Origin of the sequence: Cedecea selenatireducens (assembly GCF_042138895.1) — a bacterium.
In the GTDB taxonomy this organism is placed as follows: domain Bacteria; phylum Pseudomonadota; class Gammaproteobacteria; order Enterobacterales; family Enterobacteriaceae; genus Cedecea; species Cedecea selenatireducens.
Genome location: NZ_JBHIKW010000018.1, coordinates 1 through 56,450 on the forward strand (window position 1 = coordinate 1; position 56,450 = coordinate 56,450).

A 56,450-nucleotide genomic window follows, 5' to 3' on the forward strand; every position below is an offset into this window, starting at 1 on the left:
AATGGGGGCGTTTTAATATTTCCAGCGGTAACGCAGCATATCGATATGCCCATCCCCTGACACCATCACGCCTTCTGAAAGCAGCGCCTGACGCTGACGCTGGAGATCCGGGCCGGTTAACGAGATAACACCTTGTCGATTCACTACTCGATGCCACGGCAAACGGCTGCCTTCCGGCAGGCGCTTAAGCACGCCTCCAACCTGGCGAGCGGCCCTCGGTGACCCGGCAAGCGCTGCAATTTCGCCATAGGTCGTGACGTAACCTTCGGGAATGGCGGCAACAATTTGGTAAACCCGCTGCGGGAAGGAATCGTGATTATCCATAGTGAACTCCTGACAAAATCGCTTCTAAGGATAATCGGCGGTGGGGAAAGCACCAAGTTAAACCGTTGATGCGCAATAAACCAACACCTGACCGCCGCTGGCTTGCAATTGCCGGAGTCTATGTGGATAATGCGCCAGCGCGTTGGATAACAACGCTCTCAATGGGGGCCCTGTTGGTTCTCCCGCAACACTAACTTGTGAACTCGGTCAGGTCCGGAAGGAAGCAGCCGCAGCAGGCGTCGTGTGTGCCGGGATGTAGCTGGCAGGGCCCCCACCCAATTCTGGCTTACCCCTTCGCCAGCACCGTTTTAGTCCTGCGTTTTTCTCCCCAACCCAGATTGATCCCCGCTGCCGCCAGCAGAATCATTGCGCCGCCGATAAACTGAATCGGGCTCAGGCTGTGATTGAAGACAAAGCGATCCACTATCACCGCCACAATCGGGTAGATAAACGAGAGTGAGGCGGTAATCGACGTTGGCAGCTTCTGAATCGCGCCGTACAGCAGCTGGTACATAATGCCGGTATGAACGATGCCCAGCATGGCCACGATTCCCCAATGCGTGAACGTCATGTGCTGCTGGAAATCCACCAGCGGCAGCAGCAGAAGCGTGCCAATGGCTACCTGAACGAGGGCAATTTGCTGCGGAGGCACGCCTTTCAGCTGGCGGGTGATAAGCGCCGTCAGGGCATAAAAGAATGCGGCACCCAGCGCCATCACAATGCCCAGCAGCCAGCCGCTATTACCGTCATGGCTCAGCCCGCTAGACAGCACCAGCAGCATGCCTGCAAACGATGCAGCCAGCCAGAGCCACCTGCTGCGGCTGACTTTCTCTTTCAGAATAAAAACGCCCATCCCGACCAGCATCAGCGGCTGCGTATTGTAGAGCACCGTGGCCAGCCCGATGGACGTTCGTGAATAGGCGGCGAACAGCAGCAGCCAGTTCACGACCAGCGCCACGCCGCCGAGGGCGGCGATCAAAACAACTTTGCGATTCAGATGGCTGCGCCAGTTGCCGCTAAGCATGCCCAAAATAAACAGCGTGATAGTTGCGAAAACGCAGCGCCAGAAAACGACGTTGGCAATAGGCTGCCGAGAAAACACCACCAGTGCGCCGATGGTGCCGGAGATGAGCATCGCCGCAATCATTTGCAGGCTGCCGGTTCTTATCTCACGAGTCATTTTGTCTCTCCAGAATAAAGAGCTTTATTCTGCGCACTGTGGCAGGCTCGTTGAAGTGCTAAAATTAGGTCATGAAATCCTTTTGCCTTTATAAATGAGATAAAAATGAGTGATTACCTTCCTGATGATATCGACAGGCATATTCTGGCTATTCTTGCGGCAGATGCCCGTATCTCTCTGAAAGTATTAAGCGGAAAAATTGGTCTTTCTTCGCCGAGTACCGCAGAACGAGTGAAGCGGCTGGAAGAGCGCGGCGTGATTAACGGCTACACCATGAACGCTAATCTGCCGGCTCTGGGTTACACCCTGCAGGGACTGGTACGTATGAAACCTTTACCGGGCATGTTGCACAAAGTGGAGAAGATGATTCAGGCGATTCCTGAATGCATAGAATGCGACAAAATTACCGGTGAGGATTGCTTCATCATCAGGCTGGTGATTCGCTCTATTGAGCAACTGGATGAAATCCTTGATGAGCTGGCCGAGTTCGCCCAGTGCAATACTTCTATCGTCAAAAGCACGCCGGTAAAGCGAAGGCTGCCGCCTTTGTAATGGCTTAACCCGGATATATTTTCCGGGTATTTGAATTATGACAGAAATATTAAATTTACCGTGCTGGCTGGATCTTATTTATTCTCTATAGTATTAAACATCAACCTCTGTTTAAGCATTAAGGATTTGCAATGACGACGGCTACGTTGAACGTAAAAATAAGTATCGAGTTAAAAGAGAAGATTCGTCACTATGCGGAAGAAAATAGTGAAACCCTGGCAAGCGTAACGGAGAGACTTCTGTCAAAAGCTTTTGATGATCTTGACGGTGATGTGGGCGTCGACGAAGATGACGTAGACAGCCAGCACACCTCTGAGACTCGCGTAACGCCTTTAAACGATCGTGAGATCAAGGCATTGCGTAAACTACTGAAGAAGAAAAAATGAACGCCGGTACGGACAGTACCGCCTACGACTACCAGCAAGCCTGTGAATTATTACGATCGGGCTACCTGAAAAAAGTGAAACTGGGCTGGAATATTGGCAGCGATGAGTTTTTCCGTATCGCTTCTGACTGGTGCGATACCGGGGCCAGTATTAAAAAAGAGGGTGAACATTTCACCATTACCCTAAAAGGGTTTGCCATTCCGCGAATTTCACAGCATTAATTTTTATCGTCGCTTATTGCTAATCTTACAGAATATTATTTCCCTCTTATATTTTAGAGGGAAATAATCCGCTTTCTAAAATACCATTCCCCTCAGACTTTCATTTCTCGTTGCCGCCAGGTGCTGCCACAACGGTTGCAGCCGCTGGAGAGCAAGCTGCATCTCTTTGGGCTCAAGGCTAAAGGGCAGGCGTAAAAATCGTTCAAAGGCTCCCTCAACGCCAAACCGGGGCCCGGCGCCGATGCGAATCCCCTGACTTTCTGCCGAGGCGGCAAAAATCGTGGCCAGCGGCTTCGGCAGTTCCACCCACCACGACAATCCGCCTTCCGGGGGCGATGTTTGCCAGTCAGGGAACAGCGTTTGCATCGTGGCGAAGCTCGTCTCACAGCGCTGGCGGAGCATTTCTCTGCGTTGAGGCAGAAAAAGCGCCGCATCGTTGAAGAGTTGAATGGCGGCCAACTGCTCCAGCAGCGGCGTACCCAAATCAAAGGTATTGCGGATTTGTATCAGCGAACTGATGGTTTTAGCCGAGGCTCTAATCCAGCCCAGGCGCAGCCCGCCCCAGAAGCTTTTTCCGGCTGACCCGAGTGAGATGGTGCTATCTTCGGAGCCAAAGGCGGCCAGCGGAGCAGGCGGTGGTGCATCAAACCAGAGGTCAGCCATAGTCTCATCCACAACCAGCGTTGTATGGCTGCGGGCGGCAATCTCGCTCACCCTTTGGCGCGTGGCGGCGTCCATACAGCGGCCGGTGGGGTTATGAAAATCTGGAATTAAGTAAGCCAGCCGCGGCGAGGTTTGCGCGATGGTTGCCGCCAGGCCTTCAACATCCCAGCCGCTTGCGGGCAGGCTGACGGGAACAGGACGGCAGGATGCTCCGCGAATAGCCGCCAGCGCCATCGGGTAAGTGGGGTGATCGACCACCACGCGATCGCCTGGGCCAGTAAATAGCCGCAGAACCAGTCCCAACCCGCTGACGGCGCCGTTTACCACCATGATTTGGTCGGGCGTGGTGGGTAAGCCACGGGACGCATAGTGCCGCGCTATGGCTTCTCTAAGCTCCGGCAAACCCTGACTGTCATAGCCGGTAGAGGATAAATGTTCCGGCAGGAAAGTGAGCGCGGTGGAATAGGCCCGATGAATTTCAGGCCCGGCGCTGAGGGCCGCAGTGGAAAGATCCAGTACCGGGGCGTTGCCGGGCAGCGGAGATACAGCCGGGCTGCTTTCGGGCAGCATGGTGACCGAGCCAGAACCCTGCCGGCTGAGCAGATAGCCCTCCTCACGCAGCTGTGCCAGCGCAGAAGCCACCGTGGTGCGGCTTACGCCCAGCGCGCCCGAAAGCTCTCTTTCACCCGGCAGCCTGCTATCGAGCGGCAGCCTGCCATCCAGAATCAACAGCCGCAGCCCGTCGGCTAACTGGCGATACACCGGCGAGCGGGATGACGCCTGGTGCCAGTGGCCCAGCAGGCGTGTTAAAGACGAAGTACCGATTCTGCGCAGCGTCATAGCAGTCCACTTTCTGATAACTGGACCTTAATACTAAGTCCATTTTGCGAGAGGGTATAGCCATAAAAACACAACGAGGATATTTATCATGATGGCTCGCCGCCTGCTGCAGCTCTATACCGGCCTGGTCTTTTACGGTGTTTCAACCGCGATGTTTGTTCGCGCAGATTTGGGGGCCGATCCGTGGAACGTCTTCCATCTCGGCGTGGCGAGGCTGCTTTCGTTAAATCTGGGCCTGGTGATGATAATCGTTGGCGCGCTGGTGCTGCTGCTGTGGATCCCGCTGCGCCAGCGTCCTGGGCTGGGCACCATCAGCAACGTGATTGTTTTAGGGCTGGCGGCGGATGCCACGCTGGCGTTAATGCCGCCGCTGGAATCAATTGTGGCTCGTTCGTTTTTGCTGGCAGGCGCGTTGATCGTGAATGCGCTGGCGACCGGAATGTACATTGGCGCAGGTTTTGGCGCCGGGCCACGAGACGGCCTGATGACCGGGATCAATGCCAGAACAGGCTGGTCCGTGCGCAGCGTGCGCACCGCCATCGAGGTGACCGTGCTGCTCTCCGGCTGGCTGATGGGCGGCAGTTTTGGCGTGGGCACCGTGCTTTATGCTCTGGCTATCGGGCCGCTGATCCAGCTTTGCCTGCCGTGGTTTCGCGTTAAGCCGTTGAATAAATCGGGGTCTGCAGCACCCGAGCCGATATCGTGATCCTTCGACATGTGCTAAACACTCTGTTCCGAAGAATAAAATTCGCTTCGAGCGGGGGATAGCATGCAGCACGAGATCGTCAGCAAACCGGCGCTTAACTGGAACAGTTTCCAGCTGGCAGAGATATTGACCCACTGCTTTGAACAGTACGTGGTGCCGTTCCGACTTGACGGGGAAACCTTCGGCTGGCGATTCGTCTCTGAAGATCTTTTCCCCGGAGATAGCCTCGTCTGGCTTGACCGCGGGGAGCCTAAAGCCATGGCGCTGGTGACCCGGCGCGGGCAAACCTGTCGCCTTGCCGCGTTTGCCATTCGTCCGGAGCTGCGCGGGCAGGGGTTAGGCAAAATCTTCATTCAGCAACTGATCGACGAAGCGCGGGCTCGTGGCGATAAGCAGTTTTTCCTTGAAGTGATCTTAGGCAACGAGGGCGGACTGGCGCTGTATGAGCGAATGGGCTTTGTGCGCCAGAAAACGCTGGTGGGCTTCCATTCCTCTGGCGTGCCGGAAGGCGAAGCCGACGGGGAGCTGGCAGAAGTCGACCCGCTGCAAATGACTCGTAGAATGATGGCCAGTAACGACGCTCCGCTGCCGTGGCTTTGTGCGGCTGAAACGCTGTATAAGCTGCCCGGTAAGGCCTTTGTGCTGGATGATGTGGCCTATGCGATGGTTATCCCGGGTGAGATACCGAAGTTAAGAGGGCTGTTTGTTGAGCCGCATGCGCGACGGAAAGGGAAGGCCAAAAAACTGCTGGCTTTACTTCAGCATCGGTTCCCTGGAGTAGTGACTATTCCCAGCCTGCCCGAAGCCGTTGCGCCGTTATTTTTAAGCAGCGGTTTTACTCAGGATACGCTCCAGCAGTACGAAATGAAGCTGACCTTGTAGATGAAAATGGGTGAGGGTGAAGGCCCTCACCGCGTAAGTTACAGCACGCCCTGAGCCAGCATCGCGTCCGCAACTTTGACGAACCCGGCGATGTTTGCGCCGCGCACGTACTGCGTTTGTTTCCCTTCTCCGCCGTACTCCACGCAGGCCTGGTGAATATCAAGCATGATGTGGTGCAGGCGAATATCCACTTTTTCAGCCTTCCAGCTCAGGCGAGCAGCGTTCTGCGCCATCTCCAGCCCTGAGGTTGCCACGCCGCCCGCGTTTGCCGCTTTGCCCGGCGCAAACAGCACGCCGGCTTCCACAAACAAATCCGTAGCGGCGATCGTTGTCGGCATATTTGCCCCTTCGGCTACGGCCTTCACGCCGTTGGCGATGAGCGTTTGTGCCGCGTCGACGTCCAGCTCGTTTTGAGTTGCGCATGGCAGAGCAATATCAACCGGCACGCTCCACGGCTGCTGGCCTTCCAGGTAAGTGAGGCCAAATTCGCGGGCATAATCTGCTACGCGGCCGTCGCGGCTGGCTTTGATTTCGCACAGGCGTGCCAGTTTTTCTGCGCTAAAGCCTGCTTCGTCGACCACGGTGCCGTTGGAGTCGGAGGCGGTGACCACGCGTGCGCCGAGCGACATGGCTTTTTCAATCGCATACTGGGCTACGTTGCCGGAGCCGGAAACCGCCACGCGCATGCCTTCGAAGCCCAGGCCGTGGCGCTGTAGCATGGCGTCGGTGAAGTAAATCAGCCCGTAGCCGGTCGCTTCCGGGCGAATCAGGCTACCGCCGAACGACAGCCCTTTGCCCGTGAACACGCAGGCGGTGTTGTTGGAGAGTTTTTTCATCATCCCCGCCATGTAGCCGACTTCGCGGCCGCCAACGCCGATATCGCCCGCCGGAACGTCGGTGTCCGGGCCCAGATGGCGGTACAGCTCAAGCATCAGCGCCTGGCAAAAACGCATGATTTCGCCTTCGCTTTTGCCTTTAGGATTAAAGTCGCTGCCGCCTTTGCCACCGCCCATCGGCAGCGTGGTGAGGGCATTTTTAAAGGTCTGTTCAAAGCCGAGAAACTTCAGGATCGACAGGTTAACGGAAGGGTGGAAGCGCATCCCGCCCTTGAAGGGGCCAATCGCCGAGCTGAACTGCACGCGCCACGCCCGGTTAACCTGCACCTGATTGTTGTCATCCACCCAGGCTACGCGAAACTGGATCACGCGTTCGGGTTCAACCAGGCGTTCCAGCAGCGCCTGCTGGCGGTACTGCGGATTGTTCTCAAGAAACGGCCACAGCGTGCTCATAACTTCGCGAACCGCCTGAGCGAATTCAACCTGATGCGGGTCGCGTGACTGTACTGAGGTTAAAAAGTCTTCGAGAGATAATGCTTGAGCCATCAGAGGTAACTCCTTGTTGAAGGTCGTGTTGTGTGCGTTTTTTGTATGGTTTTTTCGACTATAACATTTTCTTATGAACGGGCATCAAGCGATTTTTTCACCAGCAAGGTGAAGAAAGAGGGGGAGGCTAATTAGCCTCCCGGAGAGGGTTTAGAAGTGCGTATTGACGCTCATGTAATACGTGCGGCCAGACTCGTTGTAGGTCTCGGCACCCGCGCCATACATATAAGCGTTGGTGGTGGCATTCCCGGTGGTCTGGGCGTTACCCGCGCGCCAGTGGCGCTTATCCAGCAGGTTATCAATGCCGGCGGTTAAGCTGACGTTTTTGGTCGCGTCCCAGGTCGCGCTCATGCCAATGATGCTATAAGGGCTGACCTCGTTGGTGTCGCTGCCGGTAACCGGTTCGCCCTTGTAGTTGTACTTCTTCGGAGCCTGCTTGCCGTACCAGGTCAGGGTGCTTTGCAGCGAAATATCCTGATGAACCTGCCAGCTCAGCGTCGAGTTAAGGGTGTATTCCGGGATGATCGACAGGCGATCGCCGGTTTCCTTATTTTTGCTTTGCAGCATATAAGTCAGGTTGTTGTTCCAGCTTACGGTGTCCGTCAGCGGCAGATTAATGGTGCCTTCCAGCCCTTCCACAACCGCTTTTGGCACGTTGCCCCACTGATAGATATCGGTTTTCTTGCTGTTAGAGGCAACAGGCGAATAACCGGATTCGATCTTGTTGCGGTAGTCGTTTCTAAACCAGGTGATCCCGGCCTGATAGCCGTCGCGCTTGAACTCCAGCCCAATCTCTTTGTTGACGCTGGTTTCGGCTTTCAAATCCTCGTTGCCCATCAGGTAACAGGCCCCTGCGCTCGCGGCACAGCCCTGGCCACGGCTATAGAGAATGTAGTTCGGGTTAGTCTGATACAGGCTTGGCGCCTTGTAGGCGCGGGCAATACCGAGCTTCAGCGTCAGGTCTTCCACCAGCTCCTGGCTAAGGTTCAGCGACGGGCTCCAGTTATTCCCCACGATGGAGTGATGATCGAAGCGCAGACCCGGCGTCAGCATAGTGCTGCTGGTTATCTCCATGTTGTTCTCGGCGAACAGGGAGAAGATTTCTGCTTTCGAATAAGGGCTGCGGATGGTGGACGACATACCCGGAATCGCACCGCCTTCGCTCAATGACTGGCTGTTCGACGAACCATCCTTCATGCGTTGCTGATTCCATTCGCTGCCGAGGGTGAGGTTTTGGTTCACCAGCAGGTCAAACGGAATGCTCGCTTCGCTGTGCAGAAGCACATCGCTAAGGTCGATATCTGAGAACTGATTATTGGCGAAGATCCCTTCCGTGCCGCCCGCCAGGCCTTCGTTCATGCGCGAGTTGCGGGTGTGTTCGTACTGCACCCAGGAGTTGGTGGTGACGCCGTTATCCCAGCCGCCGGTCCAGGTGACGGCATAGTTCTGGCGGTAGAGGCGGTTAGTCTCTTTGCCGTAGTTATCCTTCACCAGCTGGTTGCTGTTGGTGTTTTGTGTATCACCCGAGTAGAGGTTGCCCTGGCGGCTGTAGCCTGTTTCAAACTCCAGCGCCTGCATCGGTGCAAACTCCCAGCGGATCAGCCCGTTCAGGTCTTTATGGATAACCCCTTCGCGGCCGGCAGGAAGCGTGCTGGCGTAGGATCCGGTGCGCAGCGACTGATGTCCCTGGTTGATGTCCCAGGCATCCGCCTGCGTTTTGTCCAGGTTGCCGTAAAGCCGGAAGCTGACGTCATCCCCCAGTGGCCCCGTCAGGCTGAAGTTGGTGCGTTTTGTCGAGCCTTCGTCTTTGTGTTCCGGCGCGTTGAAATAGGTATTCCAGCTGCCGTGGAACTCGTTGCTGCTGCGTTTGGTAATAATGTTCACCACGCCGCCCGCCGCGCCGTTACCGTAGCGAGCCGCCGCCGGGCCACGCAGGACTTCAATACGCTCGATCATTTCAGGCGGAACCCAGGAGGCATCGCCTCGGGTATCACGCTCGCCGCGCCAGCCAAGGCGGACGGAGTTACGGCTGGTGACCGGTTTACCGTCAATCAGGATCAGCGTGTTTTCTGGCCCCATGCCGCGAATATCAATCTGGCGGCCGTTGCCGCGCTGCCCGCTGGTAGAGTTGCCGGTAAGGTTAACCCCTGGCATGGTACGAATGATTTCAGAGACGTCACGCGCGACAGGGTGCTTCTTTAATTCTTCGGAGGTGATAATCGACACGCCGGGTGCCTGCAGCGTTTGCTGGGCAGCGGTGACGACCAGCGTGTCTTCATTTTCTACGGGTGCCGTCTCTGCTGCCGCCGAAAAGGCAGTGCCGTAGAGGCCCAGACTCACCAACGTGGCGAGGGAGTACGATAATGTATTGTTCATTATTTATCCTGAGTGTCACCGCCTGCGTCCCGTAAACTCCTTTCCCAAATGAGGAAGGACGCGGCAAAAGTGCCTGGAGTTGAAAGTGCGGAAACACGCTATTGCAAATGAAAACAATTATCAATGCCTTTCTCAGTTGACATTTAAAACCAATTAATTCCGCTAATTAATCATCCCTGGTTATCAATCCCCGCGTTAACCATTCACCAACCTGATATTCCACAATTGACCTGCCGACTTTACGGTTGCGATACATATTTAGGTGATCTCATTAACAAACTGAGGTAAATGCCCCGCGTTTTGCCCGCTTCAGATTGTGAGAACCGCTATTCCAGGCTAGATACAAAATGTAACAACTCTCGGTATCCACTTAGAAAACGGACAAAATTGATGGATAGATTTGGGAAACACCTCGTCTGGGTCGTGCTTGCTTTGATAGGCGCATTTGCCCTCGGCTACATCGCTCTGAATCGTGGTGAGCAGATAAATGCGCTGTGGATTGTCATTGCCTCAGTCTGTATTTACCTGATTGCCTACCGCTACTACGGCTTGTTTATCGCGAAACGCGTGCTGACGGTGGATGCCACGCGCATGACGCCGGCCGTGCGGAACAATGACGGTCTTGATTACGTCCCAACGGATAAAAAAGTGCTGTTTGGCCACCACTTTGCCGCTATTGCCGGGGCGGGGCCGCTGGTGGGGCCGGTACTTGCTGCGCAAATGGGGTATCTGCCGGGCATGCTTTGGCTGCTGGCGGGCGTGGTGCTGGCAGGAGCCGTACAGGACTTTATGGTGCTGTTTGTCTCCACGCGCCGCAACGGGCGCTCGCTGGGGGAATTGGTTAAAGAAGAAATGGGCAACACCGCGGGCGTTATCGCGTTAGTGGCCTGCTTTATGATCATGGTGATTATCCTCGCCGTGCTGGCGATGATCGTGGTGAAGGCGCTGACCCATAGCCCTTGGGGGACATACACCGTGGCCTTTACCATCCCGCTGGCGCTGTTTATGGGCGTCTATATTCGCTATTTGCGCCCGGGGCGCATTGGCGAAGTGTCGGTGATTGGCCTGGTGATGCTGGTATTTGCCATTATCTCCGGCGGCTGGGTGGCTGAGAGTGAAACCTGGGCACCGTACTTCGACTTCACGGGCGTACAGTTGACGTGGATGCTGGTGGGCTACGGCTTTGTGGCTTCAGTGCTGCCGGTGTGGCTGCTGCTGGCGCCGCGCGACTACCTCTCCACCTTCCTGAAAATTGGCACCATCATCGGGCTGGCGATCGGCATTTTGATCATGCGCCCGACGCTGCAGATGCCTTCATTAACAAAATTCATCGATGGTACCGGCCCGGTCTGGAGCGGTGACTTGTTCCCGTTCCTGTTTATCACCATCGCCTGCGGGGCTGTTTCTGGCTTCCACGCGCTGATAGCTTCCGGCACCACGCCGAAAATGCTGGCGAATGAAAATCAGGCCTGCTTCATTGGCTACGGCGGCATGCTGATGGAATCCTTTGTCGCCATCATGGCGCTGGTGGCGGCCTGTGTTATCGACCCTGGCGTGTACTTCGCGATGAACAGCCCGATGGCCGTACTGGCTCCGGCAGGCACGGCTGACGTTGTGGCTTCTGCCGCGCAGGTGGTGAGCGGGTGGGGCTTCCATATCACCCCGGAAACGCTGACCACTATCGCCAGTGAAGTCGGCGAGCAGAGCATTATCTCTCGCGCAGGCGGGGCACCAACGCTTGCCGTGGGGATGGCGTACATTCTGCACGGCGCGTTGGGCGGGCTGATGGACGTCTCGTTCTGGTATCACTTTGCCATTCTGTTTGAAGCGCTGTTCATCCTGACGGCGGTGGATGCCGGGACTCGCGCGGCGCGCTTTATGCTGCAAGACCTGCTGGGAGTCATTTCACCAGGGCTGAAAAGAACCGACTCGCTACCGGCCAACCTGCTTGCAACCGGGCTTTGCGTACTGGCATGGGGCTACTTCCTGCATCAGGGCGTGGTCGACCCGCTGGGCGGCATCAACACGCTGTGGCCGCTGTTCGGCATCGCCAACCAGATGCTGGCGGGCATGGCGCTGATGCTCTGTGCGGTTGTGCTGTTCAAGATGAAGAAGCAGCGCTATGCGTGGGTTGCTCTGATGCCGACCGCCTGGCTGCTGGTTTGTACTTTAACGGCAGGCTGGCAAAAAGCGTTCAGTTCGGATGCTAAAGTGGGCTTCCTGGCTATAGCCAACAAATTCCAGGCGATGATCGACAGCGGGAATATTCCGGCGCAGTACACGCAGTCGCAGCTTAGCCAACTGGTGTTCAATAACCGTCTGGACGCGGGGCTGACCATCTTCTTTATGGTGGTAGTTGTGGTGCTCGGCTGGTTCTCGCTGAAAACCGCGCTCAAAGCGCTGAAGTCTGACCAACCAACGTCGAGTGAGACGCCGTATGAGCCAATGCCTGAGAATTATCAGGAGATTGTGGCGCAGGCGAAGAGCGTGCATTGATTTTTACCCTCACCCTAACCCTCTCCCTGGAAGGGAGAGGGGATAGATCAGGCATCTTTATTCCCCCACCCCCCTTTGGGAGAGGGGATAGGCTGAGTTTCTTTATTCCCCCCTCTCCCCTTTGGGGAGAGGGCCGGGGTGAGGGGCCGCCCACTGGAGACACTATGTTCGATAATCTCGCCAAAGCCGGGAAATACCTCGGCCAGGCCGCAAAACTGATGATTGGCGTACCCGATTACGACAACTACGTGCAGCACATACGCCAGACCCATCCGGAGCAAACTCCCATGACCTATGAAGAGTTTTTCCGCGAACGTCAGGATGCGCGCTACGGCGGTAAAGGCGGCGGACGCTGCTGCTAAAACTTAGCATTTAACAAAAATGTGACATTTCGCTCGTTTTTTAGCGGCCAGCAAAAATCCTGTTGTGCGAAACCGGCGAGTGTGATTTTATCAATGACGACTTTTAACACAGATTCAGGAAACCCATGACCAATTCCCTGCCAACTTCGACCCTACTACTTACCGCGCTACCAGCCGCGGTGGTCGTCGTGCGTGTGGTGGTGGTCGTCGGCAATGCGCCGTAGGGACTGAATCAACGCATCGATTCCAAACCCCGCCGGCGCAAACCGGGCGGGGTTTCTTGTTTTAAGTGCCTGCCCAGAAGCGAACCGGCTTATTAGAAGGACTGGAGCATGGCAATTTCGGACACACCCTCACAACGCATCACCGGCGCTCAGCTGATTGTAAAAATGCTGGAGCATCACGGGATTACCACGGTTAGCGGCATTCCAGGCGGCACCGTTCTGCCGCTCTACAATGCCCTGAGCCAAAGCACCCGCATTCGCCACGTACTGGCTCGCCACGAGCAGGGCGCGGGATTTATGGCGCAGGGCATGGCGCGTACCAGCGGCAAACCGGCGGTCTGCATTGCCTGTAGCGGGCCAGGCGCCACTAACCTGGTTACCGCCATCGCCGACGCGCGTCTCGACTCCATCCCGCTGGTTTGTATCACCGGCCAGGTACCAACCTCGATGATTGGCGCCGATGCTTTCCAGGAAGTTGATACCTACGGCATCTCCATTCCTATCACTAAACATAACTACCTGGTGCGCAGCATCAGCGAGCTGCCGCAGGTGATTACCGACGCCTTCCGCATTGCGCAGTCTGGTCGTCCTGGTCCGGTATGGATCGATATTCCAAAAGACATTCAGACCGCTGAAATCGACATTGCCGAACTGCCAGCGGTTGCAGCGCCTTCGGCCGCACCGGCCTTTGACCATCAGGACATCGCCCGTGCGGCGGCGATGATCAACGAAGCCAAACGTCCGGTGCTTTACCTGGGCGGCGGTATCATCAGCGCAGGCGCGGCGGAGCAGGCACGTGAGCTGGCTGAGCGTGCCGGGCTGCCGACAACCATGACGCTGATGGCGCTGGGCACCATCCCCGCGAAGCATCCACTTTCCCTGGGAATGCTGGGGATGCACGGGGCGCGCAGCACCAACTTTATCCTCCACGAAGCGGACCTGCTGATCGTGCTTGGCGCACGTTTTGACGACCGCGCGATTGGTAAAACCGAAGAGTTTTGCCCGAATGCAAAAATTATCCACGTCGATATCGATCGCGCCGAGCTGGGCAAAATTAAGCAGGCGAATGTGGCTATTCGCGGCGACGTGCGTGAAGTCCTGAGCCAGCTTATTCCGCAAACCAAAGCCTGCCGGCGCAGCGAGTGGCTGCAAGCGGTGAGCGATTTGCAGCGCGAGTTCCCGTTTGCCACGCCGGGCGCGGACAACCCGCTGATGCCTTACGGGCTTATCAAAGCCGCAGCGGCGTGCGTGGATGATGAAGCTATCGTCACCACCGACGTAGGCCAGCATCAGATGTGGGTGGCTCAGGCTTATCCGCTCAATCGTCCTCGCCAGTGGCTGACGTCGGGCGGGCTGGGCACCATGGGCTTTGGTTTACCGGCAGCGGTTGGCGCGGCGCTGGCTGAGCCTGGCCGCAAGGTGCTGTGCTTCTCCGGCGACGGCAGCCTGATGATGAATATCCAGGAAATGGCCACCGCCGCTGAAAACAATCTGGATGTGAAAATCATCCTGATGAACAACCAGGCATTGGGGCTGGTGCACCAGCAGCAGACGCTGTTCTACCAGCAGAATATCTTTGCCGCGACTTATCCGGGCAAGACGGATTTCATTACCATCGCGCGCGGTTTTGGCCTCGCGACCTGTGATCTGAACCTGGCGGAGGATCCGCACGCTGCGCTGCAGGAGGCGATTTCTCGCCCAGGGCCTTGCCTGATTCACGTTCGCATCGACGCCGATGAAAAAGTCTACCCGATGGTGCCGCCGGGTGCCGCCAACACTCAGATGATTGGAGAGTAAGCCATGCAACCATCCATCACAAAACAATCAATCACAAAACAATCAACCGTCATTCTGGAACTAACGGTGCGCAACCACCCGGGCGTGATGTCACATATCTGCGGCCTGTTTGCCCGCCGGGCGTTCAACGTGGAAGGCATTCTCTGCCTGCCGTTGCAGGAAGGGGATCAGAGCCGCATATGGCTGCAGGTGGGGGACGACCAGCGGCTGGAGCAGATGGTCAGCCAGGTCGATAAGCTGGAGGATGTCGTGCAGATTATCCGCCACGCCGATGACCCGGGAATTTTCAATCGCCTGACCTCATTTGTGCAGTAAGTGAAACAGGGGCTTTCAGGCATATTTTTGAAAGCCCCAGGCCCGCATGCATAAACCCCGGAAGCTGCGCCGCAATCCCGGCATGCCAAAGAACGATTTCAATCAGCCTCAAGTAAAAATCCGTTAGCCTGCCCTGAGAAAAATAAGCGCGACTAAATTTTGTTCGTGCTTGTTTGTTGCTTTAAAGCTACACTCAAGGAGTCAAGGATGAACATGATTACGTTCTTCGAAACGAAAGAAGGAAAAAGGCCTTTCAAGGATTGGCTGCGGGCGTTAAAGAATGCGAGAGCAAAAACCAAAATAGTCATGAGGATCGACCGACTTTCTTTTGGGAACCCCGGCGATAGTAAACCCTGCGGGCAAGGCGTATGGGAAATGCGCATCGATGAAGGGCCTGGTTACAGGGTGTATTACGCCCAGGACGGTAAAGCAGTCTGGCTCCTGCTGGCGGGGGGAGATAAACGTGACCAACAGGCGGATATCGAACGCGCTACAAAATGGTGGCTTGAGCATAAAGGGAGAAAAAATGAAATTTAGCGAATTTGATCAAACGGTTATTGATATGCTTCGCGAAGATCACGCCTTCGCCGTGGACTATCTTAAAGAAGCCTTTATTGGGCTGGACGGTGAAGATGGCGAAGCCATGTTTCTTATTGCCATGCGCCGCCTGGTGGAGGCCAGAGGCGGGTTTACGGAGATTGCCAGAGCGGCAAATCTAAACCGAGAAACGCTTTATCGCACGCTGTCTGAGCGTGGAAACCCCACCATCAAAACCACCAAAAAGGTACTACATGCGGTGGGGATCCACTTCTCAGAGATTGCAGGCTAGCCGCAGATCAGAAGCCCTGGCGAACCAGCAGCTCAGGCGTAATCCCGGCGATAGACTTCGCGCCGGTCAGCGTCATCGCGACTCGCATCTCTTTCTCAATCAGGTTTAGCAGGTTGCTGACGCCAGCCTCGCCGTGGGTGGCCAGCGCATACAGGAAGGCGCGTCCCAGCAGCACCGTGTCGGCGCCCAGCGCAATCATACGCACCACGTCCAGGCCGTTGCGGATGCCGCTATCAGCCAGAATTGTAATATCGCCTTTTACCGCATCGGCAATGGCGGGCAGGGCGCGAGCGGAAGAGAGCACGCCGTCCAGCTGGCGGCCGCCGTGGTTAGACACCACAATACCGTCGGCGCCAAAGCGAACCGCATCGCGGGCGTCTTCTGGGTCGAGGATCCCTTTAATCACCATCGGGCCATCCCAGAACTCGCGGATCCACTCCAGATCTTTCCAGGATATTGACGGATCAAAGTTGTTCGCCAGCCAGCCGATATAATCTTCCAGCCCGGTCGGTTTACCGAGATAGGCGGAGATATTGCCCAAATCATGAGGACGGCCGTTTAAGCCGACATCCCATGCCCACTGCGGGTGCGTTACGGCCTGAAGATAACGACGCATTGCCGCGTTAGGGCCGCTCATGCCGGAGTGGGCGTCACGGTAACGAGCGCCCGGCGTTGGCATATCGACGGTAAACACCAGCGTAGAGCATCCGGCGGCTTTCGCCCGCTCCAGCGCATTGCGCATAAAGCCGCGGTCTTTCAGCACATAGAGCTGGAACCACATCGGGCGGCTGATGGCGGGGGCGACTTCTTCAATGGGGCAAACGGACACCGTCGACAGGGTAAAAGGAATGCCTTTCGCCGCGGCGGCTTTTGCGGCCTGAACTTCTCCCCGGCGCGCATACATGCCGCAAAGCCCCACGGGGCCGAGGGCCACCGGCATTGACAGCGTTTCGTTGAACAGCCTGGTTTCCAGGCTCAGCGCCGACATGTTTTTCAGTACGCGCTGCTTGAGCGCCACCTGTGCCAAATCCTCCACGTTGCGCTTCAGGGTATGCTCGGCATAGGCCCCACCGTCGATGTAGTGGAATAAAAATGGCGGCAGAATGCGCTCGGCGGCGGCACGGTAGTCGGTTGCTGCGGAAATAATCATCGTTTCTTTTCCCTTATTTCATCACTTGCTTCGTCCGGGAGGCGGGTAACGCGTGCCTGACGGGCTTCGTCTTCCTGCAGGGTCTTGATGGTGGCGTGCACGTAGCCGAGGTGCGACTGGGCGGCTCGTCTTGCCCGCTCGGCGTCTCCGGCCAGAATCGCCTGCAACAGTTCGTCATGCTGCTCGGTTAGCCCGGCAAAAATGGCCGGAACGGTGTACATACGCTGGCGGCTATGGAGCACCGAAGATTGCAGCAGGTCGAAGAACCCGCGCATGGTCTGGAGCAGCACGATATTGTGGGAGGCTTCGGCTATTGCCAGGTGAAAACGAACGTCGGCCTGCGCGGCGAGATCCGGATCGTCGCTCTCTTTAAACTTGAGCGTGGCATCAAAACAGGCGATCAGCTTTTCTTTGTCGGCCTGCGTCGCTCGCATCGCCGCGTACCAGGCCGTGCTGCCTTCAATGGAATGTCTCGCTTCGAGGATATCCAACTGGTAACTGGGGTCACCCTCAACCAGCGTCTTCAGCGGCTGCACGATGCGCTGTTCCGACCACTGCTCGGTCTGGTAGCGCAGATAAGTGCCGCCGCCGCGACGGCTGGCCAGCACGCCTTCGCCAATCAGCTTCTGAATTGCCTCGCGTAAAATCGAGCGCGAACAGCCCAGCCCGGCGGCCAGCTGGCGCTCGGCGGGCAACCGCATGCCCGCCTCCAGGTTACGTTCATTAATCAGCGCCTTAACACGCTCAACTATCTGGTCGGCAAGGCGCGGAACAGCTTCGGTCATGGGATCATCCAGGTTAAAACATAGGCCTGCAGCGTGGTAATCACGCCCACCATGCAGGTGAAAATCAGGCTGTGCTTCACGGTGAAGCGGAACAGGTCTGACTCTTTCCCCACCAGCCCCACCGCCGCACAGGCAATGGCTATCGACTGCGGCGAAATCATCTTGCCGGTGACGCCGCCGGTGGTGTTGGCCGCCACCAGAAGCAGGTCCGACACGCCAATCTGCTGCGCGGTGGTTGCCTGTAGGGCGGCAAACAGCGCGTTAGAAGAGGTGTCCGACCCGGTCAGGAACACGCCCAGCCAGCCAAGGAACGGCGAGAAGAAGGTAAAGGCATGGCCGGTGTGCGCCAGCGCCAGGGCAAGCGTGGCCGACAGCCCGGAATAGTTGGAGATAAAAGCAAACGCCAGCACCATGCCGATGGAGTAAATCGGCAGCGCCAGCTCCTTCAGCGTTTCTCCAAAGGTCGCCAGCGCCGCTTTTGGCTTCATGCGCAGGTAGACAACAGAGATCAGCGCCGCGACCAGGATGGCGGTGCCGGTGGCCGACAGCCAGTCAAACTTAAAGACTGCTGCATAAGGCACGCTCGCGGCAACCACCGGCGGCATTTTGGCCACCAGATTGTCGAGAAACGGAACCGAGAAATTATAGACCCAGTCGGCCATCACGCCGCCTTTGGCGAACAGCGCTTTAAACGGCGGGATGCTCCACAGCGTGACCGTGGCCGTTAAGAACAGGAACGGCATCCAGGCCTTAAGGATCTGCCCGGAGGTGTATTTCTGCGAGGACTGCCCTTGCACGGTTTCAGCCGCACCCTCGCTATCAAAGCGGAAAATACGCACCGGTTTCCAGACCCGCAGAAATGCCGTCAGGCACACCAGCGATACCAGCGACGAGATAATGTCCGGCAGCTCAGGGCCGATAAAGTTGGAGCTGAGATACTGCGCGATAGCAAACGAGCCACCCGCCACGATCACCGCCGGCCAGGTCTCTTTGATACCGCGCCAGCCGTCCATAATCGCCATGATCCAGAACAACACGATAATCGTCAGGAACGGCAACTGGCGGCCTACCATCTGGCCTATCTCGAAGCTGTCCAGGCCGGTGACCTGCCCGGCAACGATAATCGGGATCCCCATTGCGCCGAAGGCGACCGGCGCGGTGTTCACTATCAGACACAAACCGGCGGCATAAAGCGGCTTAAAGCCCAGGCCGACCAGCAGGGCGGCGGTAATGGCGACCGGCGCGCCAAACCCTGCGGCACCTTCGAGAAATGCCCCAAAGGAGAAGCCGACAATCAGCATTTGCAGACGCTGATCCGGCGTAATCGACAGGATAGAGGAGCGAATAATGTCGAACTGACCGGTCTTTACCGAGATCTTGTAGACAAACACCGCGGCGACGATTATCCAGGCGATGGGCCACAGGCCATAGAAGAAGCCATAAACTACTGAGGCAAGCGCTCTGTCCACCGGCATGCGGTACAGAAACAGCGCGACCAACAGGGCAAGAAATACCGTCAGCGTCGCGGCTTTGTAGCCCTTCATGCGCAGCTTAATCAGCGCGAAGAAGAAGAACAGGATCGGGATCGCGGCAATCAGGCTCGACAGCCAGATATTCCCGAGCGGGTCGTAGAGTTGGGGCCAGACTTGCATGCAGGTGTTCTCCAGGGTGAGGCGTTTATCGTTTTTTATTAGATTGGTAGGACCAATTTTGCTTTGTAGAGCAAATGATGGCTAATGGTTAATCTTGTGTTAACGAATGGCAACGTTCTGGCGAGCCTTTATCGGCATTTTGTAGAAAAGGGCACGTTTTTAGTGAAATTGGTAGGACCAAAAGGCCTCTCATCCGGGCGGAAGAGAGGGCGAAATGTTAAAGCTCCTGACGGGTAGGGCGGAACAGGATTTCGTTGATGTCCACATCCTCCGGCTGGCCGATGGCAAAGGCGACCACGCTGGCAAACGACTCGGCGGAGATTGCAACGTCGTCGTAGAACTGCTGGATATTGGCCGCCACGTCTGCTTCGGTAATGCTGGTCACCAGCTCGCTCTCAACCGCCCCCGGCGAAATAATTGTCGTGCGGATGTTGTAAGGTTTTACCTCCTGACGCAGTCCTTCAGATATCACCCGCACCGCCGTTTTGGTGGCCGCGTAAACTGCGCTGCCCGCGCGAACTTTGTGGCCCGCGACGGAAGAGGTATTGATGATGTGGCCGCTTTTTTGCTGCTGCATATAAGGCAGGGCAGCGGCAATACCGTACAGTACGCCCTTAAGGTTGACGTCGATCATCGCATTCCAGTCATCAAACTTTCTGCGTTCGAGCAGCGAATGCGGCATCAGGCCTGCATTATTGACCATTACATCCACTCGCCCGTACAGCGCCAGGGCCTTATCGACCAGCGTCTGCACCTGCTCCGGCTGAGTGACGTCGGTCTGCACCGCTGCTTCCGGGCTCAGGTTAAGATCCTGCGCCAGTTTTTTTAGCCGATCGAGACGGCGAGCGCCCAGCACTAGCTTAGCGCCGTCTTTAACCAGACGACGCGCCAGGGCCTCACCCAGGCCACTGCTGGCGCCGGTGATCACCACAACTTTATTTTCAATGCCTTGTGTCATGTAACCTCCATCGCTATTTTTTGTATTGCTCGTCGCTGACTTTTTCCAGCCATTCAACCGGGCTGCCGTTCAATGACTCGGCAATTGCGATATGCGTCATTGCCGTTTCTGGCGACGCCCCGTGCCAGTGTTTCACCCCTTCGGGGATCCAGGCGATATCGCCCTGGTTCAGATCCTGAATCTCTCCGCCCCATTCCTGCAGCCAGCCGCGCCCTTGAGTAACAATCAGCGTTTGGCCAAGTGGGTGCGTATGCCAGGCCGTGCGTGCACCGGGTTCAAAGGTGACGGTAGCCCCACCTACACGTGCGTTTTCCGTGCCGCTAAATGGCGCATCAATGCGCACGGTGCCGGTAAAATAGCTCTCCGGGCCTCGCTGAGAAGGTTGAGATCCGCTGCGGGTAATTTTCATGTCGTACTCCAGATAGCGCATTCATTGATCGTAGAAATACAGTAGTCGTGATTGACGCAGGGGACTAGCCGGTGAAATGTACAAGAGCTTATGAATCCAGCTCATGAATCTCGCTATACTGGAGGGATTCTGTCACTGATTGAGGCGCTTTCGCCCATGCTAAAAGAGAACTTTCACGATCTAATGTCATTTATGGCAGTGGCGCGTGAACGCAGTTTTACCCGGGCGGCGGCAAAACTTGGCGTTTCCCAGTCAGCCCTAAGCCACGCGATTCGCGGGCTTGAAGAGCGCCTCCAGCTTCGTTTGCTAACCCGCACGACGAGAAGCGTTGCGCCCACTGAAGCCGGTGAGAAGCTGCTTGCCAGCCTGGCGCCTCGTTTTGCTGACCTGGAGAACGAACTTGCCGTTCTGAGTGAAATGCGCGAGCGCCCGGCCGGGAATATTCGCCTTAACGCGGCGGAGCACAGCGTACAGTCGGTGCTATGGCCGGTGCTGCAAACCTTTCTGGTCGACTACCCGGACATCAACGTAGAAATTAGCGTGGACAACGCGCTGACCGACATCGTCAGCGGGCGGTTCGACGCGGGTATTCGTCTCGGCGAGCAGGTGGCAAAAGATATGGTAGCCGTACGCATTGGCCCGGAGCTCAGCATGTCGGTGATTGCTTCGCCCGCTTATTTTGACAAGCACGGTTATCCGGCCACGCCGCAGGATCTCCAGCAGCACAACTGCATCAATATGCGTCTTCCCACTTTCGGTGGACTTTATGCCTGGGAGTTCGAAAAAGACGGGCGCGAGCTAAAAATTCGTGTCGAAGGGCAATTAACATTCAATAGCCTTCGCCAGCGCATTGATGCCGCGTTGCTCGGCCTGGGGCTGGCTTTTGTCCCGAGCGATACGGTGACCGACAAGATTGCCGAAGGGCGGCTGGTGCGGGTGCTTGAGGCCTGGTGCAAACCGTTTCCCGGCTATTACCTTTATTACCCCAGCCGCAAGCAGCACACAACAGCCTTCTCTCTGCTGGTGGATGCGCTGAGATATTCGTCCTCACCCACAGATGATTAATCGATTATCGATGAGTTTTTCCGGACGATTTGCGAGTCGCTGCTGAAAATTCGCCGATGACAAAGTCTGAAGGTTCCCGGCCCCTTTTTTTAGCCCTGCTCGTAACTTATTGATTTTTCTATTCTGCGCCGTTGTACCTAAAAAAAGGGTGTGAAGTGGGAAAGAGATGATTTTACGTATTGCAACAGAGGGTTAGCTGTGAAAAGCTCTTGTTCACTGCCGCACAGGCAGCTTAGAAAATGTCCATGTAACAAATCCATGCACCACTTGTGTTCACTGCCGCACAGGCAGCTTAGAAAATAAACGGCGCATTCAGCCCGTTTATGTCTGCGTTCACTGCCGCACAGGCAGCTTAGAAACATCACTCCGGACACGGCTGCGCTGAAAGCATGCTCACTGCCGTACAGGCAGTTCAAACCAGCAAGAGCGGCACGGAGAAACTGGTTCCCGTGTCGCCCCTGCATTCCCTCACGCCAGCTTCAGCACTCTGTCCAGTGACCAGCGGCCTGCGCCGCGGGCGATAATCAGCAGCAGCAAACCGCCCCAAATCAGGTGCGTAGGCCATGCATCCGGGTAGACAAAAATCTCAATCACCAGCGTCATAAACAGCAGGCCTGCGGCGGCGAAGCGTGAAAACAGGCCCAGCACCAGCAGAACAGGGAAGGTGTGCTCGGCAAACGTGGCGAGGTGCGCGGCGATGTTATAGGGGATGAGCGGCAGCGCGTATTCGGTGCGGAACAGCTCGTAGGTGGACGGTTTTAGCGTCATAAATCCCGTCACTTTGGTGCGGCCAGACAGGAAAAACACCGCAGCAATGCCTACGCGGGCGACAAGTAACAGCACGCTATCGCTGACGCCTGCCTGAAGCCGGTCCCAGAGTCTATTCCACAGCGAGCGAACTCCCTGCTCCGTCATTTTTTGTTCAGATACTTTCATCATTTAACCTCAAAGAGTGTGATTAAGATGCAGCGAAAATACCGCTGCTAAGCATGTTGCTGAAAAAGGGGCCGAGGGCGAGGGTTGGCTCGGCAACCAGCGCCTGTTCGCTGGCCTGGTCAAGGGGTGCTCCCTGGCGGCAGGCGGTCAGAAAAACCGTGCCTCCCTGGCTTAAGGGTTCGGCAAAAATTTGCTGCTGACGGCGAACCAGCAGGGCGCCTTCCCCCTGCCAGTGAAGCGTCTCCGGCGTTGCTGTCTGATGGCGGTTGAATGCCCAGAGCGTGAACACCGGCAGTGTGGCATGCCAGTACCAGCGAACGCTGGCCCGCAGCGGTAATGAACGGGTGCCTAACGTCTCCGGAGGAATATTTGCCAGCGTATGTATATCCAACGGGGCCGAAGACTCAGCGCAAAACACCTCCAGCCAGAGCCTGTCCAGCTCCGCTACCGCGCTTAAATACGGCAGCTCGCGGGCTGGTGGATAAACGGCGATAAAAGCAGGGAAGGCATCGCCGTAGCGAATTAATTCCCCTCCGCGCGGCGGTTGTTCAAGCGCGTAGCCGCGCGCCATTTCACGGAAAAAGTCGCGGCCGGTAAGCCGTGAAACGCTGGGGAAGTTAGCCTCCAGAGCGTCCACGCAGGCTTTGATCACGCCGTTGCGGTAAACGGCCATGCCTGGCTGGTGCTGAAAATGGCTAAGCCCGGATCGAGCCTCACCATATAACAGGCCAATAAACGCCTCGTGATAGCGGCTTAAGGTGTTACTCATGCGGTGGCTCCCAGCGTGTCGATGATGTGCTGCGCGCGCTGCTGTTCGGCCAGCAGCTCATCGAACGACGGCAGGTTGTCATCCCGTTCGATAAGCGTGGGTTTTGCTCCCGCTCGCCGAATCAGTTGCTTATACAGCAGCCAGACATCCTCGGAGACTGACCGATCGTGGCTATCAATCAGCAAATGGCTACCGCCTTCGTCGGCGCTAAAGCCCGCCAGGTGGATCTCGGTGATACGTTCGGTCGGAAAGCGGTTCAGCCAGGCCACTGCATCAAACTCAAGGTTGTGGGCGCTCAGCCAGACGTTATTCAGATCCAGCAGCAGGCCGCATCCGCTCCGGCGGCTGACTTCGTCGAGAAATTCGATTTCATCCCACTCGTGTTCCGGCATTTGCAAATAATGCGTCGGATTTTCCAGTGAAATCTGGCGGCCCAGCGCATCCTGCACGCGGTTGATATTATCTATGACGCGGTTCAGTACCCGCGTGGTTCTCGGCACCGGCAGCAGGTCGGGGTAATAAACCCCGTTCCAGCGCGACCAGGCGAGGTGCTCTGAAACGAGCGCGGGTTTGATGTCGGTCACTAACGCTCTTAGCTGCGCGAGCAATTGAGCGTCCGGCGGTTCGTCTGCAGCCAACGAGAGCGAAACGCCGTGCAGGGAGATCTGATGCTGCTGGCGAATGGCCGCCAGCCACTCTCTGCGCGGGCCACCCGCCATGAGATAATTTTCACTGTGAACCTCGAACCAGAGGGTTGATGGACTGGCCCAGGCGTCGGCGTAATGCTCAGGCTTAAGGCCTAACCCGGCGCCCAAATTGATAGTCATCGTCATGTGAGTGGCCCTTTTATTAACCTTCGGTCAGCGAGCCGTGGCCATTTGGCGTTTGGATCGATGTGCAGGTGCCCGCCGGCACCATTTTGTAGGCATTTTTTTGGTAATCGACTTTAGAAGTCCCTGCGCAGGTGGTGCCCGCGCCGGCCTTGCAGTCGTTATCAGCAGCTTTGGCAATACCAAAACAGCGCTCAAGGTTTGGCCCGGTTAATTCAGCGGCAAAAGAGGCCGCGCTGAAAGAAACCAAAGACAGGGCAATAGCGGACATAGCAATACGGTTCATCGTGTTCTCCAGATAATTAAAATGAATTTAGCAACGGTAAATAATCGGCTAATTATTGAGAGCGTTATTTCCTCCTTATTAAATAAGGCGAGTTAATTCCCCGAAGTAATATTCACGGCTTTAAAGATCGTGCGGGCGACATTTCTCGGGTCATAAAGCATCGGCACGTGGCTGACCGGCAATTCAGTGACATGAGCATGGATTTTCTTCGCCATTGCCCGCTCCAGATCCGGGTTAATCATCCGGTCATTGCTGCCGACCAGGAACCAGCTTGGCTTCTGTTGCCAGGCGGCGGTGGTCACTTTTTCGGTGAAGCTTGCGGCGGCAATCGGCATCTGGGTGATGCCGATAATGTTCTGCGTTTCAGGCGTCGCATCCTGGGCAAAGTCGGTGGCGACGGCCTTCGGGTCGAGGCTCAGGAAGCCGTCCGCGCCCTTGATGATTTTTGCGCTGCCAGGCGGGGCGGGGAAGCTGTTAGCCAGGTCGGCCGTTGACTGGCCTGGCGACGGCGCAAAGGCGTTGATGTACACCAGCCCTTTAACTTTCGGGTCGTTGCCCGCCTCGGTAATCACCGTGCCGCCCCAGGAATGACCGACCAGAATAACGTCACCTTTGGCGCGGGCGATGGCGCGTTTGGTCGCCGCTACGTCATCTTTCAGCGACGTGAGCGGGATTTGCGCGGTGATGATTTCGTAATGGCGCGTTTGCAGCACGGGGATCACCTGCTCCCAGCTGCCGGTGGCATCGGCGAAGGCGCCGTGCACTAACACGATGGTGTGCTGCGTTTCCGCCTGGGCGGCAAAGCCGGTCATCAGGCTAGCCGCAGCCAGCGCCAGCAGCGTTTTACGCGTGGGTTTCATTTCATTTTCCTGTTTTAGGGGGAGGGAATAAATCAGCGGTAAATATCGGCGCTGCCGAAGTAGCTGTTGTTGCCGCCGGCGGAGACAACTCGCCAGGCGCTGGCGCCAGCTTTCTCGGCTTTCTGAGCCAGTTTTTCATTGAGCTGCTCGAGGGACAGCGTGGTGCTCTCGCTTTCAGTGACGGTGCCAATTTTTACCAGGCCCTGGGCGCTATGAACTTCTTTGGCAGCAAAAGCGGGTGCTACGGCAGCGGCAAGTACGAGCGGGAGAATAACGTTGCGGAACAGTTTCATCATAAGCCTCACATATCAGGTCGTTGAACACGTTGCCGCCTGCAGGTGGCGGATGCGCTTATTTAACGCCTGGTTTGTATGTGGGCTGTGTCAGGTGGCGAGGGATTTGTTTTGTTGTTTAGCTGAGCGCGGTGTGGATACAAAACAACACAATTCTTTTGCGTTGTGCCGGGTGAACCCCTCTTCCATGGCGGAAGAGGGGGAACGAGCGGTTACTTCAGACCTTCGCGATTCTCTTTTTTGGCCTCTTCGGCCTCGATAGCGCGATACCAGCGTGGGTGGTGCTTCTTCGCCCAGCGGCGGCTGACCTTGCCGACGATCATGCCCTTAACCGATCCTTTCACCCAAAACGCCATGTACATATGGATCAGGATGGCGTGGATCAGAATAATGGCCGACGCCGCGTGGATAAGCAGGCTGTAGCGAATCATCCACATCGGGAAGTAGTGCGCGAACCACGGCCGCCAGATAATAATCCCGGTCACCAGCAGCACGAAAATCATGCTCATAATGCTCCAGAACATCATCTTCTGCCCGGCGTTGTATTTGCCCACGTCCGCCACTTTATGCTCGTTGCCTTTCAGCACCTCAACAATGCCTTTCAGCCAGGGTAAATCCTGCTTATCGGGAATGTTGTGATGCACGAAGCGCACGAACATAAACATCAGCGCCACAAAAATAGCCACGCCGAAGAACGGATGCAAAATACGCCCCATCTGCGGTGTGCCGAAGGTTTCCGTCAGCCATTGCAGCGTCGGGAAGAACAGCGCGATGCCGGACAGCGACACGAGGAAGAAGCAAATCACTACCGTCCAGTGACAGGCACGGTCGATGAATTTCGTTCTGACAATCATCTTACTCATGCTTATCCTCCTCGTCTTCGTCCACCTCTTCGTTCGGGCCAATGCCGATATAGTGGAAAATCAATGCGCCGAAGGTGGCGACAAACCCCGCCGCCGACAGCGGTTTCAGAATGCCTTTCCACAGGTTGATTGGGGTATCAATCTTCGGCTCTTTCGGCAGGTTGTGGTACAGCTCCGGCCTGTCGGCATGGTGCAGCACGTAAACTACGTGCGTGCCGCCCACGCCCTGCGGGTTATAAACGCCCGCATGTTCAAAGCCGCGTTTTTTCAGCTTCTCAACGCGCTGGTCTGCCATTTCCAGCATTTCCTGGCGGGTGCCAAAGTGAATCGCGCCGGTTGGGCAGGTTTTCACGCAGGCAGGCTCCTGGCCGACGCTCACGCGGTCAACGCACAGGGTGCATTTATAAACGCGGTTATCGTCTTTGTTCAGGCGAGGCACGTTGAACGGACAGCCCGCGATGCAGTAGCCGCAGCCGATGCAGTGCTCGGACTGGAAGTCCACGATGCCGTTGGCGTACTGAATAATCGCCCCGGCGGACGGGCAGGCTTTGAGGCAGCCCGGATCCTCGCAGTGCATACAGCCATCTTTGCGGATGAGCCATTCCAGCTTGCCGTTTTCACGGGTTTCTGAAAAACGCATCAGCGTCCAGGACTTGGCGCTCAGATCGGCGGGGTTATCGTAAACCCCCACGCAGTGGCCGACTTCGTCGCGGATGTCGTTCCACTCCGAGCAGGCAACCTGGCAGGCCTTGCAGCCGATACAGCTTGTGACATCGATGAGCTTGGTAACTTCTTCCTTGAAGTCACGCGCCCGCGGCGGCGGCGTGAAGCTGTTGGTCGCCGAGCGTTTGATAATATCCTGAGATTGCATGGACATTGTTTTCTCCCTTACGCCTTCTCAATGTTGACCAGAAACGCCTTGTACTCCGGCGTTTGCGAGTTGGCGTCGCCTATCGACGGCGTCAGGGTATTGGCGAGATAGCCCTTGCGTGCCGCCCCTTCAAAGCCCCAATGCAGCGGAATACCGACGGTTTCGATTTCCTGGCCGCCCGCGTGCAGGGTTTGCAGGCGCGGCGTCACCACGGCCACGGCTTTAATAAAGCCGCGTTTGCTGCTGACTTTCACCCAGTCGCCGTGCGCAATGCCTTTGGCCTTCGCCAGCCCTTCGCTTATTTCAACGAACTGCTCCGGCTGCACGATGGCGTTAAGCCGCGCGTGCTTGGTCCAGGTGTGGAAGTGCTCGGTCAGGCGATAAGTCGTGCCGACATACGGGAACTGCTGCCTGCGGCCCATGCGCTTCGCGTCCGCCTCGTACAGGCGTGCCGCCGGGTTGGAAACCACGTTCGGGTGCAGCGGGTTGGTGCCCAGCGGCGTTTCGAACGGCTCGTAGTGCTCCGGGAACGGTCCTTCGGCCAGCTTGTCGAGTGCGAACAAGCGCCCCAGGCCTTCCTGCTGCATGATGAACGGCCCCACGCCGCTGTCCGGGGCGGCGGTGCTGAAGTCTGGAATATCGTTCCCGACCCATTTCGTACCGTTCCACTGGATCAGCATGCGCTTCGCGTCCCACGGTTTCCCCTGCAGGTCTGCCGAGGCGCGGTTGTACAGCACGCGGCGGTTCATCGGCCACGCCCACGCCCAGCCCAGCGTATTGCCCAGCCCGGACGGATCCGCGTTGTCGCGGTTCGCCATCTGGTTGCCTTTGCTGGTCCAGCTCCCGGCGTAAATCCAGCAGCCCGAGGCGGTAGAGCCGTCGTCACGCAGCAGCGCGAAGGAGTCCAGCAGCTGGCCTTTTTTCGCCTGCAGGTTGCCGTTGGCGTCAAACAAATCTTCCAGCGCGTAGCCGTTGCTCTCTTTGGCGATCTCTTCGGACTCGGGATGAGCCGGCTGGTGGTAGTCCCAGCGCATTTTCATCAGCGGCTCAACGCCTTTGCCGCCTTCGGCCTGGTACATCTGGCGCAGGCGGTGGTAAAGCCCGGCAAGAATTTCGCCGTCGTTAAGCGCTTCGCCCGGTGCATCTGCGCCTTTCCAGTGCCACTGCAGCCAGCGGCCGGAGTTGGCGATGGAACCGTCTTCTTCTGCAAAGCAAGTGGACGGCAGGCGGAACACTTCGGTCTGGATCTTCGTCGGGTCGACGTCGTTCATCTCGCCGTGGTTCTGCCAGAAGTTGGAGGTTTCCGTCACCAGCGGATCGATAACCACCATGTACTTCAGCTTGCTCAGGCTGGCGACAACCTTGTTTTTATCCGGGAACGAGGCGACGGGGTTAAAGCCCTGGCACAGGTAGCCGGTCACGAGATTGCGATCCATCATGTCGAAGTACTTCAGCACGTCGTAGGCCTGATCCCACTTCGGCAGCCAGTCAAAGCCCCAGCCGTTTTCCTTCTGCGCTTCGTCGCCGTAAAACGCTTTCATCAGGCTGACGAAGAACTTCGGATAGTTACTCCAGTAGTTAACCTGGCCCGGCAGCGTGGCTTTTGGCGTGTTGGTTGCGAGGTAGTCCTCGAGCGTGGTTTGCTTCTCGGACGGCAAAGACAGGTAGCCTGGCAGGCTGGTGGACAGCAGGCCGAGGTCGGTCAGACCCTGAATGTTGGAGTGACCACGCAGCGCGTTGACGCCGCCGCCCGCCATGCCCATGTTACCCAGCAGCAGCTGGATCATCGCCATGGTGCGGATGTTCTGTGCGCCCACGGTGTGCTGAGTCCAGCCCAGCGCGTACAGGAACGTGGTGGTGCGGTCCACCGCGCTGGTTGAGGCCAGCACTTCGCACACTTTCAGGAAGTCCGCCTGCGGCGTGCCGCAGATATGCTCGACGACATCCGGCGTGTAGCGTGCAACGTGCTCTTTGAGCAGGTTCCACACGCAGCGTGGGTCGGTCAGCGTGTCGTCACGCTTCGCAAAGCCGTTTTCGTCGAACTGGTAGTTCCAGCTGGTTTTGTCGTACTGGCGTTTTTCTTCGTCGTAGCCGCTGAACAGGCCGTCGTCAAAGCTAAAGTCTTCGCGTACCAGCAGGGCCGCATTGGTGTAGTGTTTGACGTATTCTGCGTTGATTTTGTTGTTAGAAATCAGGTACAGAATGACGCCCGACAGGAAGGTAATGTCGGTGCCGGAGCGGATTGGCGCGTAGATATCCGCCACCGAGGCGGTGCGGGTAAAGCGCGGGTCGACCACAATCAGCGTGGCGTCGTTGTTGTTTTTGGCTTCCATCGCCCAGCGGAAACCGACCGGGTGGGCTTCAGCGGCGTTGCCGCCCATCACCATCACCACGTTGGCGTTTTTGATATCAACCCAGTGGTTGGTCATCGCACCGCGACCAAATGTTGGAGCAAGACTTGCTACCGTTGGTCCGTGTCAGACGCGCGCCTGGTTATCTACCGCCAGCATGCCCAGCGAGCGGGCAAACTTCTGGGTCAACATGCCGGTTTCGTTGCTGGCCGCCGAAGCGCACAGCATGCCGGTGGAAAGCCAGCGGTTGACCGTCACATCCTGCTCATTCTTCTCAATGAAGTTCGCATCACGGTCATCTTTCATCAGGCGGGCGATGCGAGAGAACGCGTCTTCCCAGCTGATGCGCTGCCATTTATCGGAACCTGGGGCGCGGTATTCCGGGTAGCGAAGGCGGCTATCGCTGTGAATATAGTCGAGCAGTCCTGCGCCTTTCGGGCACAGAGCGCCGCGGTTTACCGGGTGGTCCGGGTCCCCTTCGATATGGAAAATGCTGGATTTGGCATTTTTCGAGCCGTCTCCGAGGCTATACATTAATAATCCACAGCCAACAGAACAGTAAGTACAGCTATTGCGGGTTTCTTTCGCGCGCAGCAGCTTGTAGTTGCGCGTCTCCGCCAGCGCGGCTTTTGGGGCAAAGCCCAGCACCGCCGCCGTTGTACCTGCCATTCCGCCGGCGCAGATTTTGAAAAACTTCCTGCGACTGACGTTCATCGTCACCTCATTGTTACGACGTTTTTTGTGCGGGCGAAAATAGCAGCTATAGCCATTCAGATATTGCGTGAAATCAACTCGATAAACATTGGGTAGACGATTACCCCTTTAGTGTTAGCGGTTATTGGGCCGAAATAATACCTGCGTGTATCAGGCAAATAGAGAGGGAGGAGTAGGGGAATGGTACTTTGAGCGGTGCCGTTTATTCAGAAAACGGCACCTTAACTTTGGGGTTCAGATGCGGGTAATCGAGAACCAACGGCGCCAGATAAAACGTAGCAGGTAATACTCGACAGTGCCCAGCACAAGGAACCATATGCAAAACAGGATAACGTAGAGCTGGCTGAGATCGACGAGGTGGAAGGTGTCGATGAGCTTTTGCGCCAGCGTCAGCGTTAACGCCGGAGCCGGCAGCAGCAGGCACGAAAGAAAGGCCAGCAGCAAAATGCCGCCCGCGCTCAATAGCGCTTGATGTGGATGGTTCATGACGTTGTTAGCCTGAAGTTAAAAGGCTATTGTCCGGGAAACGGCAGTCGGGTGCAAATGAACATGCCGGCAGCTAACGGGGGTAAAGGTTCGTTTATCAGACTATGTATTGAAATATGAAATTTAGTCGTGGGGAAATAAAATTTCCGCATGCGGAAAAATATATTCCTTTAATATGGAATTTTTATTTCCATTTCGTTTTTGGTAATGCTGGTGATTTATATTTTAGAAGTTGATGTGTTTGTTTTACTTGTCTGTTTTTATTGGTTTTTATTTCTTTTTATGGTGCGTTTATTATTTGCGTGTTGTGTTTTTATTCAGCCAAAAGCCTTTTTAAGGTATCATTGTTGTATGTTTAGTGAAGCTGTTTTCATTTGTTATAAATAAGTAATTATATTGCCTTTCTGTCTTCACTTATTTACACGTTTAATATCGATGCGGCTGATTTTCTAATCAGGCTGCTAAATGTATAGATTGAGAAACTCCACATGTCCCACGCTCGTATGAAATTCGCCATTGATGATGGCTCCACCAACGTAAAAATCAGCTGGATTGAGAACGGTATTCTCAAGACGGTGGTGTCTCCGAATTCGTTCCGTAAAGACTGGAAAAGTGCGGCCCTGCTGCGCGGGCAGAAAGTGTTTAACTACACTATCGGCACCACCAAATACACCTACGATGCCACTTCCGACAAGGCGCTCTCCACCACGCACATTGACTATCAATATGACGATTTAAACCTGCTGGCCGTGCACCATGCGCTGCTGCAAACCGGGCTTGAGGCCTGCGATGTCGAGGTTGTCGTTACGTTGCCGATCACGCAGTTTTATAACCCGGACGACTGCCAGCGCAACGAAGAGCGCATTGAGGCTAAGCGTCAGAACCTGATGCGCGAGATCTCGTTGAACAAAGGCGAGCTGTTTAACATCGTCGGCGTGGAAGTTATGCCGGAAAGCCTGCCAGCCGCGCTGTCGCACCTGCTGGACTCTGACGCCAGCGAGTTTACCAAATCGCTGGTGATCGACTGCGGTGGAACGACGCTGGATATGGGGGTGATTGTCGGTGAATTTGACGACGTTTCGGCTATTTACGGCAACAACGAAATCGGCGTGGCGATGGTCACGGATGCAACCCGCAAGGCGCTGGCTGCGGCAGCCAGCGACTCAAGCTATCTGGTGGCAAACGAGCTGATCAAACGTCGCGACGACATGGCGTTTGTGAAAAGCGTGGTGAACGATGAAAGCCGCATTGCCGATATTTTGCAGCGCATTGAGATAAAAATCACCGAACTGGGCGATCAGGTCGCCTATGAAGCGAAGAAGTTTGCCAAAAATCCAAACCGCGTTTACCTGGTTGGCGGCGGCGCGCCGCTGATTGAGTCCGCCATCCGCGAAGCTTATTCCACGTTGGGTGAAAGGGTGGTGATGATTGATAAGCCGCAAAGCGCGCTTTCCCGGGAAATCTGCCTCTACCATTCTGACTCCGGCGCAGAATCCGTTGCAGAACCGGTGCTACTTGAGGTAGAGGAAAATGCATAACAGCCGGACGAAGCGGGTTAACTTCTCGCTTCATCTTCGCCCGGATGATTCGCAGGCCGACCAGCGCGCTTTTTCTGAGTTACGGCAATGGCATGAAGGGCTAAAGCAGAGCGGGCGATCGCGCGAAGATATGGCCATGGAGATGCGTGGGTTCCATCGTCACGTCTATCTGGCAGGCCTTCAGCTTCAGCGGCTGAGCCCCCGAGCGTGCGGGCACATTGCCGAATCTATCGGCAGGGACTCGCTGACCTTGCCGGAACTGATGGACGAGCTAAGCGCCGGTGGGCTTTTACCTGAAGGGACTCCGACCCGGGCAGCCGCGAGCGAGCAATTTTCTGAGCAACAGTTAGAGCAGTTACAGCTGCTGCTGGAAACAGTGAAGCCCGCTCCGGCGAAAAAAACCTCTCGTGCTGAGAAGGACAATGCGGCAGAGCTTGCCCGTTTGCGGGAAGAAATCGAAAAAATGAATCACCTGCTGGAGCAGCAAAATAGCCAGCTGCAGCAGCTGCGGCGCGGTGAACCAGGCGCTGCGCCAGTGGAAGCCTCTCGTGGAGGCAGCGAAGAGGTGGCATTAAGCGAAGTGGCGGCTTCGGCAGAAAAAATGAAAAAGATTCGCCAGAAAGGCATTTTCTGAAGCCGGGAAGGTGAAGCGGCCTCTGCGCACAGAGGCCATGAGCATCAGTTAAAAACGTCGCCCAGCAGGCCGTACATCTTCGCGAAAGCACGTTTTGTCACTTCCGGGTGGTACTTCGCCACGCCTTCAACATTGGCGCCAGGATCGGTGAACGAGTGAACTGCTCCGGCGTAGCTAACCAGCTGCCAGTCTACCGACGCAGCGTTCATCTCGCTGACGAACCCGGCGAGCTGCTCGCGCGGCACGAGCGGATCTTCCGCGCCGTCCAGCACCAGAAGAGAAGCTTTGATCTCGCCCGCTGCGTGGGTTTTCAGGGTATCCAGCGTGCCGTGGAAAGAGACGGCCGCTTTGATATCCGCTCCGCTTCTTGCCAGCTCCAGCGCGCAGTGCCCGCCGAAACAGAAGCCCGCAACCGCCAGCTTGCTGCCGTCGACAGCCGCCGTTTTCTGTGCGGCCAGCGCTTGCAGCGCGGCCTGCATGCGGCCCACTTCTGCTGGCGTATCTTTAACTTCCATCATCAGGGCACCGGCTTCATCGGCGTTGGTCGGGCGCTTGCCCTGGCCGTAAAGATCGGCGACCAGCACAACGTATCCCTGCGCGGCAATCCCTTTAGCCTGTTCAACTGCACCGGCGCTCACGCCCATCCAGTTTGGGGCGATCAGAATGCCCGGGAGCGCAGCGCTGTGGTTTGCCTGATAGACCAGCGCGCCTTCAAAGGTTTGCTTATCGACCTGGTAAGTGACAGGTGTTGAAATAATTTCTGACATCAGGATTAACCCCTAAATAAATTTTATAGGTTTGCAGGTGAGCGTAATTAATTCCACATCGGTCAGTTGTTAGCAATTTATTAAATTTTCAAACGCATGAATTGCTATTTTATTTAATTAAAAAAGCGTTTATTTGTTAGCGATAAATACTTTTTGTGAATAATTGTGATTTTTATTTTTACGCTCTTAGCGATTATTAAACTGCGCTAATAAAAGCGCAGTTATTCCTGATTGCGAGATGCTGAAAGGCGGGTTAGTCCTGGTACATCAAGTCCTGATATAGCCCGGCCAGTACGCCGCCGGGCTGAAATTGCTGTTTGATCCAGCGGGTCACCTGGCCTGTCGCCGCGTGCTGGGTGGCGAGTAACATGCGTGAATTCTGGCGCGGGTTGTGCACCTGGCGGGTGACTAACTGGCCGCTTTCTACCGCGCTGCGCACCATGTAATCCGGCAGAAAGCCGATGCCTTCGCCCAGGATCTGGCACTGGCATTTGGTGTTGAAGTCCGGCACTACAATCGCTTCCTGGCCGTGGAGCAGCCAGCCCACTTTTTTATTGATGGTGGAGGCGGTGTCCTCGACCATGATGTTCGGATACAGCCTGAGCTGGCTTTCGGGGATAGGTTCCTGCACCGCCGCCAGCGGATGACCGGGCGCCACGGCGAACGCCCAGCGGATGACGCCAATCTCCGTGTAGTCAATGCCGCCGCCGCCCAGCAGGGCATCCGGCGCGCCAATCGCCACGTTAACCTGGTTGTTGAGCATCGCGTCCCAAACGCCGTTGTACACCTCGGTGGTGATGGCTATCTGGCAGCCGGGGAACTGCTGTTTGAGGATTTGTAACAGGCTGGCGGTATGCTGAGGCGTGTAGAGAAGGTGGTTTATGCAGATCCTGACTTTGGCTTCGATCCCCTGCGAAATCGTGTCAATTCCCCGTCGGATCCCTTGAAAATCGTTCAATAAATCGCTGGCTTTGCGGTAGAGATAGACCCCGGATTCGGTCAGCTCAATGCTGCGGGTATTACGGATAAAAAGCGTCACGTCGAGCCAGGTCTCCATGCGCTTAATGGTGTAGCTGATCGCGGAGGTGGTCACGCCCAGCTCTTCGGCCGCGCGGCTAAAGCTGCCGTAGCGGGCGGCGCAGGTAAAAGCCTGCAAATTCTCTTCGGTAAAGATGGAATTCATTTCGTGCTCCCTTTTCACGGCGCGCAATGGGGGATTCTGACACATTTTCGAGGGATTATTAAAATGCATTCAACAATAGCGGCATCAGCGATGAATCTTTTTTAAGCGGATGTTCTTCCCGCCAGGGCGTTGTTATTCTCGAATTTCAGCAATAACCGCGAACGACAGGAGAACAGTATGTCTGAAAAAGAGCTGGTTACCGGGTTTCTGACGGCGGCCCTGGAAGGGGAAGCCGCAACGCTTAAGGCATGTCTGGAACGTGGCGTGGACATTAACGTGACCAACCGCCAGGGAAGAACGGCGATCACCCTCGCCAGCCTGAGCCAAAAATATGACTGCGTGGCGCTGTTGATTGACGCAGGCGCGGACATTAATCAGCAGGATGAAACCTGTTTCAACCCTTTCCTGATTAGCTGCCTGAATAACGATCTCAAACTGTTACGCCTGCTGTTACCCGCCAGGCCGGACCTGACTCGCTTAACCCGTTTTGGCGGCGTAGGTATTACGCCTGCCAGCGAAAAAGGCCACGTTGAGATTGTGCGTGAGCTGCTGGAACACACCGGGATCAACGTCAACCACACCAATTTCCTCGGCTGGACACCGTTGCTTGAGGCCATCGTGCTGAACGACGGCGGTAAAAAGCAGCAAGAGATCGTTTCTCTGCTGCTGGAAAACGGCGCTAATCCGCACATGACGGATAAGTACGGCAAAACGCCGCTGGAGCTGGCCGAAGAAAAAGGCTACCGCGAAATTGCTCAATTATTGAGAGACGCGGGCGCATAGCCGCCGTAAACCTCACCTCTATTAATCTCTCTGGGTAGAAAAATAAAAATGACTGAAATTGAAAAAAGCCGTCGTGATTTTATCAGCGGAGGCGGCAAGGTCGCCGCCGCCTGTGCGCTGTTTGGGGCAGCCGGAACCGCGGCCTGGGCCGCAAAAACACCTGCAAATGTTAGCGAGAGCGGCAGCCAGATGAAGACCCTCAGTGAAAAACACTATTACCTGGACAACGTGCTGCTGGAAACAGGGTTTAACTACGAGGGCGAAACCGCCGTCAGCACCCGCACCGAACTGCACACGCTCGAAATCAAAGACGGCAAAATTGAGGCACTGCGCGCCAATAAATCTCACCCGGACGGTTCTCTGCACGCTTATGATGCTGGCGGCAAACTGCTGCTCCCGGCCATGCGCGATATGCACATTCACCTGGACAAAACGTTCTACGGCGGCCCGTGGCAGGTGCATAACCGCCCGGAAGGCACCACCATCATGGATATGATTGCCTACGAGCGTAAAATTCTGCCTGAGCTGCAGCCGTATACCCGCGAACGTGCCGGCAAGCTTATCGATCTTATTCAGTCCAAAGGTTCAACCATTGCCCGCAGCCACTGCAACATCGAGCCGGTTTCCGGCCTGAAAAACCTTGAAAACCTGCAGGCGGTGCTGGAGCAGAGAAAGTCCGGGCTGAGCTGCGAAATCGTGGCGTTTCCGCAGCATGGCCTGCTGCTGTCGAAATCTGAACCGCTGATGCGCGAAGCGATGCAGGCCGGGGCACACTACGTCGGCGGCCTGGATCCAACCAACGTTGACGGCGCCATGGAGAAGTCGCTCGACACCATGTTCCAGATTGCGCTTGATTACGACAAAGGCGTGGATATCCACCTGCATGAAACCAGCCCGGCGGGCGTCGCGGCGGTGAATTACATGGTGGAAACGGTGGAGAAAACCCCGCAGCTTAAAGGCAAACTGACCATCAGCCACGGCTTTGCGCTGGCGACCTTAACCCCGCAGCAGGTGGATGACATTGCCACGCGTATGGCGGCCCAGCAGATTAGCATTGCCTCCACCGTGCCTATCGGCACGTTGCATATGCCGCTCAAGCAGCTACAGCAAAAGGGCGTGCTGGTGATGACCGGTACCGACAGCGTGATTGACCACTGGTCGCCTTACGGGCTGGGCGACATGCTGGAAAAAGCCAACCTTTATGCCCAGCTTTACGTTCGCCCGAGCGAGCTGAGCCTGTCGCGTTCGCTGGCCATTGCCACCGGCAATATTTTGCCGCTGGACGACAAAGGCAAGCAGGTGTGGCCGAAGGCAGAGGATGAGGCGAGCTTCGTGCTGGTGGATGCATCCTGTTCGGCAGAAGCCGTGGCGCGTATTTCTCCGCGAACCGCGACCTTCCATCAGGGGAATTTAGTCTGGGGAAGCGTTATTTAACTCGAACTAAAATAGCCTGCATAAGCAGGCTATTTATTTACTCTCTATCTGACAACGAAGACCGGGAAGCGGGCGTGGCGAATAATGCTGGAGGCGTTAGAGCCCAGCAGATGAGTAGAAATAGACGGATTCTTCGAACCGACAATAATCACATCCGCGTGAATTTCCTGCGCGACCTCGTTAACCTCATCCCGCACCGAACCGTAGCGGATCTCCAGCACCACGCGTTCTTTCGGCAGCGAGAAGTGCCCGCGTAATTCTTCCATCTTTTCTTCGGCGTTTTTCTTCAGATATTCGTCGAATTTGCGGATGTCAGAGGAAAAACCGTGGGTATTAAACAGCGGGGATTTAGGCAGAACGTACAGAAGGTGGATAGTGCCCTCAGACTCCTTCGCCAGATATTCGGCATGGCGAATGGCTTTGTCCGTGAGCTCCATTTCATAAACATCCACCGGCATTAAGATGGTTTTATACATCGTTAATCTCCTTTTGGTTACGTTTCATTTATCCTGGCACTAACGATGTTTTTTCGCCGTGATCTGACGGGGAAATAAGGCATTTTGCTATTCCGTATGGGGATAGAACATAGCTGCTTGTTTTCCCCGCAAGGGGGAAGGGCTATTTGAATCTTTATGCTGGAATGGATATGTCCCGTTCACTTCCAGTACATTTTTATATGTAGCCACTGAATCAGTCCTGGGTCGGCTGAGATGCGTTCCCGACGCTCTCAGCCTCCGGCCGTTCCCGACGGCCGGACCCTGGCCAGTCGGAGAGAAAACGGAGGCGATTTAAGCCGGAACCGAGCCTCGCTTCTTATTTTTACCCTCACCCTGACCCTCTCCCTGGAAGGGAGAGGGGATAAACAATGTTTCCCATAGCTTTTGTTTTCTCCCTCGCCCCTTTGGGGAGAGGGCGGGGTGAGGGGCTGTCGTGCCTAGTTGCGGCCTGCCATCACGCCGCCGTCCACGTCCCACAGCGCGCCGGTGACCCAGGTGGTGCTGTCAGACAGCAGGAAGTTGACCACTTCTGCGACGTCGCGCGGGGTGCCGACGCGACCAATTGGGTGGAAGCTGTCGAAGCTGCCCATCACGTCCGCCACATCCTCTTTAGGAATAAAGCCTTCATAAATTGGCGTATGCACTACGGCCGGGGAAATCGCGTTCACGCGGATGCCGTGTGAACCCAGTTCAATAGCAAGGTTTTTCGTCAGCGCATGCAAACCGGCTTTCGCCATGGAGTAGGCGGAAGAAGGCGTGGCGCCGATAGCCTGCTGTGCCCACATGGAACCGATGTTGACGATAGAGCCTTTAATCCCTGCTGCGACCATGTTTTTCACCACTTCGCGAGTGATAAAGAAGGTTGCGCGGTTAATGCTCATGTACATGTCGTAATCCGCTTCTTCATGTTCGGTAAAGGCTTTCGGGAAGAAAACCCCGGCGGCGTTCACCAGCAGGCTGATGTCGCGGTGCCCGGCGTTAATCACCTCCATCACTTTGTGCATCCCTTCGCGGCTCATCAGGTCCGCGACGATGACGGACACTTCGCCCAGGGCAGATAGCGCCTGACGTGCCTGCTCGGCTTTCTCGACGCGGTTGCCGACCAGCACAACTTTCCCGCCGTTTTCCAGCACCTGACGGGCGCTTTCCAGGCCCATACCGCTGGTGCCGCCAACAACTAAAAGTTTCTTACCTGCGAATGATGTAGACATGATGACCTCGTTTCTTTTGGCTTAATAAGAGGAAGCAGCCTGCTGTGGGCCTCCGGAATGGCGACAGAATGCCAAACCCATTTGGGCCTGACGAAGCATAAGAACTTGCATATCGAGAAAGAAAAACTATCTTGTCGGTATGTCGTCTTTTGCGAAGAGAAAACATGAGATCGCTAAATCGCCTGAAATGGCTCCACGCCTTTGAAGCCACCGCACGTCACGGCAGTTTTACCGGGGCAGCGCAAGAGCTGGGCGTAACCCCCGCCGCCGTCGGGCAGCTTGTTCGTTCGCTGGAAGAGTGGGTCGGCCATCCGCTGCTGCACCGCACGAGGAGCGGGAAAGAAAGGCTGACTTTGGTTGATGAGGCGAGAGACGCGCTGCAGGATATCACCGCCGGCCTGGACGGCCTCGAGCAGGGTCTGAATAAGCTGCGTGGCGCCAGGGCGAGAGCCGTGGTGGTGATCACGGCTTCGCAGGTGTTGATGATGAACTGGCTGATGGAGCGCCTGAATCGCTTTTCCGAGCAGCACGACAGCATCGACCTGCGTCTGAACGTCACCGAAAAACTCACCGACGTGCTGCACGGTGAAGCCGATTTAGGCATTCGCTGTGGCCCCGGCAACTGGCCTGGTTTGCAGTCGACCTGGCTGATGGATGAAGAGGCGGTAATCGTCTGCAGCCCGCAACTGCTCAACGGCGTGACCGAGGCCGACTGGCTGTCGAAGCAGAAGCTTATCTACGACGATACGCCGCACCCTGGCGCGAACTTCCCGGACTGGGAAACAATTTCTCAGCACGTTGGCGTAACGTTGTGCGAGCAAAACGGGCTGCATATTAACTCCACGTCGGCGGTGATCCTCGCGGCGTTAAGCGGCCGTGGCGTGGCGGTGGTGCGCAAAGCGCTGGTGCAGCAGTCGATCGATCTGGGCCAGCTGCGCCAGCTTTTCCCGCAGCACAAATGGCCGCTGACCTGGGCCTACTTTATCGTTCGCTCTGAGCGGTCCAGCCGCCGCCCGGAGGTCACGCTGTTCCATGACTGGCTGGTGGCAGAGACGGGCGCTACGCTTAAATGATGGAAAAACTCACCGAATTAAAGCGTGCAAAACGGCTGGCGCTCTCGCTGTTGCTGATTGCCGCCGCGACGTTTGTCGCCACCTTATTCCTGCCGCCAAGCTTCTGGGTTAGCGGCCTGAAAGCTATTTCTGAAGCGGCGATGGTTGGCGCGCTGGCGGACTGGTTTGCGGTTGTGGCGCTGTTTCGCCGCGTCCCGATCCCGTTTATCTCCCGGCATACGGCCATTATTCCGCGTAATAAAGACCGAATCGGCGAGAACCTCGGCAAGTTCGTACAGGAGAAGTTTCTCGATACCCAGTCGCTGATTGACCTTATTCGCCGCCACGAACCGGCGCAGATGATGGGCAACTGGTTTCGCCAGCCGGACAATGCGCAGCGGGTAGGGCAGCATTTGCTCAAGGTCATGGAGGCGTTTTTATCGCTGACGGACGACGCACGCATTCAGGGGCTGATTCGCCGCGCGGTGCATAAGGCGATAGATAAAGTCGACCTCAGCTACTCCAGCGCGATGCTGCTGGAAAGCCTGACCAAAAACAACCGGCATCAGGCCTTGCTCGACTCGGTGATTGCTCAGTTGCTGGCGCTGCTGGAGAAACCGGCCAGCCGGGAATTTATTGCCCGCCAAATCGTCCACTGGCTGGAAACCGAGCACCCGGTTAAGGCGAAGGTGTTGCCCACCGAATGGCTGGGGGAGCAAAGTGCGGAGCTGGTGTCCGACGCCGTTAACTCCCTACTGGATGACGTCAGCCAGGACAAAACGCACCAGATTCGCCGCGCCTTTGATAGCGCGGTTCAACGGCTTATCGACAATCTAAAAAATGACCCGGAAATGGCCGCCAAAGCGGAAACGATCAAAAGTTACCTGAAGGAGGATGAGAAGTTTAACCTTTACCTCGGCGAGCTTTGGAACGACCTGCGCGGCTGGCTGAAAACTGACATCGCCAGCGAAGATTCCCGGCTGCAAAAGCGCATTGCCGAAGCGGGGCAGTGGCTGGGCGAAACGCTGATGGCCGATGCCTCGCTCCGGGCTTCGCTGAATGAGCATCTTGAGCAGGCGGCACGGCACGTAGCGCCGGATTTCTCTGCGTTTCTTACCCGACACATTAGCGACACGGTGAAAAGCTGGGACGCAAAAGATATGTCGCGGCAGATTGAGCTGAACATCGGCAAAGACCTGCAGTTTATCCGCATTAACGGCACGCTGGTGGGCGGCTCGGTTGGCCTTGTATTGTATTTGCTTTCGCAGCTGTCGGGCGTGATTGAGCCGCTGTTATCCGGACATCCAAATTAACTGGCAGAGCCATGTGAAATTTTAGGTATAATTACGTTTTATTTTCAATGACCTATTGCTGCGATATCCTATGATCCTTAACCAATTCTGCTATTTTCTTCTGGTGCTCGCCGCGGTGGGCAGCGCTTTGATGCCTCACTCTTTGGTTATGTGGTTTGGGCTGGTGAATGTGCTCACGCTGCTGGTTTACGGCGGTGACAAACTGGCTGCGGTAAAGGCCTGGCGGCGCGTGCCGGAGACAACATTGCTTATCTTTGGTCTGGTAGGTGGCTGGCCCGGGGCGATTCTGGCCCAAAAAATTTTTCGCCATAAAACGCAAAAACAGCCGTTCAGAAAATGGTTTTTTATTACGGTGCTCGTAAACGTCATCGTCATTATTGCCGTGGTATATAAATTTTATTTATCCCGTTGACGAAAATTTTATATGGCATAGATAAAAGGCTGACGCCCGTATTTATTTATCTTGTTCCCTCATCGTAGTGGCTAAAAAATCGCTAATTTTTACTAAAAACAGATGCATGTCCCCAGGCTTGCTTTACACTATGGGCAAACAAAGAGCTTTGTCCGGTAGGGAAAAAGATGGCGACATTGAAAGACATTGCGGTTGAGGCGGGCGTTTCACTGGCGACGGTGTCGCGGGTGTTGAATGACGACCCAGGCCTGAACGTGAAAGAAGAAACCAAGCGGCGGATACTCGAAATAGCGGAAAAGCTGGAATATAAAAACAGCAGTTCGCGCAGAATGTTGGCCAATCCCGTAGGCCAGCATCATTTTTTGGCGCTCTACAGCTATCAGCAAGATCTGGAAATTAACGATCCTTACTACCTGGCTATTCGCCATGGGATTGAAACGCAATGTGAAAAATTAGGGATCGAATTAACGAACTGTTATCTCGGCCATGCCCTGCCGGAGCTAAAAAAGGTGACCGGCGTGTTGGTGATTGGGCAGCCCTCTGATGGGACCCGTGAAACCCTTCGCGCGATGACAGATAACCTCTGTTTCATCGATTTTCACGAGCCAGGCGGCCAGTACGATGCCGTAGACATTGATCTGGTCAGGATTGCCAAAGAGGTTATCGATTTCTTTATTGCCCAGGGCGTGTCGCGTATTGGGTTCATTGGTGGTCAGGATCGGCCAGGAAAAGCGGATATTCGTGAGATAGCCTTCGCCGAATATGGCCGCCTGAAGGGCGTAGTGTCCGAGGACGACATCTGGCGCGGCGGTTTCTCAAGCTCATCGGGTTACGAACTGGCAAAGACGATGCTGGCCCAGGGCGATTATCCTTCTGCGCTGTTTGTGGCGTCAGACTCCATCGCGATTGGCGTTTTACGAGCCATCCATGAACGTGGGCTGAAGATACCGGGCGACATTTCGCTGATCAGCGTGAACGATATCCCAACCGCACGTTTTACCTTCCCACCGCTTTCCACGGTGCGTATCCATTCCGAAATGATGGGCAGCCAGGGCGTTAATCTGTTGGTTGAAAAAGCCCGTGATGGCCGTGCTCTGCCGCTCAATGTGTTTGTTCCCAGCGTCCTCAAACTGCGCGGTACCACGCGCTAGCTTCTTCCCCTGGCGCCGGAGAACAACCGTTTTCCGGCGGTATCCCTGACCTGCTGATACACCCCTGTCCCGAATGCTCATTTTGTGATCGAGTTAAAGCAAATCGTCTCTGCTTATTTTATTTAGTAAAAGTTTTACTAAAATAAAACGCAATTATTTAGTGCGTACAGGGAGGCGAGATGAATCGCTGGGAAAATCTTCAACTTACTCATGAAAACAGGCTGCCGCCGCGCGCCTATTTCTTCGCTTATGATTCGCTGGCGAAAGCGCGTTCGTTTGTGCGTGAAAACAGTAATCATTTCTTATCCCTCAGCGGGCAGTGGAACTTCCGGTTCTTTACCAATCCATTGTTGGTTCCTGAAGCGTTTACCGCTGAGATGATTGACGGCTGGGGCTCAATTACCGTGCCGGGAATGTGGCAGATGGAAGGCCACGGCCAGTTGCAGTACACCGATGAAGGTTTTCCGTTCCCGATTGACGTGCCGTTTGTGCCAACCGACAACCCGACTGGCGCGTACCAGCGTGTGTTTACCCTCGGTGATAATTGGCAGGGTAAACAAACGATTATCAAATTTGATGGCGTAGAAACCTATTTTGAAGTCTACGTTAACGGCCAGTATATCGGGTTCAGTAAAGGGAGCCGCCTGACGGCCGAATTTGATATCAGTGCGGCGGTGAAAACTGGCGACAATCTGTTGGCCGTTCGCGTCATGCAATGGGCGGACTCGACCTACATTGAAGATCAGGATATGTGGTGGACGGCGGGGATTTTCCGTGACGTGTACCTGGTAGGGAAACATCCGCTGCATGTGCAGGACTTCACGCTGCGGACTGATTTTAGCGATGACTATCGCGATGCGACACTTGCCTGCCAGTTAATGCTGGAGAACCTCGCGACCCCAGCCGCCGGGACCACGCTGGAATACACCCTGTTCGATGGCGACACTGCGCTTTATCACGGGGTGAAAGAGCATTTAACGGTTGATCGGCAGCTTAATACCGATTTTTCGATTGAGGTAAAAGCCCCTCAGCAGTGGTCGGCAGAAAATCCATATCTGTATCACCTGGTGCTGACGCTGAAAAACGCCGCAGGTGAAATTCTTGAAATCATCCCGCAGCGCGTTGGCTTCCGCGATATTAAAGTGCGCGACGGCCTGTTTTACGTCAACAACCACTATTTGATGCTGCACGGCGTCAACCGCCACGACAACGACCACCTGAAAGGCCGCGCCGTGGGGATGGATCGCGTCGAAAAAGATCTGCAGCTGATGAAGCAGTACAACATCAACTCAGTGCGTACCGCCCACTACCCGAACGATCCGCGTTTTTACGAACTGTGTGATATTTATGGCCTGTTCGTGATGGCAGAAACGGACGTGGAATCACACGGTTTCGCCAACGTCGGCAACCTGAGCCGTATCACCGACGACCCGGAGTGGGAACACATCTACGTCGAGCGCATCGTGCGTCACGTTCATGCGCAGAAAAACCACCCGTCAATCATCATCTGGTCGCTGGGGAATGAATCCGGCTACGGCTGCAATATTCGTGCGATGTACCGCGCCTGCAAAGCGTTGGACGATACGCGCCTTGTTCATTATGAAGAGGATCGTGATGCAGAGGTCGTGGATATTATTTCGACCATGTATACCCGTGTGCCGCTGATGAACGAGTTTGGGGAATATCCGCATGCTAAGCCGCGCATTATCTGTGAATACGCCCATGCAATGGGGAACGGCCCTGGCGGCCTGACCGAATATCAAAATGTCTTTTATCAACACGACAGCATTCAGGGCCACTACGTCTGGGAGTGGTGCGATCACGGTATTCAGGCCAGCGATGAAAACGGCACGGTATTCTACAAGTACGGCGGCGACTACGGCGACTACCCGAACAACTACAATTTCTGCCTCGATGGGCTGATCTTCTCCGACCAAACGCCGGGGCCAGGGCTACAGGAATACAAACAGGTCATTGCGCCGGTAAAAGTCCGGGTCGAAGATCTTCAGCGCGGCATTCTGCGTATTGAGAACAAACTGTGGTTCTCTAGTCTGGACGATTACACCCTGAACGTGGAGATCCGTGCCGAGGGCGAAACACTCTCCAGCCAGCGTTTGAAAGTGGAAGGGCTGGCCGCCAACAGCGCCCGCGAGGTCAGCATTGCGCTGCCGAAGCTTGATGAGCGTGAAACCTTTATCAATATCAGCGTGACCAAAGACTCCCGCACCCTGTACAGCGAGGCTAATCACGCCATTGCGGTATATCAGTTCCCGCTAAAAGCGCAGACGGCGGCAAAAACGCCGTGGATAAATACCAGCGCCACGGCGCTGCAGGTTGCCGACGAACGCTTGAGCTACCGCATTATTGGGCACAACTTCCACGTCGTGTTCTCGAAGGTGAGCGGCAAGCTGACCGAGTGGCAGGTGAATGGGGTTAATCAGGTCACCCGTGAGCCGAAAATCAACTTCTTCAAGCCGATGATTGATAACCATAAGCAGGAGTTTGAAGGGCTGTGGGAACCCGCGCACCTGCCGATTATGCAGGAGCATTTACGCGAGTTTAACGCTGAAATGCACGGCGACACGGCGGTTATCTCTACCCGAACGATTGTTGCACCGCCGGTATTCGACTTTGGTATGCGCTGCACCTATCGCTGGCAGATTACCCCCCAGGGGAATATCAACGTTGAGCTGCAGGGCGAGCGCTACGGTGATTATCCCCATATCGTGCCGTGCATCGGCTTTATGCTGGGGATCAACGGCGAGTTTGAGCAGGTTGATTACTACGGCCGTGGCCCCGGCGAGAACTACGCCGACAGCCAGCAAAGCAACATCATCGATCTTTGGCGCACCACCGTTGATGACATGTTCGTCAACTATCCCTTCCCGCAGAACAACGGCAACCGCCAGCATGTGCGCTGGGCGTCGTTTACCGACCGTCACGGTAGCGGCCTGCTGGTGGTGCCAAGCCAACCCATCAACATTAGTGCCTGGCACTACACCGCTGAAAACCTGCACGCCGCGCAGCACTGTAATGAGCTTCGGCGCAGCGACGACATCACGCTAAACATTGACGCTCAACTGCTCGGACTCGGCTCCAACTCGTGGGGGAGCGAAGTGCTGGATAGCTGGCGCGTGTGGCTTAAACCTTTCAATTACGGTTTTACGTTGCTGCCGCTGGAAGGCGGGCGCAGCACCTCGCAGGCGCTCGCGCATCATAACTTCGGCGCTGATTTCTTTTCTCCTGTTTCACATAGCGAGGCTGAACAATGAGAGTTCTCGATAATTTAGAAGAGTTTAAGCAGGTCTATCACAGCGGCCGGAAGTGGCAGCGCTGCGTGGAAGCCATCAATAACATCGACAATATTCGCCCCGGCGTGGCCCACTCCATCGGTGACTCGCTCTCTTATCGGGTAAGCACCGAGAGCTGTACTGACGCGCTGTTTGCGGGGAGTCGTCGTTATTTCGACGTGCATTACTACCTTCAGGGGCGGCAAAAAATTGAGTTCGCGCCGAAAGAGCAGCTGCGAACGGTGGCCTGCTACCGGGACGAAACCGATCGGGAATACCTGAAAGGCGTCGGTGAAATCGTGACGGTAAACGAGGGGCAGATGGTTATCTGCGACACCGAAGAGGCTTACCGCTTTATCAGCGATGAATGGGTAAAAAAAGTGATCCTCAGAGTCACTATTGAAGACGGCTATTTTCTTAATAAATAACGCTAGTTACGGTGCGCACCAAGGCCAGCGGCACGCCCCGCTGGTCTTCCCTGTACTTCCCCATAACGGGGGATGTGAATTTTCGGAGGACGTATGTCCACATCAATTCGGGCAAAAATAGGCAAGTTCGCCCTGCTGTCGATGGCATTTACGGCGGTCTTTAACGTACGAAATATCGTCAATAACAATATCGAGTTAGGGCTGAGTTCAGCGCCGATTTTCTTATTCGCGACGGTGGTTTACTTCATTCCCTTTGTCTTTATCATCGCCGAATTTGTCTCGGCGAATAAAAATTCTGAATCAGGCATGTACGCCTGGCTGAAGCAGCCGCTGGGGACTCGCGCGGCCTATCTGGGCTCATTCCTGTACTGGTTTGTGAATCTGTTCTTCTTCCTCTCATTACTGCCGAACGTCGTGGCCTATGCCTCCTACGCCATTATGGGGTACTCAATACCGTTCTCGCCGATGGTGACGTCGCTGATTTCGATTGTGCTGTTTGCGATGGCAACCCATATCTCGACCAAGGGCGCGACGTGGCTGGGGAAAATTTCTGAATGCGTGGCCTACGGCGTCTTTGCGCTGTTTGCTATCTACGTGGTCGGGGCTTTCACGGCTTTGGGCAGCGGGCACGTACCGGCGCAGCCGATTACGCTGGCGGCAATGACGCCGACCATCAACTGGGCAACGCTTGGCATCATGTGCTGGATTTTCCAGGCGGCGGGCGGGGCAGAAACCGTTGCGGCTTACCTGAATGATACAAAAGGCGGGCAGAAATCCTTCATCAAAGTGATCATTACCGCCGGGGTGCTGATCGGCGGCATGTACGCCCTGGGCTCGCTATTAGTGAACGTTTTTGTCGCACGAGAAGATCTCACTTACGCGGCGGGAATGGTGGAAATCTTTACCGGTCTTGGCGCGTACTTCCATATTCCTGAAGCGCTAATGGGGCGTTTTGTCGGCATTATTCTGTTTATCGCCATCTTCGGCAGCATGATGATGTGGACGGCGGCCCCGGTCAAAATTCACTTCTCGGAAATCCCGGAAGGAATTTATGGCAAGAAAACCACCGAACTGAATGCACACGGCGTGCCGGTGCGTGCGGCGTGGTGGCAGTTTGTTTTTGTGCTGCTGATGCTTATTGTTAACGGCTTCGGCTCCGCCAGCGTCCAACAGATGATGAATACCGCCATCAACCTGACGGCGGGGACGGCGATGTTGCCGCCAATATTTATTATGGCGGCCTACTTTGTCTTCCGTTGGAAGCACGATGACACCCCGCGTGATTTCCGCATGGGGTCAAAAGCGGTTGGGATGAGCGTCGTTTCTATGCTGATGATTATTTTTGTGGTCAGCATGGCCGCCTCTGCGTTCCCGCCGGGTGTGGATCTGGTTAACGCCTTCTTTATTAACGTCTTTATGACCGCAGTGTTCTCCGGGCTTGCCTGGTGGTGGATCACCCGTTTTGAAAATAAACAGAAGAAACGTCTGGTAACCTCGCCTCGGGCGGTGCCAAAAGCAGTGAAATAATATCCGCATCGTCGCCAGCCCTCCCTCGGCTGGCGCATCTCCTCCTTTTCATCGCTGCATACCTCGCACTATTTTCGTGATCGGGTTAAAGCAACCAGACTTTTACTCTTTGTTTTACTAAATTTTTTACTAAAATATACATTAGTGGTTAACGCCCTCTATCCTACAAACAACGCAGACCCTTCGGGTTACCCACGGAAGGAAACTGCGTGGAGATGTGTTATGTCTGATACTAAACGTAATACCATCGGCAAGTTTGGCCTGCTGTCGCTGACCTTTGCCGCTGTTTACAGTTTTAATAACGTCATCAATAACAATATCGAACTTGGGTTAGCGTCGGCCCCGATGTTTTTTCTGGCTACGTTGCTCTATTTTATTCCGTTCTGTTTGATTATCGCTGAGTTTGTGTCACTGAATAAAAATTCAGAGGCCGGGGTCTACGCCTGGGTGAAAAGTGCATTGGGCGGGCGCTGGGCGTTTATTACCGCGTACACCTATTGGTTCGTTAACCTGTTCTTTTTCACTTCTTTATTGCCGCGTGTTATTGCCTATGCTTCATATGCGTTCCTCGGCTATGAATACATTCTGACGCCGATAGCCACCACGCTGCTGAGCATGGTGCTGTTTGCGCTATCAACCTGGGTGTCGACCAATGGCGCAAAAATGCTGGGGCCGATTACCTCCGTCACTTCATCTCTCATGTTGCTGCTCACGTTGTCGTATATTTTGCTCTCAGGCACCGCGCTGGTGGGCGGTATTCAGCCCGCAGACCCGATTACCGTTGAGGCCATGATCCCTGACTTTAACTGGGCATTCCTCGGTATTACGACCTGGATTTTCATGGCAGCCGGCGGCGCTGAATCCGTTGCGGTATACGTGAATGACGTGAAGGGCGGGGCGAAATCGTTCGTTAAAGTGATAATCCTGGCGGGGATTTTTATCGGCGTTCTTTATTCGATTTCGTCGGTGCTGATTAACGTCTTTGTGAGCAGTAAAGAGCTGAAATTCACCGGCGGGTCGGTGCAGGTGTTCCATGGCATGGCGGTCTATTTCGGCCTGCCGGAAATCTTAATTAATCGCTTTGTTGGCCTGGTTTCCTTCACCGCCATGTTCGGGTCATTGCTGATGTGGACGGCGACGCCGGTCAAAATATTCTTCTCGGAAATCCCCAGCGGTATTTTTGGTCAAAAAACCGTCGAGCTGAATAAAAATGGTGTGCCTGCCCGCGCGGCGTGGATTCAATTTTTGATTGTTATCCCGCTGATGATTATCCCGATGCTGGGCTCTAATACCGTTCAGGATTTAATGAATACCATTATTAACATGACCGCTGCTGCTTCGATGTTGCCGCCGTTATTCATTATGCTGGCATACCTTAATCTTCGCCGTAAATACGATCATCTGCCGCGTGATTTCAAAATGGGTTCACAGAAAACGGGTATTACGATTGTCTCTATGCTGATTGTTATTTTTACCATTGGGTTTGTCGCGTCTACATTCCCGACGGGTGGGAATATCTTGACGATCGTTTTTTATAACGTGGGGGGAATAGTGCTTTTCCTGGGCTTCGCATGGTGGAAGTACAGTAAATATATCAAAGGGCTAACGCCGGAAGAGCAAAAGGCAGAAGCAAAACCGGTCGTACATTCTGCATGAAATAATTTTAAAACAACCTTTATTGTCTTTTTAAATATGATGAAAAATAAAAAATACCTCTGCGGGGCGCTCGTTGCTCTGGCTTTTTGCACCCCCGTTCGGGCCGCTGAGATGCTGCACCCGGCGGAGCATGATGATACGAAAACACCGACGCTGAATACCACTTCATACCGTTTTTATGGCGAGTCAGGCGCTGGCGGCTATATGGATTTAGAAAACGAGGATAAACATAAATATAGTGATGGCACCTATATTGAAGGTGGCCTGGAAATTAAGCATGGGCCATGGTTTGGCTTAATTTACGGCGAAGGCTGGACGGTGCAGGCGGATAATCAGGGTAACGCCTGGGTGCCCGATCACAGCTGGGGCGGTTTTGAAGGCGGTATTAACCGTTTCTACGGCGGCTATAAAACCGCTGACAGCACGGAAATTATGCTCAGCGTACGGCAGGATTCCTCGCTGGATGACCTGCAGTGGTGGGCGGATTTTACCCCGGACCTGGGCTATGTGATCCCCAATACCCGTGATATTCAGTACGCGCTAAAAGTGCAGAATCTGCACGGCAGTTTCCGCTACAGCGTTACCGCCACGCCCGCGGGACATCACAACGAAAGCAAGTCCTGGCTGCACTTTGGCAAATATGACCGTTATGACGACAAATCCACCTACCCGGCGATGGTCAACGGCTACATTCAGTACGATATCGCCAAAGATATTACCTGGCTGAATGGGATGGAAGTGACTGACGGCACGGGCGAAATGTTCCTGACCGGCTTTTTATCACCGAATTTTGGCGCGCGTGCCTGGCACCACACCGGGCGGGCGAAGGGGCTGGGAACGCCCGGAACCGAAACGGGCTTTATGGCTAGCGCCATGTATGAAGCTTTCAAAGGCTTTTATCTCTCCACTGCCTACAGCTATGCCAGGCATCGCCCGGACCGCGCCGCCGATGAAACCACCGCTTTTGTGCAGTTCGGCATTTGGTATGAATACGGCAATGGCCGCTTCGCTACCGCCGCAGATAGCCGATTTTACACGCAGAATGCCTCTGGCGACCCGAGCGACAAAATTTTCCTGATGCAATATTTCTACTGGTAAGAAGGGATATAACAACCATGAATATGACTTCCACCCTGACGCCGCTCGCCTGTGCGCTGCTGCTGAGCTTTTCCGCCCACGCCGTCACGGCCGACGACTTCAAAAATGTGGTTAACCGCACCGGCGCGCCGCAGTACATGCAGGATTTTGATTACGACGATCATCAGCGTTTTAACCCGTTCTTTGATCTCGGCGCGTGGCATGGGCATTTGCTGCCTGACGGCCCGGCAACGATGGGCGGTTTCCCCGGCCCGGCGCTGCTGACGGAAGAGTACATCAACTTTATGTCGACCAATTTTGACCGTCTGACGGTGTACCAGAACGGTAAAAAACTGGCTTTCACGATGCAGGCGTACAGCATTCCCGGCGCGTTAATCCAGAAGCTCTCCGCGCCCGGCGTGCAGGTTGAGATGACGCTACGTTTTGCCAGCCCGCACACCTCACTGCTGGAAACCAAAATCACCAGCAGCACGCCGCTGAAGCTGGTGTGGGACGGAGAGCTGCTGGAAAAGCTGGAGGCCAAAGAGGGGAAAGCGCTGTCGGATAAAACCATCGACGCGGCGTTTCCTGATTATCAACGCCGCCTGAAGGCGACTCATGATGGCCTGACGGTGACTTTTGGCAAGGTGCGCGCCGACTCCGCGCTGATGACCTCCGGTGAATCGCAGTACCAGATTCACCGTTCGATGACGACGAACACTGAAATTGATGGCCACCGTTTTACCAGCACCGCGCAAATTAACGGCTCCACCACGCTGTACACCACCTATTCACACCTGCTGACCGCCGAACAGGTACAGCATGAGAAAACGCAGATTCGAGATATTCTGGCGCGTCCGGCCTCTTACCTGAAAGCTTCCGAACAGCGCTGGGAAGGATATCTGCAAAAAGGGCTGACTAATCCGGATGCCACCGCAGAACAAACTCGCGTGGCGGTAAAAGCCATTGAAACGCTGAACGGTAACTGGCGTGCGCCGGGCGGGGCGGTGCAGCACAACACCGTTACGCCATCGGTCACCGGGCGCTGGTTCTCGGGTAACCAGACCTGGCCGTGGGATACCTGGAAACAGGCTTACGCGATGGCGCATTTCAACCCGGAAATAGCCAAAGAGAACATCCGCGCCGTGTTCTCCTGGCAAATTAAGCCTGGTGATAAGGTTCGCCCGCAGGACGCCGGGTTCGTCCCAGACTTGATTGCCTGGAACCTCAGCCCGGAGCGCGGCGGTGACGGCAGTAACTGGAACGAACGTAACACCAAGCCGAGCCTGGCCGCCTGGGCGGTGATGGAGGTGTACAATGTCACCCAGGACAAAGCCTGGCTCCAGGAGATGTATCCGAAGCTGGTGGCCTATCACGACTGGTGGTTGCGCAACCGCGACCATAACGGCAATGGCGTGCCGGAATACGGTGCCACGCGCGATAAAGCGCACAATACTGCCGGCGGTGCGATGCTGTTTACCCTGAAAAAAGGGACGCAGCAGGAGATGCTTTCCGGCCTGAAGGCTTATGAAAGCGTGACGGCGAAAGGCGATTACGACAGCCTTGAAATCCCGGCCCAAACTGCGGCGTCGTGGGAGTCCGGGCGCGATGATGCGGCGGTATTTGGCTTTATCGATAAAGATCAGCTGGATAATTACGTCGCGAACGGCGGTAAGCGCGGCGACTGGACGGTGAAATTTGCTGAAAACCGCGATCGGCAGGGCAATTTGCTCGGTTACTCGCTGCTGCAGGAGTCGGTCGACCAGGCCAGCTACATGTACAGCGATAACCATTATCTGGCGGAGATGGCGGGTATTTTAGGCAAGCCGGAAGACGCCAGGCGCTATCAGGCGCTGGCACAGAAACTCGCGGATTATATTAATACCTGCATGTTCGACCCGCAGACGAAATTCTATTACGACATCCGTATTGAAGCTCAACCACTGGCGAACGGCTGTGCCGGTAAGCCGATTGTTGAACGAGGTAAAGGACCGGAAGGCTGGTCACCGCTGTTTAACGGTGCAGCAACGCAGCAGCATGCTGACGGCGTTATCTCAGTGATGCTGGATAAAAAGGAGTTCAACACCTTTGTGCCACTCGGTACGGCGGCGTTAACCAACCCGGCGTTTGGCCCGGATATTTACTGGCGCGGGCGTGTCTGGGTCGATCAGCTGTGGTTTGGCCTGAAAGGCATGGCGCGTTACGGCCATCGCGAAGAGGCGCTTAAACTGGCGGATGCATTCTTTAAACACGCCAAAGGCTTAACCTCCGATGGCCCAATTCAGGAAAACTATAATCCGCTGACTGGCGCCCAGCAGGGAGCACCAAACTTCTCCTGGAGTGCGGCACATTTATATATGTTATATAACGAGTTTTTCCGTAAACCTTAGCGTTAAAGCCTGATGGTGACCGCGCCATCAGGCGAATTCCAGGCTTTGCCTTCTAAGCATGTAGTATATCGACGGTAATTTACGGGAGGTTTAGGTTAGGGGAACTACTCTTGAGGCTGGGCTGCGGTATCCGCAGTGACTGAGATGTTAACCCTAAAGAAAGGATTTTACGATGAAGGTACTTACTCTTGTTTCATCTCTGGCGTTGGCTGGTTTTTGTTTTTCCGCGGTAGCTGAAACACCTGCAAACATTGCCGTTTATGCTACGCATAAATCCACCGGTTCTATGTCCGTGGGTGGGAAAAGTGCTTATACCAACACCTTTGAAGTGATGGTTGCAAACGTCTCTGATAAAGACATTGATCTCTCGAAGGTGTGCCTGAAAGCAACCGCTCCGGACCACAAAGAATTTGCATTGGACACCGTAGATGAAGCTTTGTCTAAAGGCTCGTTAAGGGCAGGTAAAATGGTTAAAGGTATTGCTGTTTTCGCCTCCGAAGATGCGAAAGTTAATGACGCGTTGCTGATTACCCTTTCCGCTGAATGCAAGTAATCGTTACAGGCAGCCCATTCGGGCTGCTACCTTGTGGTGATTAAAGATTATGAATGGAAATAACAATAGGTCTCATTTTCGTGCGTCTGAAACAAAAAAATGCACGCTGGTCAGTATTTGCCTCAATTCTTTCTTATCTATATTTCAAATTATAGCTGGTGTTTTATCAGGTTCGCAGGGACTCATTGCAGATGGGATTCATTCTCTTTCAGATCTCTCTTCTGATTTTGTCGTTTTAATTGCTAATAAGAAAGGCCAGAAGGGGTGTGATGACGACCATCACTACGGCCATTTGCGCTTTGAAAACGGCGGAAAGCTCATTATCGGGGCGATTCTTCTTTTAGTTGGTTTGGGGATGGCCTGGTCAGCTGGGGGAAATCTTCTTCATAACAGCTTGCCTCAGGAGATAAAACCTTTAGCGATATGGGTAGCTATCATCGCGCTGGTGATTAAAGAGACGCTTTTCCGCTATATGCTGTTTGTTGGTAAACGTATCCAGTCTTCTTTGCTGATTGCAAATGCCTGGCATGCTCGATCCGATGCGGCCTCTTCAGTCATTGTGGCGATTGGGATTATCGGGAATATGCTGGGATATCATATGATGGATTCGATTGCTGCTTTGATTGTCGGCCTCTTTATTACCCGGATGGGCTACCACTTTTCCTCAGACGCTCTTCAGGATTTAATGGATCGTTCTGTTGACGCTGATTTAGAACATCAAATAAGAGTTTGCCTGTTGTCTACGGCAGGTGTGGCAGGGGTCCATGATTTGAAAACACGCAAAATGGGCGACTACGCTCTGATTGATGTTCACCTTGAAGTCAACGGAGATCTTTCTATCCGCGAAGGCCATGAAATCGCTACAGAAGCCAGAAATAGGGTGATGGCCGTTTTTGATGTACTTAATGTCATGGTTCATATTGACCCCGGAGATAGCGGCCGTTAGTAAATATTATGTAACCGTGGAGGTATTTATTTTACCATTTGAAGTGCATTACTTTAAAAATTTCTTTATTACACAACTTGCGGTTATTTTTATTGTTTTGACATATTCGTTATTATCTTGACATAGCTAAACAGTTCCTAACTGAAACTTGTTTTTGGGTTTCCCACAGAGAGGTTGTGGCTATAATAAGCTGTCCTTCAAAAAGGAGCTGCCAGCCGGGTAATGCTCTGGAAGAGATAAAGAGTCGGCTAGTGAATAATCAAGTAATAGCCCGCACATTTTCAGTAAAAATCAACAGGAGAAGATCTATGACTTGTAATATTTCTGATGAACCTCCATCGAGAGAGGAACATATGGGCTGACTATCTACATTGTAACTCAGTGTATTCAATGGAGACGGTCAGTGCAGTTGCCATGAAACTGCCGATGATTGGTTATTCATTATATGCACTCAGTTTGAGGTGTAGTATGTCGCTACTTACAAAGCGCTACATGTTTTATATCGATGCTAAAAGCACTATCATTTTTTCAATGTTGGCAGACACTGCTCGGCCGATATCTCCCACATTTCAAAGACCCTTCTATAAAAAACTTGCTGCATGGAAAGAATTTTTCAGCCAGCTCAAACTGAAACTGAAACAAAAAAGACAAAGTGCCGTTGAGGATAACATCAACACACTATTACCATAACTCGTAATCAGCTTTAGCGGCGAGAGTATTTCTGACCACTGATTTTTAGTTGCTAAGGCTTTTTAGGATTTATTAAATCTAATATTATCTTATTGGCTCGTACTCAACGAGGGTAACCTCATGCATGCGCGCTAATAAGTGGAGTTTCCTATTATGCATGTTTTAACAAAACACATAAGCAAGAAGACTTCTGTTGTGAACGATTTGATTGTTGGCTTTATTATAGCAGCCTGCATTATTTTGTTCATTTATGGTTGGCAGGGAATGCACACCCCTTTTAACGGGTACTCTTTACCAGATGTTAATCTGGATTATCATTTGCTCCCCTATTATACATTGCGTACAACTATGCGATTGCTTATAGGGCTTTTTTATTCAATGCTCTTTTCGATAGTGTTTGCTGTATTAGCCGCAAAATATGCTCCTATGAGGCGAGTTATTTTGCCTTTCGTGAATTTTATGGAGTCAGTTCCTTTAGTTGGTTTTCTGACATTTACGACGGGTTTTTTCCTCGGACTTTATCCTCACAGCGTGATGGGGCTTGAAGGGCTGGCGATTTTCGCCGTCTTTACTGCACAAGCCTGGAATATGATGCTGACGTTATACCAGACGCTAAAAGTCGTACCTGATGAGCTATCCGAAGCCACTGAGGCTTTTGGTTATAATCCGTGGCAAAAATTCTGGCGCCTGGGATTCATCTATTCGTTCCCGGGTTTGCTGTGGAATACGATGGTCTCTCAGTCCGCGGCCTGGTTTGCGCTGGTTGCCTCAGAGATGCTTACCGTAGGGGATGGTAGCACTAATTTGCCCGGAGTAGGGTCGTATATCGGTATCGCTTTACAGAATGGCAGCCTCCACGGCGTCACCCTGGGAGTTTTAGCCCTTATTATCAATATTATCATCTTCGATCAGCTGCTATTCCGCCCGCTGGTTCGCTATGCGCATCAGTTCAAATACGAGGATGTTAGTGACAGAAAAGTACCAGGCTCATGGTTCTATCAATGCCTTAGTCAATCACATATCGGGCTGGGCTTAGGGCGCGCATGTAAACAATTGTCCATATTCTGGTTATTTGTTCTGCCTAAAGCGTGGTATGGACTAAAGC

At 54.8% G+C, this 56,450-nt stretch carries 55 protein-coding genes and 1 other RNA gene (1 of these 56 running past the window's edge); 32 read left to right on the forward strand and 24 right to left on the reverse strand.

Annotation, left to right across the window (positions count from 1 at the left end; genetic code table 11):
• Positions 1 to 12: 12 nt before the first annotated feature.
• Positions 13 to 324, reverse strand: coding sequence for an MGMT family protein (locus tag ACE38U_RS20360; protein ID WP_038475025.1), 312 nt, complete (start codon positions 322 to 324; stop codon positions 13 to 15).
• A 171-nt stretch (positions 325 to 495) separates the two neighbouring features.
• Between ACE38U_RS20360 and ffs the strand changes: the two genes are divergently transcribed.
• An RNA gene (ffs, locus tag ACE38U_RS20365) (signal recognition particle sRNA small type) lies at positions 496 to 592 on the forward strand.
• 18 nt (positions 593 to 610) lie between these two features.
• Here the strand turns inward: ffs and ACE38U_RS20370 are convergent.
• Complete coding sequence (locus tag ACE38U_RS20370; RefSeq protein ID WP_375530437.1) at positions 611 to 1,504, reverse strand: DMT family transporter; 894 nt, start codon at positions 1,502 to 1,504, stop codon at positions 611 to 613.
• A gap of 105 nt (positions 1,505 to 1,609) precedes the next feature.
• Between ACE38U_RS20370 and ACE38U_RS20375 the strand changes: the two genes are divergently transcribed.
• The 3 genes from ACE38U_RS20375 to ACE38U_RS20385 all read left to right on the forward strand — a co-directional run bounded on the left by ACE38U_RS20375 (position 1,610) and on the right by ACE38U_RS20385 (position 2,663).
• Positions 1,610 to 2,056 carry an Lrp/AsnC family transcriptional regulator gene (locus tag ACE38U_RS20375; RefSeq protein ID WP_038475021.1) on the forward strand — a complete coding sequence of 149 codons (447 nt, stop codon included), beginning with the start codon at positions 1,610 to 1,612 and terminating at the stop codon, positions 2,054 to 2,056.
• 131 nt (positions 2,057 to 2,187) lie between these two features.
• Positions 2,188 to 2,442: a hypothetical protein gene (locus ACE38U_RS20380; RefSeq protein ID WP_038475018.1), complete on the forward strand. Its 255-nt coding sequence runs from the start codon at positions 2,188 to 2,190 to the stop codon at positions 2,440 to 2,442.
• Positions 2,439 to 2,663 (forward strand): hypothetical protein, encoded by a 225-nt coding sequence (locus ACE38U_RS20385; protein ID WP_038475016.1) that lies wholly within the window; start codon positions 2,439 to 2,441, stop codon positions 2,661 to 2,663. The genes ACE38U_RS20380 and ACE38U_RS20385 overlap by 4 nt, the downstream gene beginning before the upstream one ends.
• A 75-nt stretch (positions 2,664 to 2,738) precedes the next feature.
• On the opposite strand, the gene yczR is transcribed toward ACE38U_RS20385, so the two are convergent.
• Positions 2,739 to 4,166: a MocR-like transcription factor YczR gene (yczR, locus tag ACE38U_RS20390; protein WP_375530438.1), complete on the reverse strand. Its 1,428-nt coding sequence runs from the start codon at positions 4,164 to 4,166 to the stop codon at positions 2,739 to 2,741.
• Between the two features lie 91 nt (positions 4,167 to 4,257).
• Between yczR and yczE the strand changes: the two genes are divergently transcribed.
• On the forward strand, positions 4,258 to 4,872 hold the full coding sequence (gene yczE, locus ACE38U_RS20395; protein ID WP_375530461.1) for a membrane protein YczE: 615 nt from the start codon (positions 4,258 to 4,260) through the stop codon (positions 4,870 to 4,872).
• A 63-nt stretch (positions 4,873 to 4,935) separates the two neighbouring features.
• The gene (locus tag ACE38U_RS20400; protein ID WP_375530439.1) at positions 4,936 to 5,754 is read left to right on the forward strand and encodes a GNAT family N-acetyltransferase; all 819 of its coding nucleotides are present in this window, start codon (positions 4,936 to 4,938) and stop codon (positions 5,752 to 5,754) included.
• A gap of 38 nt (positions 5,755 to 5,792) precedes the next feature.
• On the opposite strand, the gene gdhA is transcribed toward ACE38U_RS20400, so the two are convergent.
• Together gdhA and ACE38U_RS20410 are read right to left on the reverse strand one after the other, a co-directional pair.
• Positions 5,793 to 7,136: an NADP-specific glutamate dehydrogenase gene (gene gdhA / locus ACE38U_RS20405; protein ID WP_176981825.1), complete on the reverse strand. Its 1,344-nt coding sequence runs from the start codon at positions 7,134 to 7,136 to the stop codon at positions 5,793 to 5,795.
• 150 nt (positions 7,137 to 7,286) lie between these two features.
• Complete coding sequence (locus ACE38U_RS20410; RefSeq protein ID WP_375530440.1) at positions 7,287 to 9,512, reverse strand: TonB-dependent siderophore receptor; 2,226 nt, start codon at positions 9,510 to 9,512, stop codon at positions 7,287 to 7,289.
• A gap of 390 nt (positions 9,513 to 9,902) precedes the next feature.
• On the opposite strand from ACE38U_RS20410, the gene cstA reads away from it, so the two are divergent.
• The 7 genes from cstA (at position 9,903) to ACE38U_RS20445 (ending at position 15,535) form a co-directional block, all read left to right on the forward strand.
• On the forward strand, positions 9,903 to 12,008 hold the full coding sequence (cstA, locus tag ACE38U_RS20415) for a pyruvate/proton symporter CstA (protein ID WP_038475006.1): 2,106 nt from the start codon (positions 9,903 to 9,905) through the stop codon (positions 12,006 to 12,008).
• Between the two features lie 164 nt (positions 12,009 to 12,172).
• Positions 12,173 to 12,370 (forward strand): YbdD/YjiX family protein, encoded by a 198-nt coding sequence (locus ACE38U_RS20420; RefSeq protein ID WP_038475004.1) that lies wholly within the window; start codon positions 12,173 to 12,175, stop codon positions 12,368 to 12,370.
• 125 nt (positions 12,371 to 12,495) lie between these two features.
• Complete coding sequence (gene ivbL / locus ACE38U_RS20425; protein ID WP_375530441.1) at positions 12,496 to 12,594, forward strand: ilvB operon leader peptide IvbL; 99 nt, start codon at positions 12,496 to 12,498, stop codon at positions 12,592 to 12,594.
• Positions 12,595 to 12,702: 108 nt separating this feature from the next.
• Positions 12,703 to 14,391, forward strand: a complete 1,689-nt coding sequence (gene ilvB, locus ACE38U_RS20430) for an acetolactate synthase large subunit (RefSeq protein WP_375530442.1) — start codon at positions 12,703 to 12,705, stop codon at positions 14,389 to 14,391.
• Positions 14,392 to 14,394: 3 nt separating this feature from the next.
• On the forward strand, positions 14,395 to 14,706 hold the full coding sequence (ilvN, locus tag ACE38U_RS20435) for an acetolactate synthase small subunit (RefSeq protein WP_375530443.1): 312 nt from the start codon (positions 14,395 to 14,397) through the stop codon (positions 14,704 to 14,706).
• A gap of 207 nt (positions 14,707 to 14,913) precedes the next feature.
• Positions 14,914 to 15,243, forward strand: coding sequence for a type II toxin-antitoxin system RelE/ParE family toxin (locus ACE38U_RS20440; RefSeq protein WP_038475000.1), 330 nt, complete (start codon positions 14,914 to 14,916; stop codon positions 15,241 to 15,243).
• On the forward strand, positions 15,233 to 15,535 hold the full coding sequence (locus ACE38U_RS20445; protein ID WP_038474998.1) for an addiction module antidote protein: 303 nt from the start codon (positions 15,233 to 15,235) through the stop codon (positions 15,533 to 15,535). Before ACE38U_RS20440 ends, ACE38U_RS20445 begins: the two co-directional genes overlap by 11 nt.
• A gap of 7 nt (positions 15,536 to 15,542) precedes the next feature.
• Here ACE38U_RS20445 and lldD read toward each other — a convergent pair whose 3' ends face one another.
• The 5 genes from lldD to ACE38U_RS20470 all read right to left on the reverse strand — a co-directional run bounded on the left by lldD (position 15,543) and on the right by ACE38U_RS20470 (position 20,489).
• The gene (gene lldD, locus ACE38U_RS20450; RefSeq protein WP_176983269.1) at positions 15,543 to 16,685 is read right to left on the reverse strand and encodes an FMN-dependent L-lactate dehydrogenase LldD; all 1,143 of its coding nucleotides are present in this window, start codon (positions 16,683 to 16,685) and stop codon (positions 15,543 to 15,545) included.
• Entirely contained in the window at positions 16,682 to 17,470 is a 789-nt protein-coding gene (lldR, locus tag ACE38U_RS20455; RefSeq protein ID WP_038474993.1) for a transcriptional regulator LldR, read from the reverse strand. The genes lldD and lldR overlap by 4 nt, the downstream gene beginning before the upstream one ends.
• Positions 17,467 to 19,122 carry an L-lactate permease gene (gene lldP, locus ACE38U_RS20460; protein ID WP_176983268.1) on the reverse strand — a complete coding sequence of 552 codons (1,656 nt, stop codon included), beginning with the start codon at positions 19,120 to 19,122 and terminating at the stop codon, positions 17,467 to 17,469. Before lldP ends, lldR begins: the two co-directional genes overlap by 4 nt.
• Positions 19,123 to 19,339: 217 nt before the next feature.
• Positions 19,340 to 20,080, reverse strand: coding sequence for an SDR family oxidoreductase (locus ACE38U_RS20465; protein ID WP_176983267.1), 741 nt, complete (start codon positions 20,078 to 20,080; stop codon positions 19,340 to 19,342).
• A gap of 13 nt (positions 20,081 to 20,093) precedes the next feature.
• Positions 20,094 to 20,489, reverse strand: a complete 396-nt coding sequence (locus tag ACE38U_RS20470) for a (R)-mandelonitrile lyase (RefSeq protein ID WP_061275464.1) — start codon at positions 20,487 to 20,489, stop codon at positions 20,094 to 20,096.
• A gap of 156 nt (positions 20,490 to 20,645) precedes the next feature.
• On the opposite strand from ACE38U_RS20470, the gene ACE38U_RS20475 reads away from it, so the two are divergent.
• Positions 20,646 to 21,554 (forward strand): LysR family transcriptional regulator, encoded by a 909-nt coding sequence (locus tag ACE38U_RS20475; protein ID WP_176983266.1) that lies wholly within the window; start codon positions 20,646 to 20,648, stop codon positions 21,552 to 21,554.
• A 468-nt stretch (positions 21,555 to 22,022) separates the two neighbouring features.
• On the opposite strand, the gene ACE38U_RS20480 is transcribed toward ACE38U_RS20475, so the two are convergent.
• The 10 genes from ACE38U_RS20480 to ACE38U_RS20525 all read right to left on the reverse strand — a co-directional run bounded on the left by ACE38U_RS20480 (position 22,023) and on the right by ACE38U_RS20525 (position 30,813).
• Positions 22,023 to 22,493: a DoxX family protein gene (locus ACE38U_RS20480; RefSeq protein WP_375530444.1), complete on the reverse strand. Its 471-nt coding sequence runs from the start codon at positions 22,491 to 22,493 to the stop codon at positions 22,023 to 22,025.
• 19 nt (positions 22,494 to 22,512) lie between these two features.
• A complete protein-coding gene (locus ACE38U_RS20485) occupies positions 22,513 to 23,259 on the reverse strand; it encodes an HvfC/BufC family peptide modification chaperone (RefSeq protein ID WP_375530445.1) in 747 nt (248 codons plus the stop codon).
• On the reverse strand, positions 23,256 to 24,092 hold the full coding sequence (gene bufB / locus ACE38U_RS20490) for an MNIO family bufferin maturase (protein ID WP_375530446.1): 837 nt from the start codon (positions 24,090 to 24,092) through the stop codon (positions 23,256 to 23,258). Before bufB ends, ACE38U_RS20485 begins: the two co-directional genes overlap by 4 nt.
• Before the next feature lie 16 nt (positions 24,093 to 24,108).
• Entirely contained in the window at positions 24,109 to 24,375 is a 267-nt protein-coding gene (locus tag ACE38U_RS20495; protein ID WP_039300972.1) for a BufA1 family periplasmic bufferin-type metallophore, read from the reverse strand.
• Positions 24,376 to 24,467: 92 nt separating this feature from the next.
• A complete protein-coding gene (locus ACE38U_RS20500; protein WP_375530447.1) occupies positions 24,468 to 25,235 on the reverse strand; it encodes an alpha/beta fold hydrolase in 768 nt (255 codons plus the stop codon).
• 32 nt (positions 25,236 to 25,267) lie between these two features.
• Positions 25,268 to 25,531 (reverse strand): YdgH/BhsA/McbA family protein, encoded by a 264-nt coding sequence (locus tag ACE38U_RS20505; RefSeq protein WP_370527413.1) that lies wholly within the window; start codon positions 25,529 to 25,531, stop codon positions 25,268 to 25,270.
• A 209-nt stretch (positions 25,532 to 25,740) separates the two neighbouring features.
• On the reverse strand, positions 25,741 to 26,397 hold the full coding sequence (gene fdnI, locus ACE38U_RS20510; protein ID WP_038482885.1) for a formate dehydrogenase-N subunit gamma: 657 nt from the start codon (positions 26,395 to 26,397) through the stop codon (positions 25,741 to 25,743).
• A complete protein-coding gene (fdxH, locus tag ACE38U_RS20515) occupies positions 26,384 to 27,268 on the reverse strand; it encodes a formate dehydrogenase subunit beta (protein WP_038474973.1) in 885 nt (294 codons plus the stop codon). The genes fdnI and fdxH overlap by 14 nt, the downstream gene beginning before the upstream one ends.
• 11 nt (positions 27,269 to 27,279) lie before the next feature.
• Entirely contained in the window at positions 27,280 to 30,327 is a 3,048-nt protein-coding gene (fdnG, locus tag ACE38U_RS20520; RefSeq protein WP_144244035.1) for a formate dehydrogenase-N subunit alpha, read from the reverse strand.
• Between the two features lie 234 nt (positions 30,328 to 30,561).
• Complete coding sequence (locus ACE38U_RS20525) at positions 30,562 to 30,813, reverse strand: DUF1158 family protein (RefSeq protein WP_038474967.1); 252 nt, start codon at positions 30,811 to 30,813, stop codon at positions 30,562 to 30,564.
• 488 nt (positions 30,814 to 31,301) lie between these two features.
• On the opposite strand from ACE38U_RS20525, the gene parM reads away from it, so the two are divergent.
• Together parM and ACE38U_RS20535 are read left to right on the forward strand one after the other, a co-directional pair.
• Entirely contained in the window at positions 31,302 to 32,351 is a 1,050-nt protein-coding gene (gene parM, locus ACE38U_RS20530; protein WP_375530448.1) for a plasmid segregation protein ParM domain-containing protein, read from the forward strand.
• Positions 32,344 to 32,985, forward strand: coding sequence for a hypothetical protein (locus ACE38U_RS20535; RefSeq protein ID WP_375530449.1), 642 nt, complete (start codon positions 32,344 to 32,346; stop codon positions 32,983 to 32,985). Before parM ends, ACE38U_RS20535 begins: the two co-directional genes overlap by 8 nt.
• A 44-nt stretch (positions 32,986 to 33,029) precedes the next feature.
• Here ACE38U_RS20535 and ACE38U_RS20540 read toward each other — a convergent pair whose 3' ends face one another.
• Positions 33,030 to 33,752 carry a dienelactone hydrolase family protein gene (locus ACE38U_RS20540; RefSeq protein ID WP_038474960.1) on the reverse strand — a complete coding sequence of 241 codons (723 nt, stop codon included), beginning with the start codon at positions 33,750 to 33,752 and terminating at the stop codon, positions 33,030 to 33,032.
• A gap of 253 nt (positions 33,753 to 34,005) precedes the next feature.
• Complete coding sequence (locus ACE38U_RS20545; protein ID WP_176982959.1) at positions 34,006 to 34,935, reverse strand: LysR substrate-binding domain-containing protein; 930 nt, start codon at positions 34,933 to 34,935, stop codon at positions 34,006 to 34,008.
• 177 nt (positions 34,936 to 35,112) lie between these two features.
• Between ACE38U_RS20545 and ACE38U_RS20550 the strand changes: the two genes are divergently transcribed.
• Complete coding sequence (locus ACE38U_RS20550; RefSeq protein ID WP_038474956.1) at positions 35,113 to 35,718, forward strand: ankyrin repeat domain-containing protein; 606 nt, start codon at positions 35,113 to 35,115, stop codon at positions 35,716 to 35,718.
• A gap of 48 nt (positions 35,719 to 35,766) precedes the next feature.
• Positions 35,767 to 37,152 carry an amidohydrolase family protein gene (locus tag ACE38U_RS20555; protein ID WP_375530450.1) on the forward strand — a complete coding sequence of 462 codons (1,386 nt, stop codon included), beginning with the start codon at positions 35,767 to 35,769 and terminating at the stop codon, positions 37,150 to 37,152.
• Positions 37,153 to 37,196: 44 nt separating this feature from the next.
• Here ACE38U_RS20555 and uspG read toward each other — a convergent pair whose 3' ends face one another.
• Positions 37,197 to 37,628 carry a universal stress protein UspG gene (uspG, locus tag ACE38U_RS20560; RefSeq protein ID WP_038474952.1) on the reverse strand — a complete coding sequence of 144 codons (432 nt, stop codon included), beginning with the start codon at positions 37,626 to 37,628 and terminating at the stop codon, positions 37,197 to 37,199.
• A gap of 458 nt (positions 37,629 to 38,086) precedes the next feature.
• Complete coding sequence (locus ACE38U_RS20565) at positions 38,087 to 38,860, reverse strand: SDR family NAD(P)-dependent oxidoreductase (protein WP_375530451.1); 774 nt, start codon at positions 38,858 to 38,860, stop codon at positions 38,087 to 38,089.
• Between the two features lie 164 nt (positions 38,861 to 39,024).
• Between ACE38U_RS20565 and ACE38U_RS20570 the strand changes: the two genes are divergently transcribed.
• The 14 genes from ACE38U_RS20570 to ACE38U_RS20635 all read left to right on the forward strand — a co-directional run.
• On the forward strand, positions 39,025 to 39,933 hold the full coding sequence (locus tag ACE38U_RS20570; protein WP_375530452.1) for a LysR substrate-binding domain-containing protein: 909 nt from the start codon (positions 39,025 to 39,027) through the stop codon (positions 39,931 to 39,933).
• Entirely contained in the window at positions 39,933 to 41,225 is a 1,293-nt protein-coding gene (locus tag ACE38U_RS20575) for a DUF445 domain-containing protein (protein ID WP_375530462.1), read from the forward strand. Before ACE38U_RS20570 ends, ACE38U_RS20575 begins: the two co-directional genes overlap by 1 nt.
• A 70-nt stretch (positions 41,226 to 41,295) precedes the next feature.
• Positions 41,296 to 41,637 (forward strand): DUF1294 domain-containing protein, encoded by a 342-nt coding sequence (locus ACE38U_RS20580; RefSeq protein WP_375530453.1) that lies wholly within the window; start codon positions 41,296 to 41,298, stop codon positions 41,635 to 41,637.
• Between the two features lie 167 nt (positions 41,638 to 41,804).
• A complete protein-coding gene (gene ebgR, locus ACE38U_RS20585) occupies positions 41,805 to 42,788 on the forward strand; it encodes a transcriptional regulator EbgR (protein ID WP_375530454.1) in 984 nt (327 codons plus the stop codon).
• A gap of 179 nt (positions 42,789 to 42,967) precedes the next feature.
• Complete coding sequence (gene ebgA, locus ACE38U_RS20590; RefSeq protein ID WP_375530455.1) at positions 42,968 to 46,060, forward strand: beta-galactosidase subunit alpha; 3,093 nt, start codon at positions 42,968 to 42,970, stop codon at positions 46,058 to 46,060.
• Positions 46,057 to 46,506, forward strand: a complete 450-nt coding sequence (locus ACE38U_RS20595) for a beta-galactosidase subunit beta (protein ID WP_038474937.1) — start codon at positions 46,057 to 46,059, stop codon at positions 46,504 to 46,506. The genes ebgA and ACE38U_RS20595 overlap by 4 nt, the downstream gene beginning before the upstream one ends.
• A gap of 93 nt (positions 46,507 to 46,599) precedes the next feature.
• Positions 46,600 to 48,033, forward strand: coding sequence for an amino acid permease (locus ACE38U_RS20600; RefSeq protein WP_038474935.1), 1,434 nt, complete (start codon positions 46,600 to 46,602; stop codon positions 48,031 to 48,033).
• Positions 48,034 to 48,255: 222 nt separating this feature from the next.
• A complete protein-coding gene (locus ACE38U_RS20605; protein WP_375530456.1) occupies positions 48,256 to 49,689 on the forward strand; it encodes an amino acid permease in 1,434 nt (477 codons plus the stop codon).
• A 39-nt stretch (positions 49,690 to 49,728) separates the two neighbouring features.
• Complete coding sequence (gene ygjJ, locus ACE38U_RS20610) at positions 49,729 to 50,787, forward strand: protein YgjJ (protein WP_375530463.1); 1,059 nt, start codon at positions 49,729 to 49,731, stop codon at positions 50,785 to 50,787.
• Positions 50,788 to 50,804: 17 nt separating this feature from the next.
• Positions 50,805 to 53,156, forward strand: a complete 2,352-nt coding sequence (gene ygjK, locus ACE38U_RS20615) for an alpha-glucosidase (protein WP_375530457.1) — start codon at positions 50,805 to 50,807, stop codon at positions 53,154 to 53,156.
• Positions 53,157 to 53,328: 172 nt separating this feature from the next.
• Complete coding sequence (locus ACE38U_RS20620; RefSeq protein ID WP_038474923.1) at positions 53,329 to 53,709, forward strand: DUF4354 family protein; 381 nt, start codon at positions 53,329 to 53,331, stop codon at positions 53,707 to 53,709.
• Positions 53,710 to 53,758: 49 nt separating this feature from the next.
• Positions 53,759 to 54,655: a cation diffusion facilitator family transporter gene (locus ACE38U_RS20625; protein WP_375530458.1), complete on the forward strand. Its 897-nt coding sequence runs from the start codon at positions 53,759 to 53,761 to the stop codon at positions 54,653 to 54,655.
• A gap of 468 nt (positions 54,656 to 55,123) precedes the next feature.
• Positions 55,124 to 55,345, forward strand: a complete 222-nt coding sequence (locus tag ACE38U_RS20630; protein ID WP_375530459.1) for a hypothetical protein — start codon at positions 55,124 to 55,126, stop codon at positions 55,343 to 55,345.
• A gap of 153 nt (positions 55,346 to 55,498) precedes the next feature.
• A protein-coding gene (locus ACE38U_RS20635; protein ID WP_176982948.1) for an ABC transporter permease crosses the window boundary here: on the forward strand, positions 55,499 to 56,450 show its 5' portion. Its footprint extends 767 nt past the window's final position; the window shows 952 of its 1,719 coding nt (coding positions 1-952); the start codon lies at positions 55,499 to 55,501; its stop codon lies off the right edge, out of view.

Bases quoted from the DNA above. Each gene is read 5' to 3' on its own strand.
- ACE38U_RS20475 (WP_176983266.1), top strand. From the start codon at position 20,646: ATGCTAAAAGAGAACTTTCACGATCTAATGTCATTTATGGCAGTGGCG.
- ACE38U_RS20535 (WP_375530449.1), top strand. From the start codon at position 32,344: ATGCATAACAGCCGGACGAAGCGGGTTAACTTCTCGCTTCATCTTCGC.
- ACE38U_RS20605 (WP_375530456.1), top strand. From the start codon at position 48,256: ATGTCTGATACTAAACGTAATACCATCGGCAAGTTTGGCCTGCTGTCG.
- fdxH (WP_038474973.1), bottom strand. From the start codon at position 27,268: ATGTCCATGCAATCTCAGGATATTATCAAACGCTCGGCGACCAACAGC.
- ACE38U_RS20575 (WP_375530462.1), top strand. From the start codon at position 39,933: ATGGAAAAACTCACCGAATTAAAGCGTGCAAAACGGCTGGCGCTCTCG.
- ACE38U_RS20555 (WP_375530450.1), top strand. From the start codon at position 35,767: ATGACTGAAATTGAAAAAAGCCGTCGTGATTTTATCAGCGGAGGCGGC.
- ygjJ (WP_375530463.1), top strand. From the start codon at position 49,729: ATGAAAAATAAAAAATACCTCTGCGGGGCGCTCGTTGCTCTGGCTTTT.
- ACE38U_RS20565 (WP_375530451.1), bottom strand. From the start codon at position 38,860: ATGTCTACATCATTCGCAGGTAAGAAACTTTTAGTTGTTGGCGGCACC.
- yczE (WP_375530461.1), top strand. From the start codon at position 4,258: ATGGCTCGCCGCCTGCTGCAGCTCTATACCGGCCTGGTCTTTTACGGT.
- ACE38U_RS20465 (WP_176983267.1), bottom strand. From the start codon at position 20,080: ATGACACAAGGCATTGAAAATAAAGTTGTGGTGATCACCGGCGCCAGC.
- lldD (WP_176983269.1), bottom strand. From the start codon at position 16,685: ATGATTATTTCCGCAGCAACCGACTACCGTGCCGCCGCCGAGCGCATT.
- ACE38U_RS20580 (WP_375530453.1), top strand. From the start codon at position 41,296: ATGATCCTTAACCAATTCTGCTATTTTCTTCTGGTGCTCGCCGCGGTG.
- ACE38U_RS20620 (WP_038474923.1), top strand. From the start codon at position 53,329: ATGAAGGTACTTACTCTTGTTTCATCTCTGGCGTTGGCTGGTTTTTGT.
- ACE38U_RS20470 (WP_061275464.1), bottom strand. From the start codon at position 20,489: ATGAAAATTACCCGCAGCGGATCTCAACCTTCTCAGCGAGGCCCGGAG.
- ACE38U_RS20370 (WP_375530437.1), bottom strand. From the start codon at position 1,504: ATGACTCGTGAGATAAGAACCGGCAGCCTGCAAATGATTGCGGCGATG.
- ACE38U_RS20400 (WP_375530439.1), top strand. From the start codon at position 4,936: ATGCAGCACGAGATCGTCAGCAAACCGGCGCTTAACTGGAACAGTTTC.
- gdhA (WP_176981825.1), bottom strand. From the start codon at position 7,136: ATGGCTCAAGCATTATCTCTCGAAGACTTTTTAACCTCAGTACAGTCA.
- ACE38U_RS20595 (WP_038474937.1), top strand. From the start codon at position 46,057: ATGAGAGTTCTCGATAATTTAGAAGAGTTTAAGCAGGTCTATCACAGC.
- ACE38U_RS20600 (WP_038474935.1), top strand. From the start codon at position 46,600: ATGTCCACATCAATTCGGGCAAAAATAGGCAAGTTCGCCCTGCTGTCG.
- parM (WP_375530448.1), top strand. From the start codon at position 31,302: ATGTCCCACGCTCGTATGAAATTCGCCATTGATGATGGCTCCACCAAC.
- ebgA (WP_375530455.1), top strand. From the start codon at position 42,968: ATGAATCGCTGGGAAAATCTTCAACTTACTCATGAAAACAGGCTGCCG.
- ACE38U_RS20500 (WP_375530447.1), bottom strand. From the start codon at position 25,235: ATGAAACCCACGCGTAAAACGCTGCTGGCGCTGGCTGCGGCTAGCCTG.
- ebgR (WP_375530454.1), top strand. From the start codon at position 41,805: ATGGCGACATTGAAAGACATTGCGGTTGAGGCGGGCGTTTCACTGGCG.
- ACE38U_RS20570 (WP_375530452.1), top strand. From the start codon at position 39,025: ATGAGATCGCTAAATCGCCTGAAATGGCTCCACGCCTTTGAAGCCACC.
- ACE38U_RS20630 (WP_375530459.1), top strand. From the start codon at position 55,124: ATGTCGCTACTTACAAAGCGCTACATGTTTTATATCGATGCTAAAAGC.
- ACE38U_RS20380 (WP_038475018.1), top strand. From the start codon at position 2,188: ATGACGACGGCTACGTTGAACGTAAAAATAAGTATCGAGTTAAAAGAG.
- ACE38U_RS20420 (WP_038475004.1), top strand. From the start codon at position 12,173: ATGTTCGATAATCTCGCCAAAGCCGGGAAATACCTCGGCCAGGCCGCA.
- ACE38U_RS20495 (WP_039300972.1), bottom strand. From the start codon at position 24,375: ATGAACCGTATTGCTATGTCCGCTATTGCCCTGTCTTTGGTTTCTTTC.
- ACE38U_RS20375 (WP_038475021.1), top strand. From the start codon at position 1,610: ATGAGTGATTACCTTCCTGATGATATCGACAGGCATATTCTGGCTATT.
- ivbL (WP_375530441.1), top strand. From the start codon at position 12,496: ATGACCAATTCCCTGCCAACTTCGACCCTACTACTTACCGCGCTACCA.
- ACE38U_RS20525 (WP_038474967.1), bottom strand. From the start codon at position 30,813: ATGAACCATCCACATCAAGCGCTATTGAGCGCGGGCGGCATTTTGCTG.
- yczR (WP_375530438.1), bottom strand. From the start codon at position 4,166: ATGACGCTGCGCAGAATCGGTACTTCGTCTTTAACACGCCTGCTGGGC.
- lldR (WP_038474993.1), bottom strand. From the start codon at position 17,470: ATGACCGAAGCTGTTCCGCGCCTTGCCGACCAGATAGTTGAGCGTGTT.
- ACE38U_RS20385 (WP_038475016.1), top strand. From the start codon at position 2,439: ATGAACGCCGGTACGGACAGTACCGCCTACGACTACCAGCAAGCCTGT.
- ACE38U_RS20445 (WP_038474998.1), top strand. From the start codon at position 15,233: ATGAAATTTAGCGAATTTGATCAAACGGTTATTGATATGCTTCGCGAA.
- ilvB (WP_375530442.1), top strand. From the start codon at position 12,703: ATGGCAATTTCGGACACACCCTCACAACGCATCACCGGCGCTCAGCTG.
- ACE38U_RS20505 (WP_370527413.1), bottom strand. From the start codon at position 25,531: ATGATGAAACTGTTCCGCAACGTTATTCTCCCGCTCGTACTTGCCGCT.
- ACE38U_RS20480 (WP_375530444.1), bottom strand. From the start codon at position 22,493: ATGATGAAAGTATCTGAACAAAAAATGACGGAGCAGGGAGTTCGCTCG.
- ACE38U_RS20440 (WP_038475000.1), top strand. From the start codon at position 14,914: ATGAACATGATTACGTTCTTCGAAACGAAAGAAGGAAAAAGGCCTTTC.
- cstA (WP_038475006.1), top strand. From the start codon at position 9,903: ATGGATAGATTTGGGAAACACCTCGTCTGGGTCGTGCTTGCTTTGATA.
- lldP (WP_176983268.1), bottom strand. From the start codon at position 19,122: ATGCAAGTCTGGCCCCAACTCTACGACCCGCTCGGGAATATCTGGCTG.
- ACE38U_RS20360 (WP_038475025.1), bottom strand. From the start codon at position 324: ATGGATAATCACGATTCCTTCCCGCAGCGGGTTTACCAAATTGTTGCC.
- bufB (WP_375530446.1), bottom strand. From the start codon at position 24,092: ATGACGATGACTATCAATTTGGGCGCCGGGTTAGGCCTTAAGCCTGAG.
- ACE38U_RS20410 (WP_375530440.1), bottom strand. From the start codon at position 9,512: ATGAACAATACATTATCGTACTCCCTCGCCACGTTGGTGAGTCTGGGC.
- ilvN (WP_375530443.1), top strand. From the start codon at position 14,395: ATGCAACCATCCATCACAAAACAATCAATCACAAAACAATCAACCGTC.
- ACE38U_RS20550 (WP_038474956.1), top strand. From the start codon at position 35,113: ATGTCTGAAAAAGAGCTGGTTACCGGGTTTCTGACGGCGGCCCTGGAA.
- uspG (WP_038474952.1), bottom strand. From the start codon at position 37,628: ATGTATAAAACCATCTTAATGCCGGTGGATGTTTATGAAATGGAGCTC.
- ACE38U_RS20625 (WP_375530458.1), top strand. From the start codon at position 53,759: ATGAATGGAAATAACAATAGGTCTCATTTTCGTGCGTCTGAAACAAAA.
- ACE38U_RS20485 (WP_375530445.1), bottom strand. From the start codon at position 23,259: ATGAGTAACACCTTAAGCCGCTATCACGAGGCGTTTATTGGCCTGTTA.
- ygjK (WP_375530457.1), top strand. From the start codon at position 50,805: ATGAATATGACTTCCACCCTGACGCCGCTCGCCTGTGCGCTGCTGCTG.
- ACE38U_RS20545 (WP_176982959.1), bottom strand. From the start codon at position 34,935: ATGAATTCCATCTTTACCGAAGAGAATTTGCAGGCTTTTACCTGCGCC.
- ACE38U_RS20540 (WP_038474960.1), bottom strand. From the start codon at position 33,752: ATGTCAGAAATTATTTCAACACCTGTCACTTACCAGGTCGATAAGCAA.